The sequence below is a fragment of the Magnetospirillum gryphiswaldense MSR-1 v2 genome (genome assembly GCF_000513295.1).
GTDB lineage: Bacteria > Pseudomonadota > Alphaproteobacteria > Rhodospirillales > Magnetospirillaceae > Magnetospirillum > Magnetospirillum gryphiswaldense.
In genome coordinates this window covers 2,707,510-2,761,804 of record NC_023065.1, presented here as the reverse complement: position 1 = coordinate 2,761,804, position 54,295 = coordinate 2,707,510, and the positions used below count along the sequence as shown (strand labels likewise).

Sequence of the window (54,295 nt, the reverse complement as noted above, 5' to 3'; positions counted from 1 at the left end):
CTCGCCACGGGTGTGCCGACCTCCCCCCAATCAGGGGAGGTATGTAAGTTGCTCGGCAGGAACGAGCAGGCGAAGCCGGCAGCGGCAAACGCGGCTGGCGATGGTGTCGCTGAAACCGTGGCGCTGGACCTGATCCGTTCATTTCTGCCCGAGGTGGCCCCGGCAGAGGCACCGCCCGATAACGTGGACGATGCCTTGGCCTTGGCCGACCGGCTTCAGCGAACCTATTCGTGTTGGGCAATACCGTGAAGCCATTGACCACCTTTTCCACCTGATCACCGTCGATTATTGCGCCTGCGTCGGCCTTCGGGAGCGAACCACTTGGGCCGGTATTGCCCGCAAGGTTCTGGCTGAGGTCGAACAATTGGAATGCCTCAGGGCCAAAGCCGATGACCGCCGCCGCCAAGCGCGATGCATTCTGGCCGCCAAGGCGCGCCTTTCCGATTTCCCGGACAATACCGCCTTGATGCCGAATGGGGAGGGTTGAAACCATGACCAGCCCTATCACCACTTCCCATCCCGACCATGTTGAAATCGTCCTGACCGACAGTGTGTTGACCGCCCTCCAGGGGCAGGAGCGCTGGTCATGAGCATGAGCCAGATCGACACGATGACCCCCGGCGCCGCCCAGGCCATCACCTATCACAACCAGGAAGCCGATTCCGCCCATAAGCAGGCCGTGCAGGCTCTCGACACCTACAACCGGGCCATGCGGCAGTTGCAAGCCGCCTTGGCCCAAGGCGATGGCGACGCCGCTGAACTGGCCGAAGCTTGGGCCGATACCGCCTGGAAGAACGTGCAGGCGCTGTTGCAGCAGGGCTATCAGCATCGCAATTCCGCCGCCATCGCCGCCGGCATGGCCGCCGAGATCGAGAACGACAGGAGGAAGGCATGATCGACGACGCCCCTGGGTCGGTCGCGAAGCTTGTTTCGCCATCCATGTACACGGTTCCCAAATCAAGCCCGCCTGAGGCACCTGAGGCGCCCCCGGTGACCCAGAGCAGCCGGAAGGAGGAAACAGCGCCCAAGTGCTGCCGCTGGTGCGGCGCGGTGATGCTCAATCCGCGTCGTAATCAGAAATGTTGCAGTGCCGTATGTCGGGAAGCCTATGAACGGCAAAAGCGCCAGCAGTCTCGACAGAATGCGGTTGAAAAACCGAAGTGCAAATGCCTGTGGTGCGGTGGCGACTTCGACCAGGTGCGCAAGGCGCAGGAATTTTGCTGCCCGGAACACCAGCAGGCTTTCAACAACTTCTGGAAGGGCAAGGGGCCGGCGTTGGCCAAGGCCCTGCACGCCTGGCGCGTCGGTAAGGAGCCGGGAGGATTGACCAAGGTGTGCCGGGAGTTTTCCGCCGCCAGGGAGGAACTTCAGGACAAGCAGGCCAAGGCCAAACGGACTACGACGGGGAGGAAGTGAAAATGTTCCAGCTTATGCGACAGTGCCGTGTTGAGCCCGCTTTCCCTCCAGGCGACATATTGGTACTGCACTCCGCTCCGCTCAATCTGTGGTTTTCGCGGTCTGATTAACCAATTCGCAGGCGTTCTATTCTACTTTTATGAAATGATTCTGGCCGTTTCGTAGTGGATATGGTCACAGGAGGAAGTCGTGAGCACTAATACGACGATTGAATGGACAGAGCAGACCTGGAACCCGACCACCGGCTGTACCAAGATTTCGCCCGGTTGTAAGCATTGCTATGCCGAAGTCATGGCGCGACGCCTCCATGCCATGCGTGCACCCGGCTATGACCAGGAATTCAAGCTCGCGCTTCATCCGCATCGTATTTTCCAGCCACAGGCTCGTAGAAAGCCGACCATCTATTTCGTCAATTCGATGAGCGATCTTTTCCACTACGACATTCCAGATAGCTTTCTTGACCAAGTCTTCACGGTTATCGCCGACACCCCTCGACACACCTATCAAATCCTGACCAAGCGAGCTGACCGATTGCCGGCTTACTTCTCATCGCGCCGCTGTCCACCGAATGTATGGTTGGGTGTGTCTGTCGAGGATCGTGCTTATGGACTGCCGCGCATTGACTATCTGCGACAAGTTGAAGCTCGGGTGCGGTTTTTGTCGATAGAGCCACTACTCGAAGACCTGGGCGAGTTCGACCTGTCCGGAATTCATTGGGCAATTGTTGGCGGGGAATCTGGTCACAAGGCCCGTCCGATGGAGCCCGCCTGGGTCGAGAGTATTCAGCGCCTCTCCGAACAAGCCGGCGTCGCCTTCTTTTTCAAGCAATGGGGAGGTTGGGGCGCTGATGGCGTCAAGCGCCACAAAAAGGCGAATGGCAGGGAATTCAATGGGCGTACATGGGATGCCTACCCTGGAATTCAATTATAAATTTTTGATGATGTGGTCAGCAATTTTGGTTGCGATGCCGCATGCCCTTTGATTCGGGTTGGATACTGCAAAATATAAAGCAAATAACGGTGCGCCTGTTGACTGTCTCAGTATTTTAGGTGTTGTTGTGGCTGGAAAGAGATTTTTAAGGCGATTTGAAACAAAATCAAGCATTTCGCTGTGGCTTGCTGTCCTTACATCAGAATCATTTCCAAACAATGATGGCTGCCTCGGCGGTGCGTAGAACTTTTCCTTCCATGCCTCCGTTCCTAATAACCGTGTAATTGCGGCTTCTTTTTCAGGAGCGAGACGATCCGCATTTTTCGCAGCCTGTCGGTAAAGTGCTGAATATGGGAACAGATACCATATGTCAATCGCCTGTGTGTTTGCGATTGCTCTGAGCGTATCCCACTCAACATTCATTCCGTATGGGTCTAAGAATAATACGGCTCTTGTATTTTTCCAATTATTTGTCATGCAAATACTGCGTAGTGCAATATTTGCATCGTCTTTAATTAATTTTACGGAGCGGCCTTGGTGTTCTGTGGCCAGTGATTCTAATGCTCGATGCTTCTTTTCATCCATTTCTATGAAATAGAGCTTATCAAACGCTGGTTGCGCCTCCAGTGCAATCCTGGCTGACCCATCAACGCTTGTGGCGGCACCATCAATTTTAATGTCGCAACGACCGGTTCCTGCGAAGGCGTCAATATAAAGGAGTTGAAAGCTCTGTCGGCTCAGCGCAGTGGTGAATGCGGGGAGATAGCTCTTTAACGCAGCCAGTTTAACAAGTGTCCAGGCTCCTCCAAAATTGTGATGATCACTCACTTTGGCCTCTCCTGATGCGGATGCAATTGGGCTTTATCTATTTTTGGTAGATAAGGCTACGATTATGATGATTAAGCATCAATACAAATTTCGCGAAAAATTGATTCTGGATGTTAGCACTTGGGTTGCGGGCTGCTTCTCGCTCAGCATATATGGCGTTTGACGCCATATATGGTTTATGGCATTATATGCCCTATGAAAAAGGCTGAACAAATCTTCCGCGACAAGCTCGCTTATCCTGATGGGGCCATTCTCGAAATGACCATCTGGAAAGTGCCGCAGCCGGTTCGCGGAAGCGACCACGGGCTGAAATACAGCCTTTTCTATGGCTATGCTGGCCGTCGGCTGGTTGCCTATGACAACGAGCCCGGCAAGGGCGATCATCGCCATTACGGCGAACGCGAGGAAGTTTACCAGTTTGTTTCCGTCGAGGTTCTGCTGGCTGATTTCCTGGCGGATGTAGAACGGTGCAGAGGTGGAAAATGAGCGACGTTAAACTTCATGTCGGCACGGCTGAAGACATGGCCAAGCGATTTGCCGAGGCATGGCACAAGGCCGAGCAGGGACAGGATGTGCAGGAAAGCCATCTGACCTTTCTGGACCTCGATTCTTTGCTGGCGGCCTTGACCAACAAACGCATGGAATTGTTGCGACACCTGCACCAGCAGCCGGCCCGGAGCGTTGCGGCCCTGGCTCGCGGCCTGGGCCGGGATTACAAGCGCGTTCACGAGGACGTGGACGCGCTTGCCCAACTGGGGCTGATCGAACGGAATAAAACGATGGTTCGCGTCACCGTCGATGAAATCCAGGCGAGTCTGCGACTGTGAGCGACCAGCCCAACAGGGTGACGTGTCATGAATGTGGTGCGGGGATGGACCGCGACATTCGCCCCATGGCGATTACCTACAAAGGCCACACTCTGACCGTCCAGCAACCGGGCTGGTATTGCGCTTGTGGCGAAGGAGTCTTGACCGCCGAGGATAGCGCCGCCACCCAGATAGATTTTCGGCACCTTCTGGGTGTGCAAGATACGACCCGGCAGCATGAGGACGGTTATTCGGACAAGCACGCCTGACGGCCTTGTTTGCGGAGCCATGTACATGGATCGGCTAACAAGCCCGGCAAGGGTGACAGCGGCGCCAGGGCCTATCACTGGGTAGCCAATGCGGGAACGGGCGGCCACAGTCGGTGCGGGACGGCCTCCACCGACACGGCTTCGTGGCTTTGGTCCTACAGGGGAGGGTGGCCGGCGGCAATGACGCTTTTTGGCTCCCCCACGCCGGCACGCCGGCGCGGTCCCCCCAAAAAGCTATGCCCCCGCTCACCCTCCCCTGTTGACGGACCGCCATCGAAACCGCGCCGATGGAGGCCCTCAATGACCCGCACCGCCGAAACCACCCAAACCTTCCTGCAATGGCACGACGATATCCCCTATCTGATCACCTGGACCCCCGGCCCCGTCGTCGGCACCCTCAGCGCCCACGTCGCCGATGACGACTTCGCCCAACTGGCCGCTGAACCCTGGTCCACCGACATCCGCATGGAGGTCGCCACCGCCGCCTTGGCGCAGAGTATCCATCCGGTGAAGGACGCAGGGGGGGGGCGGCGTCAGGCGGCGACGGCGGAGGCCGGGTTGGCGTTCCGCCAGTTCCAGGGCAGGAGTTCGTCGATGCGGCTGGCGGGGTGACCCGCGATCCGTGCAAGGACATCGGCCAGCCAGGCTTGCGGATCGATGTCGTTCATCTTGGCTGTGACGATGAGGCTGTACATGGAGGCGGCACGCTGTCCACCGCGGTCGGACCCGGCGAAGAGCCAGGACTTCCGGCCGAGCGCGATGCCACGAAGGGCGCGTTCGGCGGAATTGTTGGTCATGCAGACGCGGCCGTCGTCGAGGAAGCGGGTGAAGGCGGGCCAGCGTTTCAGCATGTAGTCCATGGCCTTGGCAAGATCGTTGCCTCGCGACAGACCGGCGCGCTTCTCCGTCAGCCATCGTTCCAGGTCGGCGACCAGGGGGGCGCTGAGCTCCTGGCGGATCGCCCGCCGCCGGTCGGCGTCCTGGCCGCTGATGGCGCGCTCGATCTCGAACAGGGCGTCGATGCGCCGGACCGCCTCCAGCGCCAGGGGCGAGATCACCGAGGCAGCCCGGCCCTCGGCCTTGCGGCGGGCATTGGCCGCCAGGTCGGCTAGGGCGAAGAACGGACGCCTCGCATGCGCCCAGCAGGCGGCCTCCAGGATTGGCCCGGGTTTTCGGTCGGGCAGGTAGAGTGCGCCATAGCCCCCATAGGCGTCCGCCTGGAGCAGCCCGGCATACCCAGCGAGATGGGCCTGGGGGTGTTCACCTCTCCGGTCGCGCGAATAGTAGAACATGGCCGCCGGTGGTGCCGGTCCGCCGAAGGGGCGGTCGTCGCGGACATAGACCCAACATCGGCCGGTGTCGGTCTTGCCCTTCGCCAGGACGGGCACCGTGGTGTCGTCGCCATGCAGACGCGCGGCGGCAAACACATGGGCCTCGATGCGCCGGATCAACGGCTCCAGGGCGGCGCAGCCGGCGCCCACCTGGTCGGCCAGCGTGGACAGGCTGAGCGGCACACCCTCCTTGGCATAGCGCTCGGCCTGGCGGTTCAGCGGCTGGTGCTGCCCGAACTTCTCGAACAGGATCATGGCCAGCAGGCTGGGGCCGGCCCAGCCGCGCGGGGTCACATGGAAGGGCGCCGGCGCCTGGCTGATCTTCTCGCAGTCCCGGCAGCTGAACTTCTCGCGGACCCGCTGGATGACCTTCCACTGGCGCGGGATCACCTCCAGGGTCTCGGTGACGTCCTCGCCGATCTTGCGCAGACGGTCACCGCCGCAGCAGGAGCAGGCCGACGGAGCCGGCTCGACCACCCGCTCGCGCGGCAAATGCTCGGGAAACGGCTTGCGGGCAGGCCGGTTGCGGGTGAAGGCCGCCACGTTGGTGGTGCGCGCCGCGGCCTTCTCGGCGGTGATCTCGTCCTCGGTGGCCGCCGCCGCCAGTTCCTCGAACGCCAGCTCCATCTGGTCGATCAGGCGGGCCGAGCGTTCCGCCTGGGGGCCGTAGAGTTCGCGCTTCAGTTTCTCGATCTGCAGCTTCTGGTGCGCGATCAGCGCCTGGTCCTCGGCGGCCCTGGCGCGCGCGACCGCCAGCTCCGCCCTCAGGGCGTCGATGTCGTCTGTCGGGGTCTCGCGGCCGATTTCCATGCCCCAATGGAATCATAAAACCCGGCCGCTGACTCGCTAAAAATGTGGGTTTCCGCCCTATCCGGCACTTCGCGGGCGGAAGGTGTGGCGCGGGTTGCGCCAGTCGATCCCGTCGAGCATGTAGGCCAGTTGGGCCGACGAGATCGCCACCACGCCGTCAGCCGGAGAGGGCCAGATGAACCGCCCCTTCTCCAGGCGCTTGGCGTACAGCGACATGCCCAGGCCGTCGTGCCAAAGGACCTTGATCAGATCCCCCCGAGCACCCCGGAAAACGAACAGGTCACCGGCGTGGGGATCGCGGCCGAGCGCCTCCTGCACCTGCAGCGCCAAGCCGTTCATGCCGCGCCGCATGTCCGTCCGCCCGACCGCCAGCCAGACCCGGACGCCCGTCGGAACCGGGATCATCGCCGCTCCAGCACGTCCAAGACCCGGCACAGCAGCTGGGCACCGACACCATCGCCGACACGGACACGGTAGCCACCAGCCAGATCGATCTCCACCACGCCGGCAGAAGAAGAGGCTTCCTTCCGCCCGGAGGCCGCCATGTCCTCGGCCACCACCACCGGCACCATATGGGCCGGCACCGTCTCGCCCTGTTGTCCCCCGAAACGCTTGCGCCAAGTGAAAACCTGATTGTCGTTGACCCCGTACCGCCGCGCCACCCCGGCCACAGAGGCCCCGGGCTCGTAGGTCGCCGCGACGATCTCCCGCTTCAGATCCTCAGGCCAAGAACGGTTCCGCCGCCGCCCGGTCGAGTTTCTGTCCATAAATGAATCCGTGGACACTTCCGCCAACTTCAACGCCAATCAGGCGATCAGCTTCGCCGAAGCTCACCCGGCCGGGAAGGCGGTCCACGCCGGAGGGATACGCTTTGCCCCCGAAACTGGTGCTTCCATTCATGGGGCAAGTCTCGCCGGGCATGGAATGCCGGCGGAAAGGCATGCCCGATCTACACTCGACAAGACCAATACGGCGAGCGGCGCCTGGGCCGACACGGCCTTGGTTGCGTGATTGCCAAGCCGTTCGCCAGATCATCTCGGATTTGATGGTTTTGAAGACGGTCTCGACCATAGCGTTGTCGTCGCAGTTCCCTTTGCCGCTCATGGAGGGTACGACGCCGCGGTCTTTTTGGTAGTCGTCCGAGCAATATTGGCTGCCGCGATCCGAATGATGGATGGCGCCCTGCGGCGGCTGACGCAGCACCAAGGCCCGCTTCAGGGCGGTCAACGCCAGATCCTTCTTCATCCGGTCGCTGGTCGCCCAGCCGACGATGCGCCGTGAAAATAGATCGACGACGATGGCCAGATACAGCCAGCCCTCCGCCGTCCAGATATAGGAAATGTCGGCACCCCATTTCTCGTTGGGTTGCTCGGCAATGAAATCCTGGTCCAGGACATTGGGGGCAATCGGCCCGCCGTGCTCGCTGTCCGAGGTCTTCTTGAACCTGCGCTTTTGCAAAGCTTTCAGGCCATTTTCCCGCATCAGACGGGCAACACGATGACGTCCAATGGCAAGCCCATCTTCCCGCAATTCCACATGCATGCGCGGGCTGCCATCCGGGTGCGTCCCGCCCACCGCGACACCTTGCACTCCGAACCCAGACCGGAAGAATGGTTCATGGTCGAGTGGCCCGAGGATGAAGCCGAACCGACCAAATACTGGTTCTCCACCTTGCCCGATGACATGAAGCTGGCCGACCTCGTCGAAATCACCAAGTTGCGCTGGCGTATCGAGCGCGATTTCCAGAACCTCAAGCAGGAACTCGGCCTCGGTCACTACGAAGGTCGAGGGTGGCGCGGATTCCACCACCACGCAGCGCTGTGCATCGCCGCCTACGGATTCCTCATCACCGAGAGGAGTCTGATTCCCTCCTCAGGACTTTGCTCCGCCCCGATCCGCCAAGCGCCTGCCTTACCCGACGGTTACCGACCCCGAGGATCCGCCCGTCCGGCCTGAGCGCCACGTGATGACGTCGATCACCACCATACGGATTCGATTGACACGGGCACTCGCCCGACGATTACCAAGATGTCCTTGTTGCCAAAGGCCAATTATTGAATATCGTTTATTTATGACGCAGTAGAATTAACCCGCGCCAGCCTGATTGAACAGGATCTGCGGGCCTTCCTGGCCGCCGTCCAGAATGAAAAGCTGGTTCTGGCCGATGACAAAGCCCGGATGGCGGAATTCATGGAACGGCACGGCCAGGCCGCCGCATTTGATCAATGCCGCGCCGACTCTTTGGCAATTGCCAATCTGCGCAATGGCAGTTGTATGTCGCTGATGGCCGCTATCGGACCCAGACTGCTACCACCCCCGCAATAGCTGCCATCACAGCCAGCCACGCAAACCATGGCTTGGAGCGGCGGCGAATTGGCGGAGGCGCAGATAGACCAAAGTGACGCATGAGTGTTCCAAAATGCAGATGGCCGACCGGGTGGCTGTCGAAGGCGGCTCGGTCGGCCTCGCGGGGGGCCGAATTGGTGAAACTGCTCCCCTGACGGAATTGTGCTCTATCTCCAAGAGCAGTCAAGCAATTGATACCGGCAGACAAGACGCGCGGTGAGCCCGGTGGCTGCCACGCAGCAAGTGACCGCGATGTCCCCAGGTTGGGCTGATCCCATAATCTTGGTTTCAATCTGTCACTTGATCAGACCGTCGTCAGTGTGCAATGAAACGCTCCCAAGGGGAGTGGATCATGAAAGCTGTTACCCTTGGCGATCTTTATCAGAGTGACGGTCGGAGCCGGACGGTTTGGTCGGTGGACAGCATCATCGACGTCCCGAAGTCGGGAACCATGGTGCGGCTGGCGAAGATCGATGGTTATGGCTCGGTAACCGTCCATCTGTCTCAACTGGGAGTCGGCAGCGGCTTCACCAAGATCGATGAGGTTCTCATCCAGACCCGTTGACACGCCAAATGATGGAACTGCGTGTTTATAGTGTGTGCCCGAATTTCAAGTGGATCTGCATTATCGGGTGCATTCCAGACGGAATCGAAGCATACTTTGGGCGTGGCTCTCATATGGCCAATGGCGTGAAAAGTGGGCTTGGCATTTCCGATGAAGATCATTATTGTCGATGATGACCCGTTGTTTCGCGAGGGTCTACGTCACATCCTCACCCTGTACGTGGAAGCTTCGCAAATTGTGGAAGCGAGCAGTTTCGCAGAAGTCATTGAGCCGGGAGAACGTGAATCTGGCATCGACTTGGCTCTGCTCGATCTGACAATGTCCGGTGGGCCTTGGCCTGAATGTCTAAGCTCGTATTTCCCAGATGCCCCCCCCGGTTTCGTGACGCATGACCGCGAATCTGGTATAAAAATCAAGGCGATGACGGCGCCTGGAGAGGGCCATCATGGAGATGGCGGCGGGTGAAACGGAATCGACCGCCGCCTGAAGCTGGAATTCCACGGTTCGAAGGTGACCTCCGACGCCGGGCTGCTCGCCTTCAGGGAATTGGACGATGCCCTCGGTTTGACCGAGATGGCCGGGCAGGTGCTGGCCGACATCAGGACCGGCAAGAACAACCGCCACACCCTGACGGCGCAATTCCGGCAATCGGTGTTCGGACGCCTTGCTGGGTACGAGGATGTCAACGACGCCGACCGCCTTGGCCATGATCCGGCGATGCGCTGGATCGTCGGCGGTCGGGCAGTGACCAAGGAAGCCGCGTCCACCAGCCAAATGGGGCGGTTCGAGACCGAGGAGCTGACCAGCAAGGCCAACCTCACCGCCCTGGCCGACCTTTCGGAGCAATGGATCGACGCGTTTCATGCCCGCCGCCCCACCAATGTGGTGGTGCTGGACATGGACAGCAGCGTCAGCCCGACCCATGGCGAACAGGAAGGTACCGCCTACAACGGCCACTTCGGCTGCACCTGCTATCACCCGCTGTTCGTCTTCAACCAATTCGGCGACCTGGAACGCACCAGCCTGCGCTCGGGCAACGTCCACAGCGCCGACGACTGGCGCTCGTGCTGGAACCGGTGGTGACGCGGTATCGGGACAAGACCAAGCGGCGGTTCTTCCGGGGTGATGCTGCCTTCGCCCTGCCCGACCTCTACGGCTATCTGGAAGCTGAGGGCTACAAGTACACCATCCGCCTCAAGGCCAACGTGGTCCTCCAGGGCCACATCGCCCACTTGCTGAAACGCCCGGTCGGTCATCCGCCCAAGCATGTCCAACGGTTCTACGCCAGCTTCAGGTATCAGGCCGGATCATGGAGCCGGAAGCGCCGCGTGGTCGCCAAGGTCGAATGGCATCCCGGCGAACTGTATCCCCGCGTCGGCTTCATCGTCACCAATCTGACCCGGCCCGCCGCCCGCGTGGTCGCCTTCTACAATCAGCGGGGCACGGCGGAGCAGTACATCAAGGAGGGCAAGAACGCGGTGAAGTGGACCCGGCTGTCGTGCCGGACGATGAAGGCCAACGCGGTGCGGCTTGACGGCTGGTCTCCATGCACCGATGGAATCATAAATTCTATGTTCGGACCCCGCTAAAAACGGGGGGATTACCAGGCAGCCTATCCCGTCCAGCATATAGGCGAGTTGGGCTGGCGAAATCGCCACCACGCCGTCGGCCGGCGACGGCCAGATGAACCGCCCTTTCTCCAGGCGCTTGGCGTAGAGCGACATCCCCAACCCGTCATGCCAGATGATCTTGATCATGTCGCCACTGCGGCCCCGGAAGACGAACAGATCGCCGACATGGGGATCGCGCTTCAAGGATTCCTGAACCTGCAACGCCAGCCCGTTCATGCCGCGGCGCATGTCGGTGCGGCCGACCGCCAGCCACACCAGGACATTGCGCGGGACCGGGATCATCGCCGCTCCAGCACGTCGAGAACCCGCCGCAGGATCGAGGTATCAACGCCACCGCCGACACGGACACGATAGCCGCCGGCCAGTTCGATCTTGACCCGCTCATCCGCAGAAATGGGGACCGTGAGCGGCAAGCTTTCCCCCGTCAGCACGACCGGCACCAGGCTCGGCGTCATCGTCTCGATCCCGGGCGCACCAAATAGCTTCCGCTAGGCGAAAACCTGATTGGCATTGACCTCGGGCTGACCATAAGGCCGGGCGTTAGTCCGGTGCATAATGGCGGCTAATGCCTATGAGGTCGATGGTTGGGTGAGTCGCTTGAATGCCGCGTCCTGAGAGTCGGCCGAGCGGCGCTCTTCCAAGGCTTCACTGGTGACCTCCAGCCTTTTGGTCGCCACAGTCGTCATGGGTGAACTCGCTGCCCCGGACAGCTCATCCAGCGTGTCATCCATGGCCGCCAAGGACAGCACATTCTGCCATCCGGTCTTGAGCAGTTCGAGCAGATCGACGGATAATGCGGAATATCCGCCGAGCATGATGATGAGGTTGTCGAACTCCGACATCCTATAGAAGATTTTCGATGACACCCCCAATGCTGCCGAGACGGTTCCGTCAACGATTCTCGATGATTCACTGACCGTCCGCTCCAGGCCGCCGACCAGAATGCCGAACGACATCTGGCTGACCGTTCCCATAATCTCGCTATACTTGCTTTTGAAGTAGGCGGACGTCTCTCCGGTATCCTGGCAATAGCCGTAAATCAGCCCCATGAGGTTCATCAGGCGGTTGAAGTGTTCGTCTACCTTTGCCTTGGCGTCTCCTGCCGACGGAGCGCGGAGAAGAGCCTGAAGCTCCTGGGAGATGCGCAGAGCTTCCTGAACCACCTGAATGCGGCGGCTGGATGGCGGCAGGCCCTTGTCGGCACTGCCTTCTTTGGGGGGGGCTGGGGTGCCATTGGCACGAGAAGGCGCTTCTCCGGTCATGCCACCCGGCGGTGGCGGTTCAGGCCGCGCGCGGGGTGGCGGCTGACTGAGGGCTGTGTCGGCCTGGGTGGCGGCCCTGACGCCTGCTACATCTGTCGAACGTCGGTGCGGCCCGCAGTAGTTCGGAAGGTCATGGCGGCGGCGATCGGGGCCGATATAGGCTTCTGATTTTATGAATTCCCGAGTATCGCCAAGAAGGCCGGAGACCGCCTTCAGCATCCCCCGTAAGGTGAGAGGAAAGGTGGCGAACCCGGATGCGCCCGCATTCCGGGCCTGGGTCAGCTGCTCGTTATTCCAGCCTTCGGTAATGCAAAGGAACGGAACCTCGCGAGCCCTGCCGGGCAATTCGTGCCGGATATATTTCAGAAGTTCCAGGTAGCCAAGGCCGTCCTCGGCCCAGATAACGATGCCGATCGTGGTATAGCGCAACTGCAGACTGGCGTAATCTACCGTGTCGGTCTCGTGAACCGTACCGATGCCAATCTGTCTCAGGACATCAGCCAGCAGGCGACGTTTTTTCTTTTCCGATGCAATCAGAAGGCACGCGATACTCTTGAATGAGGGAAGTGTCAGCATGCTGCTTGTGTACCAGTTGGATTAATTTTTACGGAGGTGGCGCGTAAAAGTTTAAATTCGCCGATTTCGGGGCCTTGACCTCCTGCGGTGCGAACCAATGGTTCTTCACCCAATCCCCTTTTGCGCCAAAATGTCCTGCAACTGCGCCGAACTGGCCTCTAGTCCGGCCTTGCGGTCGGCGGTTGGAGTGGAAGCCGATGATGGCGCCATCTTGGACAAGATCCGGGGTGACATGGGCCAGAACCCAGTAATGGTCGCCATTGCCACTGCGATTGATGACGCAGGCGAAAACCTCGGTGCCGGATTGGATGCGCGACCACATCAACTTGAAGACACAGCGCGGCATATGGGGATGCCGGATCATGCTGTGCGGTTGGCCGATCAGTTCGGATTCAGAGTATCCGGCCAAACGAAGGAAAATATCATTGCAATAGGTCATCCGCCCCTTGGGATCGGTCTTGCTGACGATGATCTCATCGTCGGCGAACGTCCTTTCGACCCCCGTCAAATGCACCGGCGCCGCCATTCCCCCCCTAAATCACAGGTCATAAGAACCGACAGGGAGCCTAATCGAAAGTAGGGTGTTGCGTCAATTTTTTAAGTCTACATTTCCCATTTGAGGCACACGTTCGCCCCCTACTGACGGCAGAATATGCGGGATGGTTTATGGGACTTGTCTCATTGCTTGTCGGTGAACCGTATCCATCCGGTGAAGGACGCAGGGGGGGGGCGGCGTCAGGCGGCGACGGCGGAGGCCGGGTTGGCGTTCCGCCAGTTCCAGGGCAGGAGTTCGTCGATGCGGCTGGCGGGGTGACCCGCGATCCGTGCAAGGACATCGGCCAGCCAGGCTTGCGGATCGATGTCGTTCATCTTGGCTGTGACGATGAGGCTGTACATGGAGGCGGCACGCTGTCCACCGCGGTCGGACCCGGCGAAGAGCCAGGACTTCCGGCCGAGCGCGATGCCACGAAGGGCGCGTTCGGCGGAATTGTTGGTCATGCAGACGCGGCCGTCGTCGAGGAAGCGGGTGAAGGCGGGCCAGCGTTTCAGCATGTAGTCCATGGCCTTGGCAAGATCGTTGCCTCGCGACAGACCGGCGCGCTTCTCCGTCAGCCATCGTTCCAGGTCGGCGACCAGGGGGGCGCTGAGCTCCTGGCGGATCGCCCGCCGCCGGTCGGCGTCCTGGCCGCTGATGGCGCGCTCGATCTCGAACAGGGCGTCGATGCGCCGGACCGCCTCCAGCGCCAGGGGCGAGATCACCGAGGCAGCCCGGCCCTCGGCCTTGCGGCGGGCATTGGCCGCCAGGTCGGCTAGGGCGAAGAACGGACGCCTCGCATGCGCCCAGCAGGCGGCCTCCAGGATTGGCCCGGGTTTTCGGTCGGGCAGGTAGAGTGCGCCATAGCCCCCATAGGCGTCCGCCTGGAGCAGCCCGGCATACCCAGCGAGATGGGCCTGGGGGTGTTCACCTCTCCGGTCGCGCGAATAGTAGAACATGGCCGCCGGTGGTGCCGGTCCGCCGAAGGGGCGGTCGTCGCGGACATAGACCCAACATCGGCCGGTGTCGGTCTTGCCCTTCGCCAGGACGGGCACCGTGGTGTCGTCGCCATGCAGACGCGCGGCGGCAAACACATGGGCCTCGATGCGCCGGATCAACGGCTCCAGGGCGGCGCAGCCGGCGCCCACCTGGTCGGCCAGCGTGGACAGGCTGAGCGGCACAGCGCGCCCAGCACCCTGACGGGAAGAAGGAATGCCGGACGGGACGACACCCATCGCCCGTCGGGCGCAATGCCGCCGCCGGGGACGATCATGTGCACGTGGGGATGTCGGCGGTGGCGGGCGCGCCGAACAGGCCCTTCAGCCAGAACCCCAGCGCCCGCACATCGAGCGGCACGCCGACATCGCCCTCGTCCTTGACCGCCTCGTAATAGGGATCCTGGGCGTCACGCCCCTGGCCCAGCAACGGGTCGTAACCCAGCGGGCGTTCGGCGCCCAAGGCGCATTCCTTGAATGAAAGCCGGGTGTATGGGGGCGAGGCGCACGCTGCCGCTGTCGATTGCCCCCAACATCTTCTTGCCCGGTGGCGCCTTGCCGCTGCCGTCGTCGAGCAGGAAGGTGCGGTGGATGCCGCCGACGGGGTTGCCGGCACCGTCACGGACGATCCCCACCAGCCCCGGCCAGCCGCGCCGTCCATCGAAGTCGGGAAGGTCGTCGTGGTACAGCAGATCGGGCGACCGCGGATCGCCGACACCACGGTGACGGAGATAGGTCTCGCCGATAGTGCCGACCAGCGGTTGGACACCGCCGAGGATGCGGGCGATTTCCAGGTCATGCGTCGGCTTGGGCGTCATGGCTCGCTGCGGGGCGGGCAGATCCATCCGCGCCAGCCGGGCGGCTTCCTCGAACAGATCGCGGTCGGCGAGACCGGTGGCGTGGTGGATCAGGTCGATGGGCCCAGCGCTCTCGCCGGTGGCATGGTCGAAGCCCCAACCGGCATGGTGACCGCCAAGATGGATGATGCACGAGCCGTCCTTGCGCGGCGAACGCCCCGACAAATCGGCACAGCGCAGCGTCCGGCGATCCGGGGACAGCCGACCTTGGGGAAACAGGCCGGGCAGCCAGTCCGGTGCCGTGGCGGCCAGGCGACCACGAATTTCGGGCAGGTCAAAACGGGCACCGCCCAGACCGGCGACAGGAGTGCGGCATGACCGCCGACATTCGGATCGACACCCTCACCATCCGCGTGCCGCTGACCCTGCGGCGATATGGTGGGCGCAAGCTGGTGATCGTGCCCGAGGGCGACGGCGTGCCGGTGCGCACCAAATCCACTCCCGACGACACCCTGCTGAAGGCGCTGGCCCGCGCCCATCGCTGGAAGCGCATGCTGGAATCTGGGCAGGTGGCATCCCTGAACGAGTTGTCCGAAGCCGAGAAGATCAGCCCATCCTACATGACCCGAATCTACCGCCTCACCTTGCTGGCCCCCGACATCGTCGAAACCATCCTCGACGGCCGCCAGCCGCGCACCCTTCAACTGGCCGATCTGATGGACGACATGCCGGTGGAATGGCACCGGCAGCGGGAAAGGTACGGGATTGTAACTTGAATCCTCGCCTATCTTGCGCTAATCAACCCCGAGATTGGGAGGTAACGAAATGACCTGGGAAACAGGCTTCGTGACACGGGCAGAGATCAAGCGACTGGCGGCTCAGGTAGTTGCCAATATAAGTGCTACAGCCTCGACGGACGACATCCTGCGCCTTTGCGTCGGCATTGCCCTAGCCAAGGACCTTGTGGACAGCGACCTTCTGAGCCTGTTGGCAGAGGTCGGCACTCGGCTCGGTCTCTCGTTGGTGGCTTAGTTCGCGATGCACATCCTGTTTGGCTGACCTTCAGACGGATTCAGTCACCGCTGTCGCGTCCCATCTTCCCCAGGAAATCGCCAAAATCCTTGGCTTCGCGGAAGTTCCGATAGACCGACGCATAGCGAAGATAGGCGACCTGATCCATCCCCATCAGCACATCCATGACCAGTTCGCCGATGAGCTTGGACGGAACCTCGTTCTCCCCCAAGCTTTCCAGGCGGCGATGGATTCCATTGACGATGCGTTCGATCTGCTCTTCGTCCACGGGACGCTTCCGCAGGGCGATCTGAAGCGACTTGACCACCTTATCGCGGTCAAAGGTGGACCGGCTGCCGTCCTTCTTGATCACCACCAGATCGCGGATTTGCACCCGCTCGAAGGTGGTGAATCGGGATGCACAGGCTGGACACGCCCGGCGGCGGCGGATGGATGCATTGTCATCGGTAGGGCGGGAATCTTTCACCTGGGTGTCGTCATGTCCGCAAAAAGGACAACGCATGTTCATCTCCCCCATCGATGTTCAGGCTGATCATTCAGGAAACGGTCGCCGCCAGCAAGAACACCGGATGACCGAGACAGGAATTTCCACCCGCCGCATTGACGTGACCCGGTGGTCGTGCAGTGCCATGGGCTGGCGGCCATTTACATATTCGTTGCGTGAGCCAACGATTTGTATCGAGCGGGCTATCGGGGGTCGCTACGGATTGACCTCCCAGTTCGTGCGGATGTAAAACTCATGGTGGAAATTCTGGATACTAGATATCTGTGCCCCGCAGGAAACACGCGGAGTTGGCATCTGTGATTTGATACGCAGGAACCTGCAATGATGGATGATGGGCGAAATCAGCATGGAGGTGACCAGGATATTGGCCGCCTGCTGAATCTCGTCGAAATCCCAGAATGCCAGAGCCTGATCCAGCCGATCATTGACCACCTCCCGTGTGGGGTGACGCTGTTTGATCAGTCCCTGAACATGGTTGCCTGCAATGGGGTGTTTCGGCGTCTGCTGGACATCCCTGATGAACTGTTCGCAGCAGGACTACCATCATTGAAAAAGCTCGCCACGTTTGACGCTGGACGCGGTGAATATGGCTTAGGCAATCCAGAGGAACTTGCCGAACAGGTCGTACTGCGGGCCAAGGCAATGGAACCGCATCAGTTTGAACGAGTCCGGCCCGATGGAACCATCTTGGAAATCGACGAACGTCCGTTGCCCAATGGCGGATTCGTCACCCTGTACATGGACATCACCGAACGAAGGGCTTTGGTCGAACGCAGCCGCGATCTTGAAGCCCTGAACCTGGAACTCACCGACACTGTTGCGGCTCTCGCCGCATCAAATGCCGAACTCCACGCTGCACGGGAAGAGCTTGAACATCTGGCACAGCGTGATGGACTTACTGGGGCTTGGACCCGTCGAAGAATTGAGGAAACTGCCCAGCAGGAAATGCTCCGAAAGGCGAGGTACGGCCATCCCGTATCGCTACTCTTCATCGACCTCGACCATTTTAAACGGGTCAACGACACCCACGGCCATGCGGTTGGTGATGATGTTCTGAAAGCCTTCTGCAAAATCGCCCGAAAGTGCATGCGGTCTACCGATCTCCTTGGTCGCTGGGGTGGTGAGGAGTTCGTGATCCTTATGCCAAACAGCGGAGTGATGATAGCCAGCCTTCTCGCCGAACGAATTCGCAAGGCCACAATGGCCCATGAATTCCCCGTTGTCGGGCGTGTAACCACCAGTCTTGGTGTCGCGGAATGTCGGGAAGAAGAAATATGGGAATCCTGGCTTGCCCGGTCTGATGCAGCCCTATATGCCGCAAAGGCAGGTGGTCGGAACCAAGTGATCAAAGATGCCGCCCATCCAGGTGAGACTGGAGAGGCTGAACTTCTTGATCTGTCGTATATGCGGCTGGGATGGCGAAAGGCATACGAGTCCGGTCATTCTTTGATCGATAGCCAGCACCGCGATCTGTTTGATCTCGCCAACAATCTTCTGACTTCGGTGCTCGGAGATCGACCAGATGATGAGGTTGTCCCCCAGGTCGAATCGCTTGTGGCCGACCTCACCAAGCACTTTCATGATGAAGAGATGATTTTTAGGTCAGTAGGCTACGCGGCTGCCGATGAACATGCCGAAACCCACAAATCCTTGCTCGATCATGCCAACAATCTAGTGGAAAGTTTCAAGCAAGGTGAATTGTCGGTTGGCGAACTTTTCAACTATCTCGCTTATGACTTCATCGCCAAGCACATGCTATCTGAGGATCGAAAGTTCTTTGGACAAATTCTGGAAGTTCACGATACAGCGGGATGAACGCAGGTCGGGTGATCAGGTGAACATTCTGCCCGAGGAGATCAAGGAGGCCATTTCGGACACGGTTATTGCTGCTGGATTGGAGTCCGAAACCGGCGGGAGATCCACTTAGCCGACGACCAAATCTGTCCGAACAAACCCGGCCACCTCTTAGAGCGGTCAAACGCAGCGCCGAGCCCAATCGGCTCCAGCTGATGCGGTGGGCCATCGGTCGATGTCGGGATAAACGACACGTTGACCTGATCACCCAAGGCAGCCTATGACCTAACTTGGGCGTTCGCGGCGTCCTGGCTTCTCAACCCTCAGCGTCTGCGATAATCTTTCCTGAAATCTTCTGGAAGTGCGATCCATCAGATGAGGAAGCGGGATCAGATATGCTTCGATTTACCGAAGACATGCGCATCGGCCACCTTGTTATCGATGCCGACCATCAGCGTCTGATTGAGATTATCAATCAGTTTGCCGAGGCGTCCACCGTACATACCCTTTTTGAGGGGGCGGCGCCCAGCGACTGCGCCACGGTAATGCACCAGACCCTCAAGTCACTGATCGCGTACACGAAGGAGCACTTCGCGAAAGAGGAAAAAATTCAGCGGGAGTGCATGTATCAGTACCACGCGATGCATGTCCAAGAGCATCATGCACTGGTGGTTCAGCTAGAAGAAATCGCCCGGACTTACTTCGTCAGGAAATCAAAGCCGCTGAATAGAAAGGCGCTTGAAGAACTGAGGGAGTTCATGAATTTCTGGCTTGTAAACCATGTGATGAAATTCGACAGCAACATGCGTGAGTGGGTTTGTCCGAAAGAATAGGTGGTATCCCCCTCCCGTTCGATATCGGGCAGATCTCCCCACTGTAAGACATGGTGGGTAGGAGAAAACGGCTCTTCCTGGCACACACAGCCGGCATAGGGGACGTTCCCGCCGAATGGCGGTTGTCGGGGCCCTTGGCGCCGCTCGACTCTGCGGTGCGGCAAGACGGCTGTTGATCGCCCATTCCACTCCCAGACTCTTTCCCGCGCCAGCAAAAACTGCGAAAAGGTCAACAGCTTTTGGCGCCGCAACTCTTTGAATAACTTGCAACTTTAAAACCCGTACCGTTTGGCGGCAGTCAACAGCTTCCGGAGAAACAGGGCGGGAGAGAAGAGAAAATTGGTTAAAAATTCGCAGCCACAAGACCAGAATGTCAACAGCTACTGGCCTAAAACGGCGCAGAGCCTTGGGCTTTCGCCCAAGGCTCTATGCGTCAGAGAATCTATTCTTTGGAAGTAATGGCGGAGTGGAGGTCGCGGGAATCGAACCTTCTCCCCTAGAATATCAAGGACTTGCTGGCGCCATGGGCACCCCGGATCTGTGCGTGACGCTATGTTCGCGTCACCGTTGCATCGATCCGGCACCGGCGGCGATCTTCAGGCGGGTGATGGCCATTTCCAACTCGGCTGCGATCTTGCGGCGTTGGTCAGTCGCTTTTGTTTCCTTTAAACGCCGCAGGGTGATTTCAGCCTCGTTGAGTTCCTGCACTGCAGTGGAACCAGGCTGGGTCGCCAGTTGCAGCTTCACCGATTCCAGTTCGGCAGCCTTGGAGGATTCGTAGGCATTGTCGATGGGGCCATTCCCTTGCGCCATGGCCGCAGGTGCCAGGGCCAAAAATGCCGCCAGCGCGGCCAGACGGAATGCAATGCGCATCATGCACCTCCCAAGATGGTGTGGTTTATCATAGCAGATCAAGCTCCCCATTCGCGGACCAGCACCACCAGCGCCGACCGCGCCGCGCGTCCAATCAGGCTTTGGCCCTGCCCACTGATGATAGCATGTCCAATCAGCTTTATATCGGGCGCCGGGCCGTCGAGACGGATGGTGACGCGGAAGAAGCCGCCCTGGGGCACTAGAGCTTGGCCTGCGGCCCGAACTGGGATGTCCCCGCCATGGAGCGAGGCCAGGGCCGGATCGGCCAGCACCTTGACCGGATTGCGGTCGATGGATAGCACCTTGCCCGCCATACCGGCATGGTCGAGGCTGTGGGGAATGAAGCGAGCCTCGTCGCCTTCCTTGATTCGCTCCAGATCGTCCTCGGCCAGATAGGCGGTCGCAATGGGGACGCCATCGGCCCGGATCAGGCCCAATTGCTGCTTCGGCGACAGCCAGGCGCCGGGTTTCAGGTCCGGCAACGGATCGAGGAACAGACCGGCATGAGGTGCGGTGACGGTCAGGCGTTCGGCTTCGGCGTCCAGCGCCGCCTTCTCGGAGCGGAGGCGCGACAGTTCCTCGGTCAGGGCCGATAGGCGTTCGCGGCCGAAGGGGTCGAGCTTGACTGCCTCCAACTCGGCGGCCTTGCCTGCCAGCCTAGCGGAGGTGATGGCACGTCTTGCGTCGATGTCGGGGGCGATAAAGGTAAGAAGCGGCATGCCGGTAGTAACATGCTGACCACGCTCGACCAGCACGGCTTCCGACCGGGCCGGAGCGGGCAGAAACAATGGCGCCACAATCTCGGCAGCAATACTGGCTGGGGCCTCTATTCGGGTGCGCCAGGGGATGATCGCCACCAGCAGGGCAAGGCCGAGGCCAATCAGCGGACGCCTCCACCTGGTGCCTTTGAGGATGTCACCCCGGCGCTTAGCCCATTGCTTAACCTCATTCCAGATGGGCAAGAACACAAACCAGCCAATCTCAACAGCAAATAATAGCGCGCCCACCGCCTTGATGAAGAAGTGGTAGACCAGGACAGCGATGCCGAGAAACAGGGCCAGCCGGTAGATCCAGACGGCGAAGGCGAAAGCGACCATGGCGTGAGTGCGCCACTTGTCCATGGCTTCCGGTGCCGGTTTGCCCAGATCGAACAAAGCCTCCCGCAGCCACCAGCGAGCCATGGCGAAGGCCCGAGGGTGCAGGTTGGGCAACTCCAGCGCATCCATGGCCAGAAAGTAGCCGTCGAAGCGCATGAAGGGGCTGAGATTGATCACCAATGAAGATACCCAGGTGAAGGCGGCCAGCACGAAGACGCCCTGGCGCAATGCCCCCTCGGGCAGGAAGGCCCAGAGTAGCGTGGCCCAGGCCGCCACCGACAGTTCGGCCAGAATTCCAGCAGAGCCGACAAGCAGGCGTTGCCGCCGAGACGCCAAGGTCCAGGTCTCGTTGACATCGGTATAGAGCACCGGCCACATCACCAAGAAGGCGAGCCCCATGGTCGGCACGCGACAGCCGAACCGCTTGGCGGACAGGCCATGGGCCAGTTCATGGATCACCTTCACTAGAGATAGGGCAATGCCGTAGCTGACCATGCCGCTGACCGAAAGCGTATCGACCAGGGTGGTGCTGAAGACGTCCCACTGGCGAGCCACCAGGATCAGACCCAGCGCCAGTGCACCCAGGGTGGCCCAACGGAACCAGACACTGCCAAGCCAGGACACCAGCGGCAGTAGGCCACCGAGGAAGCGATCCGGCCGTACCAGGGGAATGCGGAAGAACAGGTAATGGTGCAGCAGCCAGTTGAACAGCGAATGCTTTTCCGCCGCCGCCTGCTCACTCAAGCGCAGGGTGTCGGCGTGGCTGTTGGCTTGGGTCAGTTGGTTGCCGCGGACGAACTTGGCGACGTCCATCACCTCCTCATCGCTCATGTCGATGGTGGTCTCGGCCCGTACCGCCTCGGCCACTTCACCTGCGGTGCCGCCCCAACGGCTCAACGCCTCGAAGGCCGCCCAGCCTATGCGGAAATAGCGGTTCCTCACCGGATCGCGGATGGTCCAGGTCGGTGAACCGTCGAGGGAGGCCGGGCCGGGATGCAGCGACAGCTCGTCGCGCAAACTCGGCAGGAGCATGGCGGCGGCATCCATGGCTACAGGCCCACGAAGTTGCGCACGACTGCCAGCGGGCGTCGCGCCAGCCAGTAAATCAACGCCACCCGGTGACCATCGAGCCGGGCGGTTCCTTTCAGCCCCAGCCGGGGGCCGGCCTCGCCCTTGGGCAGTTCGGCGCGGACGCGATGGCCCAAGGTGCCGTCGGGCTGGGCGATCGCTTCGTAGGTGACGTAAAGAAGCTTGGCCGACACCGGCGATAGCGGATCGGAATTGAGGAACAGGCTGACCGGGCCGCCCTTCTCCAATGAGATGACATCGGCCGGGGCCAACCAGGCTTCCACCTCCACGTCATTGGGAGACGCCACCGCCAGCACCTTCTCGCCCACTGCCACCGGCCGTCCCTGCCACTCGGCGGGGTCATCCAGCACCGCGACGCCGGCACGCGGAGCCTTGACCTGGGATCGAGCCATCAGGTCATCAAGCTGCGCCGCCTCGGCTCCCCGCTCCTCAATGCGGGCGCGGATCACCGTCAACATACCCTTGGCCTTGGAATCGAAAAACGCCTGCTGGGAGGCCTGATCCAGTTCAGCTTGGGCGGTGGAGAGCGCCTTCTTCGCCACCTCCAGCTTGCCGGTCAGCGTGGTGCGGTCCAGCTCGAACAAGATGTCGCCCTCAGCCACCTTCTGATTAGGCCGCACATGCACCTTTTCAATCACCCCCTCCATGGGCGAGCGGATCACCGCCGGATCATGGGCCACCACCTCGGCCGGGGCCAATACCGACAGGCGCACCGGAAACAGCAAGGCCAGCACGATTCCCGCCGCCAGTTTCAGGCGATAGCGGGGGATGGACTGGATCTTCTGCTTCCATTCGGTCACAGGGGAGGGTCGGTGCAGCACTGTCCAGGCATGGCCGTAGAAATCCGATGCACGGGTCAGCAGTGCCACGTCCTGGTCGCCCCACGTCTCGTCACGGGCCAGCAACAGAGTGCCGAGCCGCTTGCTATCGCGGTCCCTCAAGGGCAGCATCAAGGCGCAAGACGGCAGCCACTCCGACCATTCCGACCCATCGGCCCCGTCCAAGTCGGCGGGACAGGCTTGGCGAACCTCGTCGGATGCCAGCCGTTTGAACACTCGTTCCAGCCACAAGGTGAACGGTGCCCCGGACTCGATCCCGGCGACACCGGATACTGCTTTCAACCCCTCGCCATCAATGAACAGCGCCGCTTGGCGATAGAATGCCAAGGCCCGGCTGTCATTGACCATGACAAAGCCCAAATCGGTGGAATTGGCGGACTTGCGGGCGTGCTCCTCCAAACCGAGCAGCGCCAGCAGCGGGTTATCACTCATGCTTTGTCCAGCGGTGTGAAAAGGCTGGAATCGGCCAGAACCGACACGGCGACCGTCATGAGCCGTCTCGTCGTCGTCTCAACGAGGCAGACATGCCTGGGAAGTCCTGCTGGACTAAGAAACGCTTCAATCATCCACGACGATCCCTTCGTGCCCGTCTTCTCGAACCGGCTGCCAATGGTCGCCACGGGGGATTTGTCCCTTCTCAGCACGATGGCTTCCTATCCAAAGCGAATGGCGGCGTTGCGGGCGGCCATTTTCAATTGCTGCGTAAAGGCGACCTTGCCCAGACGGACCTCGGCCAGCTTCAGCGGCTTACCGTCACGGATGGAGCCGCTGCGCTGTCCCTCCGCCGGAACGGGGGGTTGTGCACCCGCCTCTCCCTTACCCAGGACGATGCGAACCGTGGCGATTGCCTCGCGGCCATCCTGGTCACGGGCCACCACGCGGACCACCACTACGCCGTCTTGACCGGCTGGCGGCGTTCCCTCGAAGGCTCCGGTCTTGGGATTGAAGGCCAGCCAGGGGGGCAATGGCTGACCGTCGATCTGGGCCGCCTTCAGATTGACCACCGCGTCAGGACGGGTGTGGGCGAAAGTGTCCGCCGGCAAGGCGAATTTGACGTTTCCCGCCGCTGTTTCCTGAACCTGCGCTATCGGTCGAACGGCCACAAGGGCGTCGTCTCCGCCGCTCCGTTGGCCCGACGCGATCACCGGCACCCGGAAAGAGCCGTCAGCGGCGCCAGAGGTCAACTGGCCAGATGCGGCGAAGGTGAGCACCGCCGGGGCTTGAATGGTGCCGGAGCCGCTGGTGGTTAAGCCCCCCCCAGTTCCGGCGCCGACCCCGGCTCCCCCCGGCCCGCCGATAACGACAGCAGGTCCCTTGGGAGCATCGGTACCGGGCGGCGGGGCGCTGGGCGTAATCGGTGGCAAGGGGGCAATGACCGGCGGAGCCGGTGGTGGTGGTGGCGGCTCCGCCGGGGCAAGTGGAGGAGGAGGCGGAGGTGGTGGCGCGGCCTTCGGCGGTGGCGGCGGCGGCGGCGGTGGAGGGGTGGTGGTGGTGGACGGACTGGTGGCTACGGCGGTCACCGGGGCTCCGGTGGTAGTGGCGACGCTGCCGTCCGTGGCGCTCAACAGGACGACATAGCCCATGCTGGGAGCGTCGGTCAGAGCCGCCGTCCCAGGTCCGGGATCGAAATCGATAGTGCCTTTGTAACTGCCGACCAGGACGATCTTGCCGGCCGCACCGAACGCCTCGTTACTGATCGAAACCGTGGCTCCCGCCCCTCCGATTTGGTTAAGCCAGGTCACCGACCCATCGGAGGCGCTGAGTCCGGCCAGAAACGAGTCGGTGGTGCCCACGGCGGTCTTGGTGACTGTGCCGAAGGTGGCGGTGGCGGCGAAACTTCCGGCGACGATGGGATTTCCCGAGGCGTCCAGGGACATGTAGCCGAGTATGTCAGTGCCCGTCCCGCCCATGGAATTAACCCAAACAACACTGCCGGTTGATGTCAGTTTGAACAGGAACGCGTCGGTACCACCGGCGCTGGTCTTGGTGACGGTGCCGCCGCTGGGTCCGAACGTCGCAGTCGCCGCGTACTGGCCTCCCACATAGGCGTTGCCAGCCCCATCCACCGCCAGGGTCTTGGCATAGTCGCCGCCGGTCCCTCCGATCACTTCCGCCCAGGCGGTGGTGCCGTCGGAATTCAGCTTCCAGACATAGCCGTCCACACTGCCGGCGCTAGTCAGATTGTAGGTTCCTGAATAATTGAAGTTCACCGTTCCCTGAAGAAAACCCGAGCTGTAAAGGGTCCCCCCCGGTCCTAACGCCAACTTGGTCGGGCTGCTGCTGTTGGTTGTCTTTGTGCCAGTGACCCAGGCGAAACTGCCATCCGGGTTCAGCTTCAAGACATAGGATCCCGATCCGGTGCTGGTCAGGTTCTGGGTGCCGGCGCCGGGATCTAAATCCTTCGTCCCGATGTACTGGCCGCTGATGAAGACGTTGCTGGAGGCATCAACGGCGACGTCGATGGCGGAGTAGGCGCCGTAGGTCTTGGCCCAGATCGCGTTGCCGTTGGGATCCAGCTTGGCGACATAGGCATTATTGTTCCCTGTCAGGTTGATCGTTCCGACACCGGGATCGAAATCGCCGGTCCCGGTGAATGATCCCATGGCATAGAAATTGCCCGCCGAATCGGTGATAATGCCTGATAGAGCGACTGAGCTCGCCCCGGCGCCCAGCAGCTTGGTCCAGGCAACCGTAGCATCGGAGTTCAGCTTCTCCAGATAGACGCTGTAGCCACCATAGGAACTGAAGATGTCTGTGCCGGGATTGGTGAGATCGAAATCCACCAGCCCCGTAAAGTTGCCCCCGACAAAGATGTTGTTGGAGGGATCGATGCTGACCGAGCTGGCGTCGGCGGTGCCACCGGACTTTGGCGCATAGGCCCAGACGAAGCTGCCATCCGCGTTAAGCTTTTGAACGAAGCCGTTGCTGAGGTTGGTGCTATAACCAGTGCTGACACCCGCCCCGGGGTTGAGGTCGATGGCACCCTGAAAGACGCCGGACACGTAAATCTTCCCCGCCGCATCCACCGCGATTCCATAGCCGTAATCGCCGGCATAGATACCGCCAGTTTGATTCACCCAGCCAAAGGTGCCGTCGGCGTTGAACGTCTCGACGAATATGTCGGCACTGCCGGCGCTGGTCAGGGTGTTGACGCCGGCACCGGGGTCGAAATCACCTGAATTCTGGAAATATCCCGCCACATGGACCTTCCCCGAACCATCCACGGCGATCGCCTTGCCAAAGGCCGCCGATCCGCCTAAAGCATTGGCCCAGGCCAAGGTACCGTCCGAGTTCAGCTTCTGAACGAAGCTCGTATTACTGCCGCCGCTGAGGTTGAAGGTTCCTGCGCCGGGATTGAAATCAACCGCCGTGGTGCCATTGAAAGCGCCGGTGGTATAGACGCCGCCGTTGGAATCGACGGCAATCCCATAGCCCGTTTCGCCGTTAGAGCCGCCCATCCGGTCGGCCCAGACGAAACTGCCGTCGGCGGCCAGCTTGAGAACGAAGATATCGGTGTTGCCGTTGGTGCTGATATTATAGGTTCCTGCACCAGGATCGAAATCCACATTGGCGCCACTGAACGAACCAGTGACGAAAACATTGGCGCCGGTGCTGTTCAAGGCCAGGGCCGTTGCCGCGTCGTTCGAACTGCCGCCGATGCTTTCGGCCCAGGCGGTGGTGCCGTCGGCGTTCAACTGGGTCACAAAGATATCCGTACCACCGGCCGATATCAGATTGGTTCCGCCGAAACCGGCCGTGCCGCTAAAACTTCCGGTGACGGTGACCTTACCGACCGGATCCACGGCGATGCCCGTTCCCACGTCGGCGCCGGTCCCGCCCAGGTCCACGGCCCAGGCGGTGGTGCCGTCCGAATTCAGCTTCATGGCGAAGGCATCGTTACCCCCCGCATTGGTCAGGGTGACGCCACCGAAGCTGGAAGTGCCGCCGGACGTGCCAGCGACAAAGACGTTTCCGGAGGAATCCACCGAGATGGCATTCCCGATGGAATTGCTCGTACCGAATTGTTTCACCCAGGCCAAGGTGCCGTCGGCGTTCAGTTTCTCGACGATCGCGCTGCCCACGGCCTGATCCAAGGTCGCCGTCCCGGCGCCGGAGTTGAAATTGATGACGCCGGTGAACTGGCCCGTGGCGTAGACGCATCCCGCCGAATCCACCGTCACCGCAAAGAAGGTGCAGGAGCCCGACGTCGGCATATTTGTGATGCTGAGGGGAAAGGCTAGGTCGTGTGCGAAGGTCGCCAGAATGACGGCATCCATTTGCCCAGCCGCAACGGATCCAGTCGCCTTTTCCAGAGTCCAGTCGCCATCCATACCGGTGACATTGCCGGATGCCGCCACGTCGGCGCCGATGGCGGCGGCTAGGTCAGTGATGAATTGCTGGCCATCATCGCCCTTCGCTACGTCACAGCCGTAGAGCAGCAAGTCAGCGCCGTCGTTTAGGGAATGGCCGATCTCGGCCAGTTCGGCCTGAACCGTCGCGTCCGATAATTTGGCGTCGGTCAGAGTATCCGTACCGATTCTTACCGACGCCTCGGCTCCGTGCGACAGGATCGAGATACTGTCATAGCCCGTATGACTCTCCGCCCATTTGGCGATCTGGGCGAGGCCGCTTTGGGTTCCATCGACCTCCTCGATCTCGATGCCGGGCTTCACCGCCGCTTCCAGGGTCTTGTAATCGGCCACCGATGTGTCGATGAACACCACTTCCTTCTTGCCGCCGTCCTTGGAGGGATCGGCGGCGCGCACTTGAACGGAAGCAGGCGCATCGGGGATCAGCCCCTTGGCCGCCGCGTCCGGTGCGGCGTGGGCGGCATCGACGAACGCCGCGCCGTCGAACATCCAGCGCGGTTCCAGCGCCATCAGGCCGAGGGGGGTGTTGCGGCGCTTGCGGTTGACGTGCCCCATTATTGCACTCCATAGTTTAAGGCGCTCATGGCACAATATCAATCATGGCGCGGGCATCTGGACCCGTCCGGTCATCCCGGCGATTAGTTCGGGATAGTCATCCCTGACCTTGGCCGCCACCTTGACCGAATAACTGACGGCATCGACCTTGGCGCCGACACGGGCCGTAGACGGGCCATGCGAGCCATGGTGGCGGTCATGGTGATTATCCCCTGGTCTTAGGAAAAGCGGATGGCGGCGTTACGCGCGGCCATTTTCAGCTGCTGCGTAAAAGCGACCTTGCCCACCGCTTTGTCACGCTGGTGCTGGCCAAGCTTGACGGGGTTTCCGGTTTCGATAACGCCTGTCTTCTCTGGCTGGCCGTTGATGCGCACGGTGATGGTGGCCTCCTGGCCTTTGTCGTCACGGGCGATGATCTTCACCACCATGGTGCCCTTGAAATCACCGGGCGGCTGGCCGGCCAGGGTTCCCGAGCGGGAATCGAAGTTCAGCCATTGCGGTAGGGGCTGGCCGTTGATGCGGATGGCGTTCAGGGTCACCACCGCGTCGGAACGGGTATGGGCGAAGGCATCCAGTGGAAGAGTGATCCGAACCGGGCCATCGGTGATGGTCGGCGTCTGCATCTCGGGGCGCAACGCCACCAGCCCCTCCACCGCCGGGCCTCCTTGGGTGGCCGTGACGACCGGCACGCGGAAGGAGCCATCCGCCGTTGATGGTGTGAATTGCGCGGTCATCACCACCGGGACGACCGGAGGCGCGACGACCACCGGGGCGATGGGGACTGCGGCCTTGGGCACATCGCCCGCGGGGGCCTTCGGAGCGTCGCTGGCCGGTCCGGCCGCCGGTCCCTTGGGGGCGTCGGCGACTGGCGGTGCGGCGACAGGCGTAATCGGCGGCAAGGGTACGAATACCTGCGGAGCTCGCGGCACGGGCGCTTCGACCGGAGGCGGAGGTGGAGCCGGAGGAAGCGTTTGAGCTGTAGGCGCGGCGGCGGGCGCTGGCGGCGGCGGGGCAGGCGGCGGAGGCGTCGGCTTGGATTCGGTCACCGCAATTGTGGCCGTGGCGCTCTTGGCTCCGCCGATCAAGGCACCTCCGCCATCGCTGTCCACCGAAACAGTGATGGTCTCCGTCCCAAAACTGCTGGGCGTGTATTTGAGCGTGGCAAGCGCCGAATTGATTTGTGTTCGGGTCCCTTGGAAAGTGACGCTATTGCTGTCGTTGGCTCCAGCCGTGGGAGTGATGCCATTCATAAGCACCTTGCCCCCCGTGGCGCTGGCGGAAACGGTGACCGTGTAGGTTCCTCCGCTTGTATCCGCGACGGATACGCCCGAGATGGTCTTCTGCGTCACCACCGTTTCAATGACACTGACACCACCGGGGACGTTGATGACCGGCGTGTCGTTGGCGGCCACCGTCGCCGTCGTCGTAATGTTGACGGTGGTGGTGTCAGTGGCGGCGTCACCGCTGCTATCCTTGATTGACGTCAGTTTGATCTGGCGGGCGCCGGTCGTGGCATTGGCGTTGGTGTTCTCGTATTGCAGGGCGTTGATCAGGGTGTTGGCCGCCGATGCGGTGAAATTCCCGATCTTGGTGATGGTAAGCGTCGCCGTGCCGCTGCTGTAGGATACGTCCACCGAATAATTGGCGGTTGCGGTTGTGCCGTTGGTGCCCAGCACAATATTGGTGCCATCAACCTTGAGGATTTCCGAGTTCCCGTCGGCGATGCCCGAAACGGTCAGAGTCAGAGCGGCAACCGCTTGGCTGCCCTCGATCGGGTCGGCGGTGGTACCGCTGAACAGATTGGCTGTGAAGGTCGATGCCTGGCTTACAGTCGGATTCGTCGTTGATGCAGTGAGAGAAGGCGAATCATTGACCGGCGTGATGGTCAGCGTGGTTGTGGCAGCACTTCCGTTGGCATATTGGTCGTGAACCTGCCAGCTGATGGTGCGGGTGGCGCTGCCTGCCGTCGGATCGTGGTTGGCAAGGTTGGCGAAGGTGACGCTCTTCAGGACTTGCTGATAGTTCGCCAGGGTGTCGTTGCCCGACAGCGTCAGGGTGCCTGCGGAATAGCTGGAGGTGATGCTGGTGCCGGTGGTGGTGCAGGCCAGGGTGTCGCCCGAGGCCAGACCGGCGGAAATGGTCACCGTCGCGCCGGTCATGGCGGTGGTGTCACCGTCGGCTAGGCTGAGACCGCCGTCCAGGGCTACGGCGGCGGCTCGCTCGGTATAGGCGGCCGTACCGCCCACCGTCACCGCCGGCCCTGCGGCCCCTGTAATGGTGAACGCCTTGGAATAGGTGTTGCCGCCCAGATCCTGCGCCTGGACGGTGACATTGTAGACGGTGCTGGCCACCAGGGTCTGGCCGCCCGCGACCTTGAGAACCCCGCTCACCACCTGGAACTTGGCGGCGTCGGCACCTGAGAGGGTATAGGTGAAGGACTCGCCAGGGCTGGCATCGGTGGCACTCAGGGTTCCCACGGTCGTTCCCGCCGTCAGACCGGAATAAGCGTGGGTTGTGGTATCCGACCCGGCAACCGCGATATCGGTGGGGGCATGGGTGTCGATGGTCTTGCTGGCGATGGCGGTGGTATAGGCGGTGCTGGAATTGCCCACTGCATCCGTTAGCACGATATTCACCGCCACATTGCCATTGATCACCTCGGTGGTTCCGCCAACCACGGTGAAGCTGGCCGTGCCCGATCCCGAGCCGGTGGTGTAGCTCCAGCTTCCCAGGCTGGCCCCATCCAACGTGCTGGCCGCCAAGGTGTAGGAGCCATGGGCGTCATAGGCCGAGTTTACCGTCGCGGTGACCGCGTCGCCCAGCTTGTAGGCGGCGGCGTTCAGGGTGACGTTCGAGATCACCGGTGCGACGGTGTCGATCACCAGTGACAGCGACGAAGACGCCGCAGAGGTCAGCCCGCTGGTGGTCTGGGTGGCGGTGACAGCATAGGTGTTGTCGGCCAGGGCGGAAGGCGCGGTGAAGGTCCAATTGCCCGAACCATCGGCAGTGACCGTGCTCCCCCAGGCCACGCCATCCTTGTACAAGGTGATGGTGGCCCCGGCGGTAGCGCCGGTGCCGTTGATGACCGGGCTGGTGAAGTTGGACTTGCCGTCGCCGGTGGTGCCGCTGTCGGTGCTGCTGTCCAAGGTCGGCACGGCGGGGGCCGCAGGGCCGCCCGTGATGGTAAACGCCTTGGTAAAAGTGTTTCCACCCAAATCCTGTGCTTGGATGGTGACGTTGTAAACAGTGTTGGTTACCAAGGTCTGGCCAACGGCCACCTTGAGCACGCCGCCCACCACCTGGAACTTGGCAGCGTCGGCGCCGGAGAGGCTATAGGTGAAGGTCTCTCCCGGGCTGGCGTCGGTGGCACTCAGGGTTCCCACGGTCGTTCCCGCCGTCAGACCGGAATAAGCGTGGGTTGTGGTATCTGACCCAGCAACCGCGATATCGGTGGGGGCATGGGTGTCGATGGTCTTGCTGGCGATGGCGGTGGTATAGGCGGTGCTGGAATTGCCCACTGCATCCGTCAGCACGATATTCACCGCCACATTCCCGTTGATCACCTCGGTGGTTCCGCCAACCACGGTGAAGCTGGCCGTGCCCGATCCCGAGCCGGTGGTGTAGCTCCAGCTTCCCAGGCTGGCCCCATCCAACGTGCTGGCCGCCAAGGTGTAGGCGCCATGGGCGTCATAGGCCGAGTTCAACGTAACCGTAACAGTATCGCCCAGCTTGTAGGCGCTGGCATTCAACGCTACCGAAGAGATTACAGGCGCGGTGGCGTCGATCACCAGCGACAGCGCCGACGAAGCCGAGGAGGTTAGCCCGCCGGTGGTCTGGGTGGCGGTGACAGCATAGGTGTTGTCGGCCAGGGCGGATGGCGCGGTAAAGGTCCAATTGCCCGAACCGTCGGCAGTGACCGTGCTCCCCCAGGCCACGCCATCCTTGTACAGGGTGATGGTGGCCGCGGCGGTGACGCCGGTACCCTTGATGACCGGAGTGGTAAAGTTAGTCTTGCCGTCGCCGGTGGTGCCGCTGTCGGTGCTGCTGTCCAAGGTTGGCGCGGTGGGTGCCGCAGGGCCGGGAGGCGCCATCCACATCACCGTTGCCTTACCACTATTGGCCCCGTCGTAGTAGGCGACATAAGGCTTCCCGGCATTCGAGGTGCCGCTGGGGGCGATGGCAAGAGAAACTGCTAAGGCTTGGCCTGCCGATATTCCCTCCGTGCCGACCGTCGTCCAAGTCGAAGAGCCACTGTCGTACTGCTTCACCGTCACCTTGCTGCTAACATCGCTATCGCAATAGGCGACGTAAAGTGTGTCATCACTTGCGATGGCAAGGGATTGGCCACCGTTGCCGACGCTACCAGACGAAAAGCCCCGAGCGCCAACCAGCACCCAGGCGGTGCCGTCATACTTCATCACCGTCTCTTTATTGGCTGAACCCATACCGTCCTGAAAGCCGACATAAGGTGTGTTGTCGGAGGAGAAGCGAAGTGTCATATAATAGGCTTGATATCCTGAAAATCCTGCCGTTCCTACGAGACTCCAGGAACCGCTGGCATACTTCATGACCGACAGCTTTTGGTTGTTTCCAAAATCGGTAAACGCGATGTAAGGTGTGCCATCGGAAGTGATGGCGAGGGATTGGAAAGAGGCCTCACCGGGCGAAAAACCTGCCGTTCCGACGGTGCTCCACCCATCGGCCACCGTATACTTCTTCACCGTCAGCTTGTTGACAGGAGTGGTAGCAGCGTCTCGATAGGAAACATAAAGTGTACCGTCGGTGGCTATCGCGAGGGATTCCCTCTGAGCATTACCCGCCGAGATTCCGACCGTTCCGACGGTGCTCCACCCATCGGCCACCGTATACTTCATCACCGTCAGCTTGTTGGCATTCGCAGCGTCCTGAAATGCCACATACGGCGTGCCGTCGGACGCGATCGCGAGGGACTGGTAGTAGGCCGCGCCGCTCGAAATTCCGGCCGCGCCGACTGCCGTCCAGGCACCGCTGGAATACTTCATGACCGTCAGCTTTTGGCTGTTTCCATAATCTGTATAAGCGACGTAAGGCGTGCCATCGGATGCGATGGCGAGAGACTCGTAGTTGGTGCCGCCCGCCGAGAACCCTGTGCTGCCGAGGGCGGTCCACCCCAGATCTCCGCCCCAGCTTTCGCCATCGACCATCGAAGCTGTAATATCATGGGAACTGTATTCTAGAATCCAGTTGCCGCCGGTGGCGGCCGATCCGGTGGTGTCGGCAGAGGCCGCCACGTCGGCCCCAGTGGCGACGGCCAGATTCTCGATGAACTGCTGGCCGTCCGCCCCCTTGGCCACGTTGCAGCCATAGAGCAACAGATCGCCCCCGACGTTCAGAGAATGGCCGATCTCGGCCAGTTCCGCCTGTGTGACGGCGTCGGACAAGCTGGCACTACGCAGGGTGTCGGTGCCGATCTGCAGCGTCGCCTCGGCACCGTGGGACAGGATGGAGATGCTGTCATAGCCCGTATGGGTTTCGGCCCATTTGGCAATCTGGGCCAGGCCGCTTTTGGCCCCGTCGATCTCCTCGATCTCAATACCGGCCTTCACCGCTGCTTCCAGCGCCTGGTATCCGGCTACGGAGGTATCGACGAACACCACCTCCTTTTTGCCGCCATCTTTGGAGGGATCGGCGGCGCGCACCTGCACTGGGGCGGGCGCATCAGGGATCAGCGCCTTGGCTGCCGCGTCGGGCGCGGCATGGGCAGCGTCGAAGGCAGCTGCGCCATCGAACATCCAGCGCGGCTCCAGGGCCATCAGGCCCAGGGAGGAGTTGCGGCGCTTGCGGTTGATGTTACCCATCATAGCTCTCCAACGTTATCGGCGCTCATGGTGCCGTCATCTGGGCGCGTCCGGTCATCCCGGCCATCAGTTCGGGGAAATCACCCCTGATCTCAGCGGTGACTTTGACCGAGTGACTGACCGCATCGACCTTGGCGCCGATGCGGGCGATCTTGGCCGGATAGGTCTTCCTGGTCTCGTCAACCGCGATCTGAAGGGCGGTGCCGGGCTTCAGCGTCGTCACCGCCGCCGAGGGCACGATGAATTCGGCGTTCAGGATGGAATCGTCCAATACGTCCAGAATGGCTTGGCCCACCTGGACGTATTGGAAGGCGCGAGCCTTTTGCTCCACCACTCTGCCTGTGAATGGCGCATGGATGGCGCATTTGGAGGCCACGGCACGGGCCGAGTTGAGCTTGGCCTGAGCCACAGCTGCGTCCCAGCCCGACTTCTCAGCCTCCAACGTGCCGGTTGAATTCAGTTCCAGCAGCCGCTTATGCACCGCCTTGGACTTCTCGGCTGCCGCCAGCACCGCGCTGGCCTCGTCCACCAAGGCACGCTGGATGACGCAATCAAAGGCGACCAGTTGCTGGCCCTCCTTGAAGCGCTCGCCCTCCTTGACGGTGATGCGGTCGATCTTGGCGGGTAATTCTGCCGATAGGCTGGTGTAGTTGACCGCCACCAACTGCACCGGAATCACCGCCTCCTGCGCCTGCGCCCCGAAGGACAGCAGGCACAGAGCTGGGACCGCCCATCTCCTGCGGGCGACAAACCCGCACTGTCCCGAGATTGGACGAATACGTGTCATTCCCCGATCCGATCCGCGATACGGCTGATCTTGCCACCCAACCAAGCCAGTCCGTCACCCAGAGGGTCCTTACGCTCGGGCTCGGGTGCGGCCACCGGCTCGACCAGAGCCGCCTCGGCCGGCTTGGCGAGGCCGTTGGAGATGAACGTGCCTAGCCAGGTCATTGTGCTCTGATGCTCCGGCTTGGGAGCTGGGCTATCGGGGGGCACCGACTCGATGACAGCAGGAGTAACTTGCGGCACCGGTTCGGCCTTCACCACTGGCGGCATGGCCAGCACGATGGCGCCGGACAAGCCGTCCAGAGAATGGGAGGCTACCCGGTCAGGCACCGGATCGGCGCCGATGGTCGATTGCAGCTTGCCATAGGCCGACTGCATCTGGGCATAGGTCTGGAAGCGGCGAAGCTCGGCGGCGATGGCCGAGGTCTCGGAGCTGATACGCTCGATATCGTTGGCCGTGCCGCCACGCTGCTGGTTGCCGGACGCATCGGCTAGGCGCTTCTCAATCCCCCACAGCTTGTCGGCGCGCTCGAACTGCTTGGCCGCGCTGGCAAACTGATGCGAGATCACATGCACCTGGGCCAGCACCGCCATTCTGAGCGCGATGCGCTTGGCATCGGCTACCTTTTCGGCGCTGTCGGTATGCGCAAGGCGGTCGGGCGCCGATAGCAGGTTGATCAAATTCCAGGTAACCTTGGTGCCCACGTCGTTCCAGCGGTTATCCATCAGGAACGAGTTGGAATCGTACTGGCGCGAGAAGCTGAGAGTCACGCCCGGCAGCAGCTTCAGGATTTCCTTATGGGTGTCGTCGATGGCGATGCGGCTCTGGTAGTCCTGCTCGCGTAGATCTGGGTTGTTGATCAGCGCCGCTTCTTCCATCTGCTCGATGGGCATGGACCAAGCGGGGATGGTCATGCCGCCAGTATCGGGTACGTCCAGCTTGAAGTCGCTGCCCGGCGCCACATTGATCAGGGCGGCCAGCTCGGCCTTGGCGGTGGTTAGCTCCTGGTCGATGGCTTCAAGCTGACGGATGCTTTCCAGCAGGGTCTTCTGGATGCGCAAGGATTCGGTGGGGTTCTTCAACCTCTCCGCCTCAACACGCTCGGAATCCTTCAGCGCCGTCTCGGCCGAGGCGATGGTCTCGGTCACCTTGGCTTTCAGGGTTTGCGCGGCGGCAGCTCGCCAGAAGGTGAAGCGAACCTCCTGGACCAGATTATTGACGGTCTTGCGCCGCTTCTCTTGAGCAATCAAAGCCCGGTCGGCGTTCTGATGGGCGGTAAAGTAGCTGACGCCGAAATCCAGGATGTTCCAGGTCAGCCCCAGATCATTGGTGATGGAAAACCGATCCGCCGAATAGCTGGGGTTCGAGGTGCTGGTTGTCTGGGTGTAGAGATCGCGTGAGCGTGTGGCGTTGGGTGCCGAGCGCTCGGTATAGCCCGCATTGGCTGTCAGCTTGGGCAGCAGGTCGAAGCGGTCAAGGCTTGTCTGCCCCAGAGCCAGCGCCTCATCCATCATTTTGGCCCGCTTATCCAGGTTGTATTTCAGCACCCGGGCCACCGCGTCGGCGAGCGTCAGTGGCTTGGTCATCACCTCCTGGCCCTCGAACATTGCAGTGCGGTCCGCCTTGGCTTTGGCCGAGAACTCGTCTTGGGTGAACGGCGTCGGGGTCACCGCGCAGGCAGACAGCAGGGCAGCGGTGGAGACGGCGGCCAGTAGGCGGGCCATGCGAGACATGGTGGAGGTCATATGAATATCCCCTGGTCTTAGGAAAAGCGGATGGCGGCGTTACGCGCCGCCAGCTTGGGTTGTTTGGAGAAGGCGAGTTTTCCCACCGGCTTGTCGCGGTGAAGCAGGCCAGTCTTCGGGGGAGTTGGCACCGGCTTTCCCGCTTCTTGCCCCCCTCCCGGACGGCCCCGCAGCCCACTTGGATGCGAAACCACGTGGCCGCCATTGTCCCGCGCGGTCTTCCAACGCGACTCCAGGGCCATCAAACCCAGATTCATCCTTGGGTGCTTGCGAATGGTATTGCTCATGGCGATGACTCCGCGCTCCCGGCGCGCAGGCGGGTAGGAGGGGCGCCGAAGCGTTTGGTGAAAGCGGCAGTGAAGGTGGACAGATGGGCGTAGCCCAGCGAAGCGGCGATCTCAGCCATGGAAGTGGAGCCTTCCATCACCAGATCGCGGCCACGGGTCAGGCGCCAGTCGGCCAGCCACTCCGGCACCCTCATGCCGAAGGCTTCCTTGAATTCGTTGCTCAACCGACGTTGCGACACGCCGAGCAGGCGCGACAGTTCCGTCATGGAAGGGGGGGAGACCGGGTCGACCAGCAATAGATCACGAACTGTAACGGCATTGGAGCGCTCCCCCACGGCCTCGGGCTGGGACAGGCTTTCCACCAGCAGCTCAACCACTTTTCCTTGGAGGAACAGCTTGAGGCAGGTGTCCTTATAGCTCGAGTGTCGGATGTCCTGGGCGATACGGCGAACCAGGGTGGAATTGTTGATGCGAAGGTGAACCCCATCACTCGCCGACGCCCCCCCCGACAGCAGGCTGTCGGCCATGGGAGCATTGCCGAGCAATGTCCTGAGGCGCGCGGCGGAAAGGCGGATCGCAACGGCGATATCACCGATATCGACCGCATTCTCTGTATCGTCGGGCTGAATGTGGATCACCGCCTGGGGCGAACCCGTCAGGACATCAGACTTCGCCAGCAGGATATCTAGGCCACGCCCGACATTCAGGTGCTGAAAGCTAACGTCCATTCCCCCTCCGCGCCGACATCGTGCGGCACGGGGAGTTCACCATTACTGACACGGCGCGGTAAACAGCCTTGCTTTAGGCGCTGCGACATCTGATTTAGGATGGACTGCACAGCATGACGTAAGTCATGACTGTCGCTTGTCGATGGACTGCTCGTCGGCGCCGTTGTCCATTACCTTCGGCCACGCCGGATACGGGGCGGCTTTCATTATCTGACGGATGCACTATAATCACAGAAGGCTAAATTTAATATGATTGCTTCGCGGAATAAAGATTGGTTCTAATCTAGTTGCACTTGATGCGATGTCCGATCACTTTCTATAAAGGTGCATGAAATGAATGCCGCTCGGGGCTCGCTAAAAGCGGGCGCGACTGATGGCGCAACATCATCACTGCCGTATGCGCCCGCAGCAGAGCCCTTTATCCCCTTTGCCTCCACATGGTCGTTGCCCAGCGGCTTTGGCTCGGCTGACATCGCCACGTCACAGAATCTCCCCAGGGAATTTGGAAGGCATCAGGTCTCTTTCCAGCCTGTGGATGAAGAATATGGGATTTTTCACGCAGGCCTTCATCTCAACCGGCAGGTCAAGATCACGGGAACGGTTATTTCACCGCGTCCTTTTCTGATTCTGCGGATGCCGATGGCCGGGCGGGCGCAGGTCGGACTCGATGGTGGAGACGTATTGAGCGAGACGCCCGAGGGGTATGGTCTCTTTCTGCACGGCAGAGTCGGCGATCAGTGCAGTATCGAGCAGAGCCCGAACGAATGCGCCGATTTGGTCGCGCCGGTGTTCACTGCGGACCGCTTGCGGACAATATTGGCGGGTATGCGGGTCCCTACGGTCATCGAGAAGTTCATTGATGGCTGTGGCGAGAATTACGTGGCAGCTCCGAAAATGTCGGCGGCGATGCGTCAACTCATCGGCCAGATCCGCACCTCACCCTACGTCGGCGATTTGTCACGGCTCCACCAGCATGGACAACTGTTCAACCTGTTGGCAGTGGTGCTGAGCGACCTGGAAGGCGGGCGCATTCATGATCGGCAGCCGTCCGACAAGGCTAATGCCAAGATGCGGGCGGTCTGCGACCTGCTCCACTCGGACCTCGGGCGATTGCCGCCCTTGGAGACCCTGGCCAGCGCCGTCGGCCTATCCCAAAGGCAGCTAGCCCGCGCCTTCCGCGCCTCCACGGGGCTCACGGTGATGGAATGGGTGGTGCAGCGGCGCCTGGAGGTGGCATCGCGCCTGTTGGCGGAAGGGGAACTCCCCATCAAGGCGATCTCCCATCGCGCCGGTTACGCCCATGTCTCCTCGTTCACCGCCTCCTTCGTCAGGCAATTCGGCGTTCCGCCTTCGGAATACCGCAGAACTCTGGCTTTACACCATTTTATCTCTGGTGCGTGAAGAGCGCGACCGACTATTCGAGACGCTTCCGTCACCCCCCCGAATTGGCGTTCGAGATGCGAAGCATCATCGACGCGGTCGACGGCGACGCACGAATGCTGGATCGATAAAGCAAGTTGATCAGGGGACCCGGACCCTTGAATCGCGGGGACCGATGGAGACGCCGTACGAGGTGCGGATCAAGATCGGCGGTGGGGACGGCAGCGACCCTGACCTGAGCCCACCACTGGCCTGCCTTATCGCAGGCCACAAACGCAAAACGCGGCCGACCAGGAAGAGGACTCCCCCGGTCGGCCGCGTCAGTTGGATGGGAGTGTGGGCTACTTGCCGATAGGTGGGGCCTGCGCCAACAAGGTGCGGGTCTGCTCGGCATCCGCCGATCCGCCGAATTCAAAGTCGAAGGCGGTGGCGAACTTGCCCGCCAGCAGCGTCACCACCGAGATGATGCAGCCACCGACGGCGGTGTTGCCGTCCACATGGCCGAACACCATGAAGCCGATGCCGCCAACGATGCCGAGTCCGGCGGTGACCAGCAGGACGTTGGCGCGGGTGTTGCTGCGTCCGGCCTTGATGAATTCGCTGTCCCTGGCGCGGGCGTTCTGGCGGTCGGCCAGGGTGGCGGTCAGCGTGGTGATGGCCCCGGTCATCTGCTGCATGCGTTCGGCATGGGCGAACCCTTGCGCCTGGGAGCGAAGCTGGAACACCAGATTGGGATCGGCCAGCACTTCGCGAGCCTTGTCGGGATCGTCGGTGCCGGTGATGGCGCGGACGCTGTCTGCCAGCTTGCCGACCGCCTTCTCGGCATCGTCGCCGAACAGGCTGGCGATGTCGGGGGCGACGTCCAGCGCCACCTTGGCGAGACCGGCAACAGGATTGGCGGCGATGGCGGCGGCATCGCCGAGGAGATCGAGCAGGTTCATGGTCAGGCGCTCCCCAGCCCCATGCCAATTCCGGCCAGGATCACCTCACGGGCATAGGGCTGCTGGCCGTTTTCATGGCGGATGATGGCTTCGACCAGTCCGGCCATGGTGTCGGCCTTGGTCAGGTCAATGGCCTGATCGGACGTCACGCCCAGGCGAGAAGCGACATGGGCGATATAGGAGCCGGTGTCGTTCTCGCAGCCCGGCGCCCAACGATTGATGATTCCGGCGACGGTGTTCAGGCCATAGCGGCGTTGATAGCCGAGCAGAATGCGGGTCAGCGCCCGAATGCCCGCTTCAGGGCTGACGAACTCCTCGAACACTGGATCGTCATCGGTGGCGCGCTCGCCCTGCCATTGGGTCTTGTCGCCGGGGGATTCCTTGATGTTGCCGGGATTGTTGAGGCGAATGCCACGCGGCACGACAGCGTCCTTGGTCATGGGGACCGGCACCGTGGCGCCGCGCAGGGCGGCAGCCCCGTCGATGGCGAGGCCGGAGGTCTTGGGAGCCCCCCAGTCCAGCCATTCGGCCAGACCACCGAGGGAACGGTCGGCGGTCAGGGCGCCTCCCACCGCCATCAACAAGGTATCCAGCGCAGCACTGTCGTCGTCCTGGCCGCGCTGGAGGATGATCTCGATCTCGGCCTGGTGTTCCCAGAGGTAGGTGACGGGCGACAACACCACCTCCGGGTCTCCGGGATCGCCGTCACGCAAGATGATCAGACCACCGACAGGCACCGCCTCGGGCAACGGTGCTTCCCGCTTGGCCGTGGCGCCGGGCACGGCCTCCAGCCGCACCAGCAGGGCGGCAAGGATCTGTTCGCGGATGGAGGGCATCACAAAATCCTGCCAAAAACTCTGGGCTTAAGCCTTCTGAACTAAGGCCATGAACTCATCGGCAGGCATTGGTTTCCCAAGTAGGTAGCCTTGAAGGGTCTCACAGCCCGCATCACGCAGAAATTCCTGCTGCTCGGTTGTTTCAACACCTTCAGCGATAACCTCAAGACCAAGAGCATGGGCCATGTGAATTATGGCTAGAACGAGAGCATCATCCTGCTCAACATCCCCAATCCCCATCACAAATGACCTGTCGATTTTCAAAGTTGTAAAAGGATACTGCCTAAGATAACTAAGCGCAGAATATCCTGTTCCAAAGTCATCAATCGATAGCTTTGATTCCGCCTCTCGTAAGGCAGTCATAAACGCAGTTATTGTTGGGTTGTTGCCAACAACGGTCCGCTCGGTTATCTCGACCTCAAGGCAATGAGGAGGAAGCTTCGCATCGGACAGGCATTTACTAACTGTTTCTAGGAAGCCTGGATCAGCACATTGCGCGGCCGCCACGTTGACAGCCATAAAGAAATTACTGCCGATATGCTTTCTAAATCGAGCTCCATCGGCGCAAGCGGTAGCGAGAATTTTTCGGCCCATGGGCACAATCAGCCCGTTACTTTCTGCGAGCGGAATGAACCTGTCAGGAGGGACTAAGCCTCTGGTTGGGTTAAACCACCGAACCAGGGCCTCTGCCCCAATAATTCTGCCCGACTGGGCGTTAACCAGAGGCTGGTAGAAAACCTTGAACTGATCATCGCTGTTCATTGCCTGACGTAGTTCGGCGTCGAGAGCATGACGGGCAACAGCCTCATCGTCCATGTCCCGCGTAAAAATCCGGTAGATATTGCCACCCTGCTCCTTGGCACGAACCGATGCAGCGTGAGAGTTCCGGATCAACTCCAGAGGATCTTCGCCATCGCGGGGATAAAATGCAATACCAATTCGGGCTGTAAGGTATGTGTCTTTTTCATCGACAAAAAACGCTTGAGAGCATGCGTCAAGAATCTGGCGAGCAAGGGCCTCGGCCTCAGCCATGACCATAAATCGGCTGCTGATAATAAGAAACTCATCCCCTCCAAGCCGGGCGAGCGCATCAGCTGGCTGCAGCAATTGGCGAAGACGCTGTGCAGTTTCTACGAGAACCCTGTCACCGCCATGGTGCCCGAGAGCATCATTGACACGGTTCAGCCCATCCAGATTAACGTAGATCAGGGCCACAAGCCGTCCATCGCGGCGAGCCTCGCTGATCAAGCCTGAAAGCCGCTCCATGGCGACAATGCGCTTAGGTAAGCCGGTGAGAGTGTCATGCGTTGAAAGCTGAACTATTTTTTCTTCTGCTGCTTTCCTGTCACTTAGATCGGAAAACTGAGCAACATAGTGGGTGATTTCTCCATCACGTCGAACCGCATTTATGGTCAGATATTCTGGAAATGTCCTACCATCCTTCCGTCGGTTCCAGATTTCACCTTCCCAGTGCCCTGTATCCCGCAAAAGCTGCCACATATCCGCATAGAATTCATCGTCTTGAACCCCGGATTTGAGCAATGAGGTTGTCTTCCCAAGGACTTCATGGCGCTGGTACCCTGTAATCCGGCAAAAGGCATCATTGACTGATGCGATTGTTCCATCTGCCACGGTGACGACAATGCCCTCGGCACTGGCTTCATAATAGGTTGCGGCGAGGCGAAGCTCCTGTTCCAAGGCCTCCCGCCGTCGAATATCGTCCTCAAGTGCCGTGTTGGCCGCCGCTAAATCAGCGTTCCGGTCAGCCAGGGTAGATACCAGCCTGTTCAGTGATACGGAAAGAATATGGGCTTCGCTCCTCCCATCTATTATAGGAATTTGAGCAACTGCCTCCCCCTTTTGAATTCGGTCAGCAATTTCAGCAATTCGCGTCAACGGACGTATTGTGCGCCCAAGCGCTAGCCATAGCCACGCCGCAGCGCCAACAGCAACCAGAAAGCCAACAATCATCACTTGATTGCGAAACAAAACCGCATCAGCAAATGCCTCGTCTACTGGTTGATGGATGAGGATAATCCAGCCTAGGCCAGGTGATCCCATGGTCCCTTTGGCACGGGCATATCCTGTCAAATAACTCTTACCGTCAGGCCAATTCTCTATCGTCCATCCGTGCATACCTTGCTTTGCTGAAGCCACACTGGGAACATTTGAGACATCAGGCCAGGATGCAACATCACCGGTGCCAAGAACGGTCTTTCCCTCATGGTTCAGGATATGTACGCCGGTCAGGTTCCGCTGCTGCAAAGGGGCTAGACTTTGCGCTTTGATTTCTCTGGACCAATCCCAGCTCAGATGCCCACAGAGAACTCCGAGAAAAACGCCATCAGCAGAAATTAAAGGGGCAGAAACGTCTAGAAGTCGCAGCGGAAGAGGGTCTTTTGGGTCTCGAGGGATTAGCTTTGCGAGTAAAAATGCGTCATGCACATCACCGAGAAATGGACCTTTCTTCCCTTCTTGGAACCAGCTTCTCTGAGCAACGCTCTTTCCCTCGAGCATCCCTCCGGTTCCGGCCAGAATATTTCCTTCCGTATCCGTGAATCCAATCCATGCATAGTTCGGGTAGCTATTCTTCAATGTTTCGAGTAGCTGCTTTTTCCGAGCCAGGGGGGCTTTTGGATCGACGATCTCTGCCATTCCAGCGAAAACTTGGATTTCACGCCAACGCTCGTACAGGCCGGTGTCCATGTGAGCCGCCAACTGGATAGCTGCTTCCGAGAGCAGCATTCCCTTGTCTGCCTGCATCTGCGACACAGATCGTGACCCGACAAAATAGCTAATTCCAATGACTGCAGGCAAAAGAAAGGCTGCGATCAGAATTGCCAAATGAGCTCGTATGGATCGACGGGGGTTGAGAGTAGCCGAGAGCATCGTGTCTCCACATGCGGAGAATAAGCCGTCTCCCCCAAAGGCAGCTTATCCGAAAGGATATATGATTTGGTTATAATTTCAGGATTCCTGTACGTCAAACGATAGGTATGCTGCGGTGCGGCGCAAGGGCGCCGCAATCAAACTCCAAGTGAACGTTCTGCCAGATGAACACGCTACCAATTACAAACGATCAGCTCCGGCAGCGCCGAAGCCCACCGCTCGGCGACGCCGTCCACGTCGAGGCGCTTCTTCAAGCTCACTTGCGGCACCAGGATGAACATCACCACACTGGTCATCCCGCGCCCGGTGCGGAGCGCCGAGGCGCTGCCCTTGGCGAAGCCGCCCCGCTTGCCGGTGCGGGCCCGCATGTTCTCGGCCACCAGCAGCGACGGCGCGCCGCGGCGGTAGATGAAGCGGAGCCGCCCCCCGTGCATCTGTTCCCACAGGCCCGGCGTTATGCGCTTGCCTCGGGCGCCGGTCCCGGCGGCGGGTGTGGGGATCGCCAACCAGAAGCCGTGCTTGGATTTGATCACGGCGCCCTGGTCAAAAGCCCGGATGATGGTGGGAGCCCTGGTGAAGACGAAGCCCGCCGGTTTGATGCTCTTTTTGCCCTTGGGATACAGTTCGGCCCGCCAGGTATTGGCGAGGCGTTGGCCCATGCCTGCTTCAGTGACCTGGCGGCGAAGATCGGCCTTTAATCCGTCGGCGGCTTGGCGCATGGCGGCGGTGACGGCGTCCTCGGCAGCCCTGACCTCCTCGGCCATGATCTTGCGCAGATCGCCGGAAATAGCCGCCGCCAGTTTCATGCCGGTCTCGTGTCGATATTCCAGATCAGCCGCTCACCATCCAGGCGGGGTTCGCCCTGGACGACGAAGCTGTCGCCGTCATGGTGGATGATGTCCCCCGCCTGGGGTGCCGGGATGTCCCGCCGCCGAATCTCGAACAAAGCCGAACTGGTGTGCACGGTGATGTCCGAGAACTCGACATCGCGGTCGGGCCGCCGCACCAGGGCACGCACGGGGCTACCCTGGTAGGTCACGGCAACGGCCATGTTCGGATCGGCGAACAGGTCGTCGATGGCGTCGGTGAAGGCGGTCATGCTCAGTTGCCCGAGAACAACCGCACCGCCAGCCGGGGCCGCTTGTTGACCGGCAGGATGGACGCCTCGGTCTTGACGTCGATGGCGCTGCCGTCCTGACGGGCCAACTGGCGGGCATACATGGGCACGCCCAGGGTGTTGACGGTTTCGATCAAATTGGCGGGAGCGCCATAGGTGACGAAGGTGTCCATGGTGCCGAGCGGGAAGGCGATACCCTCGCCCGCCGGGATCAGGGTTTCGGTCTGGCCGGTGGAAAGGGTGACGGTGGCGCTGTATTCCTCGAACACCATGCCGGCGAAGGGGAAACGGCGACGCACGTCTTCACGCAGCGGCTGGGCGCCGGTGGAGGAGAAATACTGGTAGGCCTGCTCGACCTTGGCATGGCCGATCAGCTTGTCGAAGAACTCCGGGGACACCAGGGCCAGCACGCTGGTCATGGTCTCCCCCTTCAACTCGACCTCCACCTTGCGCAGGACATCGCGGATCTTGGCCTGGACATTGGTGGTGGCGGTGCCGAGGGTGAAATCCACCTGCTGGCGGCTCAGGGCGAACTCAGAGAAGTAGTCGTAGAGGGTGGCCCCGGAGCCGTCGCGGATGATGCCGCGGAGCGCATTGACCTCCATGAACTCCCGCGTCTGGGCATGCTTGGAGCGCATGCGGGTCAGCTTTCGCTCCATCACCGTGGCCAGGGGATCGGCGGCATCGGCGACACCGAAACCGCGCACGCCCTGGACGTCCTGGGGCGTGATCGAATCGTCATGGGGAATCCACGGCACGGTGAAGGAGCGCATGCTCCGGGCGTCGCGGTTCGCGACGGTGGCCGGCCCGCCCAGGGGAACGGTGGGCAGCAGGTTGAGGACGCCCTCGGCCTGCTCGATGATGACGCTGCGCTGGGTGACGCCCTCGAAGCGGAACAGCCCCATCTGGCCGAGCCGGGTGTAGAGGTTGGGCAGGATGTTGATGGCCTGGGTCATCTCGGCGAGCGAATAGCCGCCCGCGTCGAAGGGGTTGATGATGGCGTTCATGGGAAAGGCTCCGATCAGACGGTGGCGCGGGCAACCAGACCCACAGTGGCAAGCTGGACAATTTTGGCGGCCCGTTCGGCGGGCTGGTCGACCGAGGCTTCGAAAATCAGAGCGCCATCGGCCAGGATGACCGGGCCACGGGCGGCGATCAGGCCGGTGGCCACGCCATCGGTGGCGTCCACCGCTTCCAACAGCACGGCGATGGCGGTTTCCGCCCCTTGGTCACCGACCACCTCGGCGGCGGGCGACAGGCGGTATTCGCCGTTGGCGGTGATGCGGCCCAGCACGGAACCCAGGGGATAACTGGTCCCCGCCTTCAGGGTAACGGTCTCGCGGGTGTAGCTGGCGTTCAGTTCGAACTTCAGCAGGTCGCCCAGGGTGGGCGAAGCGGTCAGAACGGGCATGGGGCTGTTCCTTACTTGCGAGCGGCGGCTTCGCGGGCACGCCGGACGATGGGGCTTTCGGTTTCAGTTTTCGGGACCGCACCCGCCGGAGCGGCGGCGACCACATCTGTGGCCTCGGAGCGCTCGGCCAGTTGCTCCAGCACGGTGCGCCGTAACGCCTCGGGACGGATGCCCTTGGCCATGGCCTCGGCGGGATCGATGGTGACTCCCAGTCGGGCGGCCTGGGCGGCGATGGCGCTGATCTCGGAATATTCGGCGCGCAGACGCTGTTCCACCTGGGCGGTTACTTCGCCGGGCACCGGAACAATGGCTCCTGGAGCGGGGCGCTCGGGTTCGATGACGGGGATGTCCCCTATTTGCTCGGACATGGTGGTCTCCTTGGGTCTGGACAGGATGGGGGAGCGGATGGAGGGGCGAGCCAGCACGGCTCCGAGATCGGCCAGGGCGACGCGGAGCGTGCCGACCTTGTCGGCAAGTCCCACGGCCACCGCCTGATCGCCACGATAGACCTGAGCCTCGGTGGCCCGCACGGCGTCGGGGTATAGGCGGCGGCGCTCGGCCACCAGGGTGGTGAACTTCCCGTAGAGGGCATCGACATCGGCCTTGAGGGCTGTGCGGGCAGAGTCGGACAGCGGCTGGTGGGGATTGCCGTCCACCTTGCAGACTCCGGCATGGATGAAGGTCCAGGCCAGCCCAGCCTGGGTGTCGGCCCCGGATTCATCACGGTGAACCGCCACTACGCCGATGGACCCGACCTCGCCGGTCTGGGTGACGTAGATTCGGTCGGCGGTGCAGGCGATGGCATAGGCCGCCGATAGGGCCGCCTCATCGGCTACCGCCCAGATGGGCTTGCCGCACTGGCTGCGGATGGCCTGGATGTGGTCGACCAGATCGAACAACCCGCCCACCTCGCCACCGGAGGAGTCCACGTCCAGCAGAATGGCGCGAACGCCGGGATCGGTGGCTGCCGCCTCGATGGCATCGGCGATGTCGCCATAACCGGTCAAGCCGCTGGCGGCGCCGAGATAGCCGGAGCGGGCCACCAGGGTTCCCACCACCGGCACGATGGCGATGCCGTCGGGCGTCACCGCCACATCGGCGGATGGAGCCGTATCACCGTCGAAGGAGATGGACTGCCCAGCCAGCCGGGGGCCGAGAGCACCCAGGATCACATCCAGCTTACTGCGGGCGACCAGCAGCGGCGTCCCGTACAGACGAGCCGCGAGATGGGGCAAATCGTGCATGTCCGTCCTTACGATGTCGGTGGGGGCAACAAGAGCGGTGGCGGATCGGAACCGAAGGTCAGCCCCAACCGCTGTTCCCGTTCCCGGTCGGTGGCAGTCTCGGCATCGACCTGTTCGGCGTCGTAGCCACGCTCGGCCAGTGCTTGCGTCCTGCTTTTCAGACCCGCCCCGATCTGCTCGATCTCGGCCTTGGCGTCCTTCAGCGGATCGACCCAGTCCCATTTCGGCGGCAGCCAGGAGCAGGCGATGAAGCTGGCGCGTTTGCGCTCGTAGCCGGGAATGTCGAGCGCCCCGGACAGCACCGCCACATCCAGCCAGCGCTGCCACACTTTCCTGCACATCTGGTGGACCATCACCGAGTGCTGCCATGCCTCGACCCGGCGGCGGAATTCCAGCAGCGCCATGCGCGAGTTGGAGTAGTTGGCCTTCAGCATGTCGTTGGACAAATAGGCGTAAGGGATGCCGGTGGCGGCCGAGATCTGCAGCAGCGTCCGATACTCGAATGGCTCATACGATCCGCCCACATCGGCGGGGGCCGAGGTCTGGATCTGCTCGCCCGGCTCCAAGGGCACCACCTGGCCGGGCTGGACCTCGACGATGCGGTCGCCGGAACCATCGTCGGCTGGGGTCACATCGATAATATCGGTTGGTGCCGGCGAGATGACGAACATCGCGTACATGGCCGCGATCTTCTTGCGCTCAAGTTCTGCGTCATCGTACTGGTCGAGCAGGAACAGCTTCACCACTGCCGGGGCCAGCCGGGAGACGCCACGAAGCTGGCCGGATTCCACCGGGTCGATGACGTGGATGATTTCGGCGGCCGGCACCCGCACCATTTCGCCGACCATGCCGGGATCGGTGAGATCACCGGGATGACGCCGCAGAAACCAATATGCCGCCCGCCGACCGATGCGGTCGAACTCGATGCCCTGGCGGATCACGTTGCCGTTGGGAAGAACCTCGGTTCGGGTCAGGGGCAGCATCTCGGACGGCAGCATCTGAAGCTGCAACGGCACAGTCAGGCCGTCTTCCGGGCGACGCGGGCGCAGGCGGAAGAACACTTCCCCGGCGATGAACACCTCGCGGGCGGCCCGGCGCTGCTGGCCGTAGAAATCGGTCAGGTTCTCGGCGTCGGACTCGTCGGTCCAGGCCAGCCAGAGCTGCTGCACCCGAGTCTTCAGATCCTTGTCGGCGATCAGCGACGACGGCTTGATGCCGGTGCCCACCGCGTTGCCGGTCCAGCTTTCGGCGGCGTTGAGGGCGTAGCCGTTGTTGCGCACCAGATAACGGGCTCGCGCCGTGATGTCGGAACCGGCAGCCGCGATCAGGGTATTGACATGGGCGCGGCTGGGCTGGAAGCCCTTGAGCCGGCGGCTGCCCTGGGCGGCCTCGAAGCCGCCGATCAGGGCGCCGATCCTCCTGCGCAGTCCCAACAACATGGTTACAATCCCTTGGTGGCGACGGCGAGAATGCGGCGGCGGGGTTTCTTGCCTTCCAACACGGCGATGCGGCGGTCGAGATCGGCCAGGACGTGATTGGCCTGGGTCAGGTCGTACTGGACAGTGCGGTCGCCAACCGTGACGCGAGCCACCAGCGAGTTACGCCGCGCCAGCACCCGCTCGCGCTCAGCCTTCATCTCGTCGAGAGTCATGATCAGTTCAGTCCACTGAATTTGATGATCCGCCGGGGTCGGCGAGCGATCCGGCGGATCTGCCCGGCCTCCGGGTCACTGGCAGAGGCAAAGTCCGTGGCCGCCACCTGCTTCTCGAGATCCCGCCATTTAGCCTCTGACCAGCGATCGGCACCGACGATCCAGGCGGCTGCGCGGGCATAGACCCGGCAATCCAGCGCCTCGTTGCGCTCGCGCAGCTTTTGCCATTCCAGCTTGGAGAAGCCGCGCCGGTTCTTGACCGTCACCAGCTGCTCGGCGACGAACTGCTTGCACCATTCCGAATCCGACCACGATGGCAGATGCACCGTTCCGGCGGGGAAACGGATTCCCTCGGCTAGTTCCTCGTCGGTGGGCCGCTCCAGGCGCAAGTACCGGTAGGTCTCCGACTTGAAGGTGGACACCGCCACCGTCCAGAGGCGGGCACCACGGCGCACCTTCTTGCCGCCCTCGGTAGCGTCCACAAAGGTCGGCCCCGACACCGGGCTGGAGCGGTTGAAGCCCTCGACACCCTTGATCGGCGAGACTTGGCCTACGCCCACCCTGCGGCCCCAGGTGTAGACCGCCGAGGACTCGTAGCCGGAGTCGATGGCGAGACGGGCGATCTTCAGGGCGGCACCGTTGGCATGTTGCCAGGTCTTCGCCAGCACCTGCTCCAACGCAGTCCAGGTTTCGGCCTTCTCGGGACCGCCGTCGATGACGATGTGGTCTACCAGCCAGCTTTCCAGGTTGCGGCCCCAGGCCCAGACATCGATCTCGACGCGGTCCTTCTGGACATCGGCCCCGGCGGTGAGGAACAGGGCGCCTTCCGGCACACTGCCATTGGCCCAGGTCTCGCGGCGGTCATAGAGCCGCTGCCAGTCGGGGGCCTCGCCGGATTCGGTCCAGGTTTCGCCCAGCACGGTGTTCTTGAACACCCGCAGGGCATCGTCATTGCCCTGGGCCGCTTCCCACAGGCGGACGATGTCGCGCCACGACTGCCAGCCCGGCGGTGAATACAGCGCCGAGATGTGGAAGCCGATGGTACCGGGATCAGTGCCCGTGGCCGTCGCCCGCCAAACGCCTGCCGCCAGCATGGCGCCTTTGTGGTGCTCGGCGATCTCCTGCTCGCAGGCTTCGCAGTGATAGCGCACCGTCTCGGGGCGGCCCTTGTCCCAGCGCAGGCGCTCGAATTTCAGCCACTGCATGGTCCCGCAATGGGGGCACGGCACGAAGAACCGCCGCTGATCGCTGGCCTCGTATTCCCGCTCGATCCGCGACATGCCCCGGATGGTCGGCGTCGAGGCCAGGAACACCTTTCGGCGATGGGCGAAGGTCAGAGACCGCGCCTCGGCCAACCCCACCGGATCGCCTTCGTCGTCGGCGGAAGCCGGATAGGCGTCGACCTCGTCGAGGAACAGGTAACGGGCCGGCATGGAACGCAGGCCCACCGCACTGTTGGCACCGGTCAGCACCAATGTGCCGCCAGGGAAATCCTTCGACAGCATGGTATTGCCGGCGTCGCGCGAGCGGGCCGGTTTGACCCGATCGCGGATAGCCGGGCTTTCCTCGATCAGCGGATCTATGCGCTGGCGTGAGGCCCGTTTCGCCATCTCCACCGTCGGCTGGACGCAGAGCATCGGCCCCGGCGCATGGTGGATGACGAAGCCGATGAAGCAGCAACCAGCCTCGGTGGCCCCCACCTGGGCCGCCTTCATGAACACCACCCGCTGCACCGGATTGGTGGGCGACAGCGCGTCCATGATGTCGCGCATATAAGGTGTGCGCGCCGTGCGGTAGCGGCCCGGCTCCGCCGAGGCCCGGCTGGACAGCATGCGGTGCTGATCGGCCCATTCCGAGACGGTCAGGGCCGGATCTGGACGCAATCCATCGCGCCACGCCTGGAGCAGGACGTCCGATCCCCGGAAGGCGAAGGAATCCTCACCCCCAGGATCACCGGAACGTCGGCTCAATTTCGGCGAGTTCGGCAAGATGGGCCCTCACATGGGTTTCCAGCAGGGTCTGCATCAAATGCGGTTCGATCCCGATTTCAGCCGCCATCTGCCCGGCAATGCGGGCGGGCCAGGTGATCCAGGAATCGCGTTCCTGCCGGGCCAACTTGAACACCAGGGCGGTGGCCCGCGCCCGATCGACCACCTCTTCCTTGAGGCGGTCCACCTGGATACGGGCTTTCTGGGCCTTGGCGACTTCATGGGCCGTGCGGGCTTGGTTGAAGGTGGCGCCGGATGTGCTGGGCAATGGCGGAACGGTCTCGCGCTGGAGTGATGGCGACGAGGATGGCTTCTGGGCGGGGGGCAACATTGAGGGCGGCGGTACTGCAGCCCGTCGGGCCGGGTCGGTCTGGGAATCCCAGGCGGCGTCGGCCTTTACCGGGTCGATGGTGCCGTCGGGCTCCTGGGGAATCCGGCCCGTCTGCACCGCCTTGCGCACGGCGGTATGGCTGACGCCACGCCTGCGGGCATATTCGCGAACGGACACCCCCATGATCGAAGCCTTAAAACGAAAGGAAATGATCCGCTATTCCAGTTGATGTGCCGGGCCGACAGAGCGATGGATGGTCCCACGAACAGAGGAGACCACCATGCCCAACACCATCCTCCCCACCGCCAATATTGATTGGGGCTTTTTCGGCACCTTGGGCGATCACGCCGACCAGGCCGAAGCCTGGAATTTGGCGATGCCTGCGATCCAACTCGTCACCGGCTGCCCCGACACGGCGGTACGCGATTTCCTCGACAGCACCCAAGGCCGCCACTTCGCCGACGACGTCGCGAACGGATTGTTTCGCGGTCTCGGGCTGGCGGCGGCAATTGAAGCGGCGGTGGCCCGCTGGATGGCCTGGACCATCAGCCGCCTCACGGCGCGGGAAACCGGCATCCCGCACGGGCTGCCCTACCTCACCGGCTTCGTCACCCATTTCGAGGTCATGGCCGACGCGGCAGCCTGATGTCCGGCCTCGCCGGCAGCACCGTCAAGAAAGGAGATACGGATGACTGATTCCACAGAGATCGACCGCCTGCGTGCCGACAATGCCGCCATGGTGGGAACGTTGCGGGCCATCGACCGCGCCGCGACCGAGATAGAAGCAACGGATGGGCCTGCCGATGACCGCGCCATGTGGGCGGCGATTTACGAGGCCCGGCGTCTCCTGGCCAACATGGCCGCCTGACGCCCTTGGTTGCCCCATCGCCCGACCGGGTCCGCCCGGTTGGGCTCGGGGTGGTACAGGCGCACCCCGCGCCGACACCCCGGAGGGAACCACCATGACCACGATTCAGCTTTCCGACACCCAATCCGTCATCCTCGCCACCGCCTGCGCCCGCGAGGGCGGGCTGGTCCTACCGATCACCACATCCTTGAAGGGCGGCGCGGTCGACATGGTGCTGACCAGCATGATCAAGAAGGGCCTGATCGAGGCGATTCCGGTTGAAGCCGGTGCCCCGGTCTGGCGCGAAGACGAGGACGGAACCCCGCTAACGCTAGTTGCCACGGCCGCCGCCTACACGGCGTTGGGCATTGTCGCCGACACGGGCGCGGACACGGCGCCGGAAGAAGAACCGGGGGCTGACATGGCCGACAAGGCAGAATCCCCGCCCACGGACGCTCACGTCTCGAAACCGGCCCGCAAGCCCCGCGAAGGCACCAAGCAGGAGGCCCTGATCGCCATGCTGAAGCGGCCCGAGGGCAGCAGCATCGCCGAGATTACCGCCGAGTTCGGCTGGTTGCCACATACGGCAAGGGGCGCAATCGCCGGGGCCTTAAAGAAGAAGCTCGGCCTGGACGTCACCAGCGAGAAGATCGAAGGCCGGGGCCGGGTTTACAAATTGGATTCTGCAGTCTGACGGCGCTCGATTTCCGTCAAAACCATCAGGGCGAGATCGAGGGCAGGATGATCACCTGTCCTCGACGCACGCTCAACCTGCTGGCGGGCGACTTCGAGAGCGGTTTGACCGTAATGCTCAATCAAATCGTCCGCGCTGCGCGCCACCTGCTCTGGGTCCACCGCCATTCTTCAGCCTATTTCTTCAGCGACGACGACGCCTTGAACTTGATGGTCGAGGACGCCGCGATCTCAATGGTCTTGCCGGTCTGGGGATTGCGGCCCTGCCGGGCCGGGCGCTCGGACTTCGAGAAGGTCCCAAATCCAATCATCCGGAAGCGGCCTTCGGACTTCACGCCATCCAGAATGGTGGCCACCAAGGCATCGACAGCTTCGTCGGCCTGGGCGGCGGTGCAGCCGGTGGCGGTGCGGATGGCTTTGGAAATCGCGGTCTTGCTCATGCTGTTTTTCCTTCCCGGACAAGAATCCCGGAAGAAGATTAAGGGCATGTCGCCAATTTGTCACCGGAGCCGTTCAAAGACCCGCCTCAGCATGAAACCCCGAGCCAAGGACACCACGGCGAACACCAAGCCGATCGCCAGATCATCGGCCAGGGTGATGTGAATGCCGAAGATCGGGAACACCACCACCTGGGTGGCGACCGCGATGCCGTAACCGATCACCACGTTGGCGGCGGCCTCGACCATGGACATACGGCGAGATTGACGCAATCGATCACCTTATTGAAATTGCACGCTTAATCGACTTGATCTGTCGGCGCCATAGAGCGGTACTGGCCCCACCACAACGGAAGGCCAAGAGCATGAAATCCCGAGACCAAGCCCTGACCGAGATCGCCACCCAGATCCTGAACCTGGAAACCCTGGACACCCGCAACAGCGACCGCCTCGACTTCCACGAGTTGTCGGTTTGGCAGGTCAAGAAGGCCCTGGAAGCCGCATTTACCGCTGGCCAGGAGGCGAAGTGACCATGGCGGCCCGGTTGACCGTCCGCCCCACCGCGGCCCTGAAGGCCCATCCTCAATGGTCGCAGACCGATTTCGAGTACTTCCGGGGCCGGGGCTATTCCAACCAGCAGATCCTGGAATTCTGGAACCGTGATCTACGACTCGGCTGCAAGCCGCTTAACTGGAAACCTTCCGACGCCAAATACCAGCATTCCCTGCGCCGGATCACCCGGCGCTGACCGCCTTCCCGGCGGCGATGTCGTCGAAGCAGCGGCCATCACCATCCAGAATGGCTGCTTCGCCAGTCTGCTCCTGCCAACGCAGGACGATGACATCGACGTATTTGGGGTCGAGTTCCAGCAGCCGAGCCTGCCGCCCCATGCGTTCGCAGGCGATCAGGGTGGTGCCGGAACCGCCGAACGGATCGAGGATGATCTCGTTCTCCCGCGATGAATTGCCGATAGCCCGTTCCACCAGTTCCACCGGCTTCATGGTCGGATGGAGGTCGTTCCGGGCCGGTTTGTTGATCGACCAGACGTCCCCCTGGTCGCGG

General features: G+C 61.7%; 55 protein-coding genes and 6 pseudogenes (2 of these 61 running past the window's edge). 21 read left to right on the top strand and 40 right to left on the bottom strand.

The genetic code is table 11. The features are described from left to right. The 4 genes from MGMSRV2_RS13080 to MGMSRV2_RS13065 form a co-directional block, all read left to right on the top strand. Positions 1 to 249, top strand: the 3' end of a protein-coding gene (locus MGMSRV2_RS13080) for a hypothetical protein (protein WP_024080837.1). Its footprint begins 714 nt before the window's first position; 249 of the gene's 963 nt are visible here — the last part of the coding sequence; its start codon lies beyond the left edge, outside the window; the stop codon is at positions 247 to 249. 337 nt (positions 250 to 586) lie between these two features. Then, positions 587 to 895 (top strand): hypothetical protein, encoded by a 309-nt coding sequence (locus MGMSRV2_RS13075; RefSeq protein ID WP_024080835.1) that lies wholly within the window; start codon positions 587 to 589, stop codon positions 893 to 895. Next, the gene (locus MGMSRV2_RS13070; protein ID WP_024080834.1) at positions 892 to 1,416 is read left to right on the top strand and encodes a hypothetical protein; all 525 of its coding nucleotides are present in this window, start codon (positions 892 to 894) and stop codon (positions 1,414 to 1,416) included. The genes MGMSRV2_RS13075 and MGMSRV2_RS13070 overlap by 4 nt, the downstream gene beginning before the upstream one ends. Positions 1,417 to 1,605: 189 nt before the next feature. Beyond that, complete coding sequence (locus MGMSRV2_RS13065; RefSeq protein WP_024080832.1) at positions 1,606 to 2,346, top strand: phage Gp37/Gp68 family protein; 741 nt, start codon at positions 1,606 to 1,608, stop codon at positions 2,344 to 2,346. Here MGMSRV2_RS13065 and MGMSRV2_RS13060 read toward each other — a convergent pair. Continuing rightward, positions 2,341 to 3,174 (bottom strand): three-Cys-motif partner protein TcmP, encoded by an 834-nt coding sequence (locus MGMSRV2_RS13060; protein WP_158497770.1) that lies wholly within the window; start codon positions 3,172 to 3,174, stop codon positions 2,341 to 2,343. The two genes, MGMSRV2_RS13065 and MGMSRV2_RS13060, sit on opposite strands and share 6 nt — an antisense overlap. A 195-nt stretch (positions 3,175 to 3,369) precedes the next feature. Here MGMSRV2_RS13060 and MGMSRV2_RS13055 point away from each other — a divergent pair, with 195 nt between their 5' ends. The 4 genes from MGMSRV2_RS13055 (at position 3,370) to MGMSRV2_RS21170 (ending at position 4,861) form a co-directional block, all read left to right on the top strand. Then, a complete protein-coding gene (locus MGMSRV2_RS13055) occupies positions 3,370 to 3,660 on the top strand; it encodes a toxin-antitoxin system TumE family protein (RefSeq protein ID WP_024080831.1) in 291 nt (96 codons plus the stop codon). Beyond that, positions 3,657 to 4,001, top strand: coding sequence for an HVO_A0114 family putative DNA-binding protein (locus tag MGMSRV2_RS13050; RefSeq protein ID WP_024080830.1), 345 nt, complete (start codon positions 3,657 to 3,659; stop codon positions 3,999 to 4,001). Before MGMSRV2_RS13055 ends, MGMSRV2_RS13050 begins: the two co-directional genes overlap by 4 nt. Next, positions 3,998 to 4,249, top strand: a complete 252-nt coding sequence (locus tag MGMSRV2_RS13045; protein ID WP_024080829.1) for a YgiT-type zinc finger protein — start codon at positions 3,998 to 4,000, stop codon at positions 4,247 to 4,249. The genes MGMSRV2_RS13050 and MGMSRV2_RS13045 overlap by 4 nt, the downstream gene beginning before the upstream one ends. 300 nt (positions 4,250 to 4,549) lie before the next feature. Further along, the gene (locus tag MGMSRV2_RS21170; RefSeq protein WP_024080827.1) at positions 4,550 to 4,861 is read left to right on the top strand and encodes a hypothetical protein; all 312 of its coding nucleotides are present in this window, start codon (positions 4,550 to 4,552) and stop codon (positions 4,859 to 4,861) included. Here the strand turns inward: MGMSRV2_RS21170 and tnpC (MGMSRV2_RS13035) are convergent. The 4 genes and pseudogenes from tnpC (MGMSRV2_RS13035) to MGMSRV2_RS13020 form a co-directional block, all read right to left on the bottom strand. Beyond that, positions 4,783 to 6,390 carry an IS66 family transposase gene (gene tnpC / locus MGMSRV2_RS13035; RefSeq protein WP_024079059.1) on the bottom strand — a complete coding sequence of 536 codons (1,608 nt, stop codon included), beginning with the start codon at positions 6,388 to 6,390 and terminating at the stop codon, positions 4,783 to 4,785. The genes MGMSRV2_RS21170 and tnpC (MGMSRV2_RS13035) overlap by 79 nt on opposite strands. A 57-nt stretch (positions 6,391 to 6,447) precedes the next feature. Further along, positions 6,448 to 6,795 (bottom strand): IS66 family insertion sequence element accessory protein TnpB, encoded by a 348-nt coding sequence (gene tnpB / locus MGMSRV2_RS13030; RefSeq protein WP_024078582.1) that lies wholly within the window; start codon positions 6,793 to 6,795, stop codon positions 6,448 to 6,450. Beyond that, the gene (gene tnpA, locus MGMSRV2_RS22445) at positions 6,792 to 7,157 is read right to left on the bottom strand and encodes an IS66-like element accessory protein TnpA (protein WP_024079338.1); all 366 of its coding nucleotides are present in this window, start codon (positions 7,155 to 7,157) and stop codon (positions 6,792 to 6,794) included. Before tnpA ends, tnpB (MGMSRV2_RS13030) begins: the two co-directional genes overlap by 4 nt. A 133-nt stretch (positions 7,158 to 7,290) precedes the next feature. Further along, positions 7,291 to 7,944, bottom strand: a pseudogene (locus MGMSRV2_RS13020) (IS3 family transposase); the annotation flags it as partial. On the opposite strand from MGMSRV2_RS13020, the gene MGMSRV2_RS22440 reads away from it, so the two are divergent. Further along, on the top strand, positions 7,888 to 8,346 hold the full coding sequence (locus MGMSRV2_RS22440; RefSeq protein ID WP_024080825.1) for a transposase: 459 nt from the start codon (positions 7,888 to 7,890) through the stop codon (positions 8,344 to 8,346). The pseudogene MGMSRV2_RS13020 and the gene MGMSRV2_RS22440 overlap by 57 nt on opposite strands. Positions 8,347 to 8,475: 129 nt before the next feature. On the opposite strand, the gene MGMSRV2_RS21480 is transcribed toward MGMSRV2_RS22440, so the two are convergent. Further along, complete coding sequence (locus MGMSRV2_RS21480) at positions 8,476 to 8,616, bottom strand: hypothetical protein (RefSeq protein ID WP_158497768.1); 141 nt, start codon at positions 8,614 to 8,616, stop codon at positions 8,476 to 8,478. 472 nt (positions 8,617 to 9,088) lie between these two features. Between MGMSRV2_RS21480 and MGMSRV2_RS13010 the strand changes: the two genes are divergently transcribed. From MGMSRV2_RS13010 to MGMSRV2_RS13000, 3 genes and pseudogenes are all read left to right on the top strand, one after another. Beyond that, positions 9,089 to 9,301, top strand: coding sequence for a hypothetical protein (locus MGMSRV2_RS13010; protein WP_024080824.1), 213 nt, complete (start codon positions 9,089 to 9,091; stop codon positions 9,299 to 9,301). Between the two features lie 150 nt (positions 9,302 to 9,451). Then, complete coding sequence (locus MGMSRV2_RS13005; protein ID WP_041633621.1) at positions 9,452 to 9,766, top strand: response regulator transcription factor; 315 nt, start codon at positions 9,452 to 9,454, stop codon at positions 9,764 to 9,766. Beyond that, positions 9,747 to 10,833 (top strand): annotated as a pseudogene (locus MGMSRV2_RS13000) (IS1380 family transposase); the annotation flags it as partial. The gene MGMSRV2_RS13005 and the pseudogene MGMSRV2_RS13000, both read left to right, overlap by 20 nt. Positions 10,834 to 10,926: 93 nt before the next feature. Here the strand turns inward: MGMSRV2_RS13000 and tnpB (MGMSRV2_RS12995) are convergent. From tnpB (MGMSRV2_RS12995) to MGMSRV2_RS22430, 8 genes and pseudogenes are all read right to left on the bottom strand, one after another. Then, positions 10,927 to 11,214 (bottom strand): annotated as a pseudogene (tnpB, locus tag MGMSRV2_RS12995) (IS66 family insertion sequence element accessory protein TnpB); the annotation flags it as partial. Continuing rightward, a complete protein-coding gene (locus MGMSRV2_RS21475) occupies positions 11,211 to 11,387 on the bottom strand; it encodes a hypothetical protein (protein ID WP_024080821.1) in 177 nt (58 codons plus the stop codon). The gene MGMSRV2_RS21475 and the pseudogene tnpB (MGMSRV2_RS12995), both read right to left, overlap by 4 nt. A gap of 114 nt (positions 11,388 to 11,501) precedes the next feature. After that, positions 11,502 to 12,770, bottom strand: coding sequence for a response regulator (locus tag MGMSRV2_RS12990; RefSeq protein WP_024080820.1), 1,269 nt, complete (start codon positions 12,768 to 12,770; stop codon positions 11,502 to 11,504). A 28-nt stretch (positions 12,771 to 12,798) separates the two neighbouring features. Further along, positions 12,799 to 13,296 (bottom strand): PAS domain-containing protein, encoded by a 498-nt coding sequence (locus tag MGMSRV2_RS12985; RefSeq protein ID WP_024080819.1) that lies wholly within the window; start codon positions 13,294 to 13,296, stop codon positions 12,799 to 12,801. A 209-nt stretch (positions 13,297 to 13,505) separates the two neighbouring features. After that, a pseudogene (tnpC, locus tag MGMSRV2_RS12980) lies at positions 13,506 to 14,516 on the bottom strand (IS66 family transposase); the annotation flags it as partial. Next, a pseudogene (locus tag MGMSRV2_RS22435) lies at positions 14,480 to 14,593 on the bottom strand (transposase); the annotation flags it as partial. The pseudogenes tnpC (MGMSRV2_RS12980) and MGMSRV2_RS22435, both read right to left, overlap by 37 nt. Next, positions 14,575 to 14,916, bottom strand: coding sequence for a phage tail tube protein (locus MGMSRV2_RS21975; protein WP_422612278.1), 342 nt, complete (start codon positions 14,914 to 14,916; stop codon positions 14,575 to 14,577). The gene MGMSRV2_RS21975 and the pseudogene MGMSRV2_RS22435, both read right to left, overlap by 19 nt. Further along, a pseudogene (locus MGMSRV2_RS22430) lies at positions 14,813 to 15,118 on the bottom strand (DUF7146 domain-containing protein); the annotation flags it as partial. The pseudogene MGMSRV2_RS22430 and the gene MGMSRV2_RS21975, both read right to left, overlap by 104 nt. 353 nt (positions 15,119 to 15,471) lie before the next feature. Between MGMSRV2_RS22430 and MGMSRV2_RS12960 the strand changes: the two are divergent. After that, a complete protein-coding gene (locus MGMSRV2_RS12960) occupies positions 15,472 to 15,873 on the top strand; it encodes a hypothetical protein (RefSeq protein ID WP_024080815.1) in 402 nt (133 codons plus the stop codon). 296 nt (positions 15,874 to 16,169) lie between these two features. Here the strand turns inward: MGMSRV2_RS12960 and nrdR are convergent, their stop codons facing one another. Further along, positions 16,170 to 16,631, bottom strand: coding sequence for a transcriptional regulator NrdR (gene nrdR, locus MGMSRV2_RS12950; protein WP_024080813.1), 462 nt, complete (start codon positions 16,629 to 16,631; stop codon positions 16,170 to 16,172). A gap of 324 nt (positions 16,632 to 16,955) precedes the next feature. On the opposite strand from nrdR, the gene MGMSRV2_RS12945 reads away from it, so the two are divergent. Continuing rightward, positions 16,956 to 18,449, top strand: coding sequence for a diguanylate cyclase (locus MGMSRV2_RS12945; protein ID WP_024080811.1), 1,494 nt, complete (start codon positions 16,956 to 16,958; stop codon positions 18,447 to 18,449). 269 nt (positions 18,450 to 18,718) lie between these two features. Further along, positions 18,719 to 19,261 carry a bacteriohemerythrin gene (locus MGMSRV2_RS12940; protein WP_242410683.1) on the top strand — a complete coding sequence of 181 codons (543 nt, stop codon included), beginning with the start codon at positions 18,719 to 18,721 and terminating at the stop codon, positions 19,259 to 19,261. 561 nt (positions 19,262 to 19,822) lie between these two features. Here the strand turns inward: MGMSRV2_RS12940 and MGMSRV2_RS12935 are convergent. The 9 genes from MGMSRV2_RS12935 to MGMSRV2_RS12895 form a co-directional block, all read right to left on the bottom strand. Further along, positions 19,823 to 20,137, bottom strand: coding sequence for a hypothetical protein (locus MGMSRV2_RS12935; protein WP_041633618.1), 315 nt, complete (start codon positions 20,135 to 20,137; stop codon positions 19,823 to 19,825). A 35-nt stretch (positions 20,138 to 20,172) separates the two neighbouring features. Continuing rightward, complete coding sequence (locus MGMSRV2_RS12930) at positions 20,173 to 22,263, bottom strand: site-2 protease family protein (protein WP_041634484.1); 2,091 nt, start codon at positions 22,261 to 22,263, stop codon at positions 20,173 to 20,175. Between the two features lie 17 nt (positions 22,264 to 22,280). Continuing rightward, positions 22,281 to 23,591 (bottom strand): efflux RND transporter periplasmic adaptor subunit, encoded by a 1,311-nt coding sequence (locus MGMSRV2_RS12925; protein WP_024080806.1) that lies wholly within the window; start codon positions 23,589 to 23,591, stop codon positions 22,281 to 22,283. Between the two features lie 221 nt (positions 23,592 to 23,812). Continuing rightward, positions 23,813 to 28,084 carry a DUF4347 domain-containing protein gene (locus MGMSRV2_RS22210; RefSeq protein ID WP_024080805.1) on the bottom strand — a complete coding sequence of 1,424 codons (4,272 nt, stop codon included), beginning with the start codon at positions 28,082 to 28,084 and terminating at the stop codon, positions 23,813 to 23,815. 218 nt (positions 28,085 to 28,302) lie between these two features. After that, complete coding sequence (locus tag MGMSRV2_RS22205) at positions 28,303 to 33,924, bottom strand: DUF4347 domain-containing protein (protein WP_052588974.1); 5,622 nt, start codon at positions 33,922 to 33,924, stop codon at positions 28,303 to 28,305. A gap of 22 nt (positions 33,925 to 33,946) precedes the next feature. Continuing rightward, positions 33,947 to 34,708 carry an efflux RND transporter periplasmic adaptor subunit gene (locus MGMSRV2_RS12910; protein ID WP_024080803.1) on the bottom strand — a complete coding sequence of 254 codons (762 nt, stop codon included), beginning with the start codon at positions 34,706 to 34,708 and terminating at the stop codon, positions 33,947 to 33,949. Beyond that, positions 34,705 to 36,453: a TolC family protein gene (locus tag MGMSRV2_RS12905; protein WP_024080802.1), complete on the bottom strand. Its 1,749-nt coding sequence runs from the start codon at positions 36,451 to 36,453 to the stop codon at positions 34,705 to 34,707. Before MGMSRV2_RS12905 ends, MGMSRV2_RS12910 begins: the two co-directional genes overlap by 4 nt. A gap of 17 nt (positions 36,454 to 36,470) precedes the next feature. Next, positions 36,471 to 36,740, bottom strand: coding sequence for a hypothetical protein (locus MGMSRV2_RS12900; RefSeq protein WP_024080801.1), 270 nt, complete (start codon positions 36,738 to 36,740; stop codon positions 36,471 to 36,473). Next, complete coding sequence (locus MGMSRV2_RS12895; protein ID WP_024080800.1) at positions 36,737 to 37,468, bottom strand: helix-turn-helix transcriptional regulator; 732 nt, start codon at positions 37,466 to 37,468, stop codon at positions 36,737 to 36,739. Before MGMSRV2_RS12895 ends, MGMSRV2_RS12900 begins: the two co-directional genes overlap by 4 nt. 333 nt (positions 37,469 to 37,801) lie before the next feature. Between MGMSRV2_RS12895 and MGMSRV2_RS12890 the strand changes: the two genes are divergently transcribed. Next, positions 37,802 to 38,869, top strand: a complete 1,068-nt coding sequence (locus MGMSRV2_RS12890) for a helix-turn-helix domain-containing protein (RefSeq protein ID WP_084028088.1) — start codon at positions 37,802 to 37,804, stop codon at positions 38,867 to 38,869. A gap of 320 nt (positions 38,870 to 39,189) precedes the next feature. Here the strand turns inward: MGMSRV2_RS12890 and MGMSRV2_RS12885 are convergent, their stop codons facing one another. The 12 genes from MGMSRV2_RS12885 to MGMSRV2_RS12830 all read right to left on the bottom strand — a co-directional run bounded on the left by MGMSRV2_RS12885 (position 39,190) and on the right by MGMSRV2_RS12830 (position 51,439). Then, positions 39,190 to 39,789: a hypothetical protein gene (locus tag MGMSRV2_RS12885; RefSeq protein ID WP_024080798.1), complete on the bottom strand. Its 600-nt coding sequence runs from the start codon at positions 39,787 to 39,789 to the stop codon at positions 39,190 to 39,192. 2 nt (positions 39,790 to 39,791) lie between these two features. Continuing rightward, the gene (locus tag MGMSRV2_RS21955) at positions 39,792 to 40,625 is read right to left on the bottom strand and encodes a Protein P5 (modular protein) (protein WP_024080797.1); all 834 of its coding nucleotides are present in this window, start codon (positions 40,623 to 40,625) and stop codon (positions 39,792 to 39,794) included. Positions 40,626 to 40,652: 27 nt separating this feature from the next. Then, entirely contained in the window at positions 40,653 to 43,469 is a 2,817-nt protein-coding gene (locus MGMSRV2_RS12875; protein WP_158497766.1) for a bifunctional diguanylate cyclase/phosphodiesterase, read from the bottom strand. Positions 43,470 to 43,687: 218 nt separating this feature from the next. Then, entirely contained in the window at positions 43,688 to 44,320 is a 633-nt protein-coding gene (locus MGMSRV2_RS12870; protein WP_024080793.1) for a DUF6441 family protein, read from the bottom strand. Further along, positions 44,317 to 44,613: a head-tail joining protein gene (locus tag MGMSRV2_RS12865; protein ID WP_024080792.1), complete on the bottom strand. Its 297-nt coding sequence runs from the start codon at positions 44,611 to 44,613 to the stop codon at positions 44,317 to 44,319. Before MGMSRV2_RS12865 ends, MGMSRV2_RS12870 begins: the two co-directional genes overlap by 4 nt. 2 nt (positions 44,614 to 44,615) lie before the next feature. Next, positions 44,616 to 45,638, bottom strand: coding sequence for a major capsid protein (locus MGMSRV2_RS12860; protein ID WP_024080791.1), 1,023 nt, complete (start codon positions 45,636 to 45,638; stop codon positions 44,616 to 44,618). A 14-nt stretch (positions 45,639 to 45,652) separates the two neighbouring features. Continuing rightward, complete coding sequence (locus MGMSRV2_RS12855) at positions 45,653 to 46,042, bottom strand: head decoration protein (protein ID WP_024080790.1); 390 nt, start codon at positions 46,040 to 46,042, stop codon at positions 45,653 to 45,655. Positions 46,043 to 46,053: 11 nt separating this feature from the next. Continuing rightward, entirely contained in the window at positions 46,054 to 47,286 is a 1,233-nt protein-coding gene (locus MGMSRV2_RS12850; RefSeq protein WP_024080789.1) for a S49 family peptidase, read from the bottom strand. An 8-nt stretch (positions 47,287 to 47,294) separates the two neighbouring features. Next, entirely contained in the window at positions 47,295 to 48,725 is a 1,431-nt protein-coding gene (locus MGMSRV2_RS12845; RefSeq protein WP_024080788.1) for a phage portal protein, read from the bottom strand. A gap of 2 nt (positions 48,726 to 48,727) precedes the next feature. Next, the gene (locus MGMSRV2_RS12840) at positions 48,728 to 48,937 is read right to left on the bottom strand and encodes a phage head-tail joining protein (RefSeq protein ID WP_024080787.1); all 210 of its coding nucleotides are present in this window, start codon (positions 48,935 to 48,937) and stop codon (positions 48,728 to 48,730) included. Positions 48,938 to 48,939: 2 nt separating this feature from the next. After that, positions 48,940 to 50,907 carry a terminase gpA endonuclease subunit gene (locus MGMSRV2_RS12835; RefSeq protein WP_041633615.1) on the bottom strand — a complete coding sequence of 656 codons (1,968 nt, stop codon included), beginning with the start codon at positions 50,905 to 50,907 and terminating at the stop codon, positions 48,940 to 48,942. Next, positions 50,888 to 51,439, bottom strand: coding sequence for a hypothetical protein (locus MGMSRV2_RS12830; RefSeq protein ID WP_024080785.1), 552 nt, complete (start codon positions 51,437 to 51,439; stop codon positions 50,888 to 50,890). The genes MGMSRV2_RS12835 and MGMSRV2_RS12830 overlap by 20 nt, the downstream gene beginning before the upstream one ends. Positions 51,440 to 51,536: 97 nt before the next feature. Between MGMSRV2_RS12830 and MGMSRV2_RS12825 the strand changes: the two genes are divergently transcribed. From MGMSRV2_RS12825 to MGMSRV2_RS12815, 3 genes are all read left to right on the top strand, one after another. Then, positions 51,537 to 51,902 carry a hypothetical protein gene (locus MGMSRV2_RS12825; RefSeq protein ID WP_024080784.1) on the top strand — a complete coding sequence of 122 codons (366 nt, stop codon included), beginning with the start codon at positions 51,537 to 51,539 and terminating at the stop codon, positions 51,900 to 51,902. Between the two features lie 42 nt (positions 51,903 to 51,944). Beyond that, complete coding sequence (locus MGMSRV2_RS12820; RefSeq protein ID WP_024080783.1) at positions 51,945 to 52,124, top strand: hypothetical protein; 180 nt, start codon at positions 51,945 to 51,947, stop codon at positions 52,122 to 52,124. A 94-nt stretch (positions 52,125 to 52,218) separates the two neighbouring features. Further along, a complete protein-coding gene (locus MGMSRV2_RS12815) occupies positions 52,219 to 52,797 on the top strand; it encodes a DUF3489 domain-containing protein (RefSeq protein ID WP_024080782.1) in 579 nt (192 codons plus the stop codon). Here the strand turns inward: MGMSRV2_RS12815 and MGMSRV2_RS21150 are convergent. Genes MGMSRV2_RS21150 through MGMSRV2_RS12805 form a run of 3 tightly spaced genes read right to left on the bottom strand, consistent with a single transcriptional unit; the run spans position 52,773 to position 53,506 of the window. Then, on the bottom strand, positions 52,773 to 52,964 hold the full coding sequence (locus tag MGMSRV2_RS21150; RefSeq protein WP_144084307.1) for a hypothetical protein: 192 nt from the start codon (positions 52,962 to 52,964) through the stop codon (positions 52,773 to 52,775). The two genes, MGMSRV2_RS12815 and MGMSRV2_RS21150, sit on opposite strands and share 25 nt — an antisense overlap. A gap of 8 nt (positions 52,965 to 52,972) precedes the next feature. After that, positions 52,973 to 53,236, bottom strand: a complete 264-nt coding sequence (locus MGMSRV2_RS12810) for an HU family DNA-binding protein (RefSeq protein ID WP_024080781.1) — start codon at positions 53,234 to 53,236, stop codon at positions 52,973 to 52,975. A 60-nt stretch (positions 53,237 to 53,296) separates the two neighbouring features. Beyond that, positions 53,297 to 53,506 carry a DUF7220 family protein gene (locus MGMSRV2_RS12805; protein WP_041633614.1) on the bottom strand — a complete coding sequence of 70 codons (210 nt, stop codon included), beginning with the start codon at positions 53,504 to 53,506 and terminating at the stop codon, positions 53,297 to 53,299. A gap of 92 nt (positions 53,507 to 53,598) precedes the next feature. Between MGMSRV2_RS12805 and MGMSRV2_RS21635 the strand changes: the two genes are divergently transcribed. Beyond that, positions 53,599 to 53,763, top strand: coding sequence for a DUF6900 domain-containing protein (locus MGMSRV2_RS21635; protein ID WP_024080779.1), 165 nt, complete (start codon positions 53,599 to 53,601; stop codon positions 53,761 to 53,763). Positions 53,764 to 53,765: 2 nt separating this feature from the next. Next, positions 53,766 to 53,981, top strand: coding sequence for a hypothetical protein (locus tag MGMSRV2_RS12800; protein WP_024080778.1), 216 nt, complete (start codon positions 53,766 to 53,768; stop codon positions 53,979 to 53,981). Here MGMSRV2_RS12800 and MGMSRV2_RS12795 read toward each other — a convergent pair. Then, positions 53,968 to 54,295 carry the end of a site-specific DNA-methyltransferase gene (locus MGMSRV2_RS12795; RefSeq protein WP_024080777.1) on the bottom strand. 938 nt of this gene lie beyond the right edge of the window, so the window shows 328 of its 1,266 coding nt (coding positions 939–1,266); the start codon falls outside the window, past its right edge; the stop codon is at positions 53,968 to 53,970. The two genes, MGMSRV2_RS12800 and MGMSRV2_RS12795, sit on opposite strands and share 14 nt — an antisense overlap.

Excerpts from the sequence above, each read along its gene's own strand:
- MGMSRV2_RS12900 (WP_024080801.1), bottom strand. The coding sequence starts at position 36,740 with ATGAGCAATACCATTCGCAAGCACCCAAGGATGAATCTGGGTTTGATG.
- MGMSRV2_RS12865 (WP_024080792.1), bottom strand. The coding sequence starts at position 44,613 with ATGACCGCCTTCACCGACGCCATCGACGACCTGTTCGCCGATCCGAAC.
- MGMSRV2_RS13070 (WP_024080834.1), top strand. The coding sequence starts at position 892 with ATGATCGACGACGCCCCTGGGTCGGTCGCGAAGCTTGTTTCGCCATCC.
- MGMSRV2_RS12885 (WP_024080798.1), bottom strand. The coding sequence starts at position 39,789 with ATGAACCTGCTCGATCTCCTCGGCGATGCCGCCGCCATCGCCGCCAAT.
- MGMSRV2_RS12870 (WP_024080793.1), bottom strand. The coding sequence starts at position 44,320 with ATGAAACTGGCGGCGGCTATTTCCGGCGATCTGCGCAAGATCATGGCC.
- MGMSRV2_RS12905 (WP_024080802.1), bottom strand. The coding sequence starts at position 36,453 with ATGACCTCCACCATGTCTCGCATGGCCCGCCTACTGGCCGCCGTCTCC.
- nrdR (WP_024080813.1), bottom strand. The coding sequence starts at position 16,631 with ATGCGTTGTCCTTTTTGCGGACATGACGACACCCAGGTGAAAGATTCC.
- MGMSRV2_RS12910 (WP_024080803.1), bottom strand. The coding sequence starts at position 34,708 with ATGACACGTATTCGTCCAATCTCGGGACAGTGCGGGTTTGTCGCCCGC.
- MGMSRV2_RS12985 (WP_024080819.1), bottom strand. The coding sequence starts at position 13,296 with ATGGCGGCGCCGGTGCATTTGACGGGGGTCGAAAGGACGTTCGCCGAC.
- MGMSRV2_RS12860 (WP_024080791.1), bottom strand. The coding sequence starts at position 45,638 with ATGAACGCCATCATCAACCCCTTCGACGCGGGCGGCTATTCGCTCGCC.
- MGMSRV2_RS12830 (WP_024080785.1), bottom strand. The coding sequence starts at position 51,439 with ATGGGGGTGTCCGTTCGCGAATATGCCCGCAGGCGTGGCGTCAGCCAT.
- MGMSRV2_RS21170 (WP_024080827.1), top strand. The coding sequence starts at position 4,550 with ATGACCCGCACCGCCGAAACCACCCAAACCTTCCTGCAATGGCACGAC.
- MGMSRV2_RS12960 (WP_024080815.1), top strand. The coding sequence starts at position 15,472 with ATGACCGCCGACATTCGGATCGACACCCTCACCATCCGCGTGCCGCTG.
- MGMSRV2_RS13010 (WP_024080824.1), top strand. The coding sequence starts at position 9,089 with ATGAAAGCTGTTACCCTTGGCGATCTTTATCAGAGTGACGGTCGGAGC.
- MGMSRV2_RS21150 (WP_144084307.1), bottom strand. The coding sequence starts at position 52,964 with ATGGCGGTGGACCCAGAGCAGGTGGCGCGCAGCGCGGACGATTTGATT.
- MGMSRV2_RS12820 (WP_024080783.1), top strand. The coding sequence starts at position 51,945 with ATGACTGATTCCACAGAGATCGACCGCCTGCGTGCCGACAATGCCGCC.
- MGMSRV2_RS12890 (WP_084028088.1), top strand. The coding sequence starts at position 37,802 with ATGAATGCCGCTCGGGGCTCGCTAAAAGCGGGCGCGACTGATGGCGCA.
- MGMSRV2_RS22440 (WP_024080825.1), top strand. The coding sequence starts at position 7,888 with ATGACGTCCAATGGCAAGCCCATCTTCCCGCAATTCCACATGCATGCG.
- MGMSRV2_RS13005 (WP_041633621.1), top strand. The coding sequence starts at position 9,452 with ATGAAGATCATTATTGTCGATGATGACCCGTTGTTTCGCGAGGGTCTA.
- MGMSRV2_RS12800 (WP_024080778.1), top strand. The coding sequence starts at position 53,766 with ATGGCGGCCCGGTTGACCGTCCGCCCCACCGCGGCCCTGAAGGCCCAT.
- MGMSRV2_RS21475 (WP_024080821.1), bottom strand. The coding sequence starts at position 11,387 with ATGACGCCGAGCCTGGTGCCGGTCGTGCTGACGGGGGAAAGCTTGCCG.
- tnpC (WP_024079059.1), bottom strand. The coding sequence starts at position 6,390 with ATGGAAATCGGCCGCGAGACCCCGACAGACGACATCGACGCCCTGAGG.
- MGMSRV2_RS12845 (WP_024080788.1), bottom strand. The coding sequence starts at position 48,725 with ATGTTGTTGGGACTGCGCAGGAGGATCGGCGCCCTGATCGGCGGCTTC.
- MGMSRV2_RS21635 (WP_024080779.1), top strand. The coding sequence starts at position 53,599 with ATGAAATCCCGAGACCAAGCCCTGACCGAGATCGCCACCCAGATCCTG.
- MGMSRV2_RS21955 (WP_024080797.1), bottom strand. The coding sequence starts at position 40,625 with ATGCCCTCCATCCGCGAACAGATCCTTGCCGCCCTGCTGGTGCGGCTG.
- MGMSRV2_RS12895 (WP_024080800.1), bottom strand. The coding sequence starts at position 37,468 with ATGGACGTTAGCTTTCAGCACCTGAATGTCGGGCGTGGCCTAGATATC.
- MGMSRV2_RS12840 (WP_024080787.1), bottom strand. The coding sequence starts at position 48,937 with ATGACTCTCGACGAGATGAAGGCTGAGCGCGAGCGGGTGCTGGCGCGG.
- MGMSRV2_RS13075 (WP_024080835.1), top strand. The coding sequence starts at position 587 with ATGAGCATGAGCCAGATCGACACGATGACCCCCGGCGCCGCCCAGGCC.
- MGMSRV2_RS22210 (WP_024080805.1), bottom strand. The coding sequence starts at position 28,084 with ATGGGGCACGTCAACCGCAAGCGCCGCAACACCCCCCTCGGCCTGATG.
- MGMSRV2_RS12925 (WP_024080806.1), bottom strand. The coding sequence starts at position 23,591 with ATGAGTGATAACCCGCTGCTGGCGCTGCTCGGTTTGGAGGAGCACGCC.
- MGMSRV2_RS12990 (WP_024080820.1), bottom strand. The coding sequence starts at position 12,770 with ATGCTGACACTTCCCTCATTCAAGAGTATCGCGTGCCTTCTGATTGCA.
- MGMSRV2_RS12935 (WP_041633618.1), bottom strand. The coding sequence starts at position 20,137 with ATGATGCGCATTGCATTCCGTCTGGCCGCGCTGGCGGCATTTTTGGCC.
- MGMSRV2_RS13050 (WP_024080830.1), top strand. The coding sequence starts at position 3,657 with ATGAGCGACGTTAAACTTCATGTCGGCACGGCTGAAGACATGGCCAAG.
- MGMSRV2_RS12825 (WP_024080784.1), top strand. The coding sequence starts at position 51,537 with ATGCCCAACACCATCCTCCCCACCGCCAATATTGATTGGGGCTTTTTC.
- tnpB (WP_024078582.1), bottom strand. The coding sequence starts at position 6,795 with ATGATCCCGGTTCCGACGGGCGTCCGGGTCTGGCTGGCGGTCGGGCGG.
- MGMSRV2_RS12850 (WP_024080789.1), bottom strand. The coding sequence starts at position 47,286 with ATGCACGATTTGCCCCATCTCGCGGCTCGTCTGTACGGGACGCCGCTG.
- MGMSRV2_RS12855 (WP_024080790.1), bottom strand. The coding sequence starts at position 46,042 with ATGCCCGTTCTGACCGCTTCGCCCACCCTGGGCGACCTGCTGAAGTTC.
- tnpA (WP_024079338.1), bottom strand. The coding sequence starts at position 7,157 with ATGGACAGAAACTCGACCGGGCGGCGGCGGAACCGTTCTTGGCCTGAG.
- MGMSRV2_RS12930 (WP_041634484.1), bottom strand. The coding sequence starts at position 22,263 with ATGCTCCTGCCGAGTTTGCGCGACGAGCTGTCGCTGCATCCCGGCCCG.
- MGMSRV2_RS12945 (WP_024080811.1), top strand. The coding sequence starts at position 16,956 with ATGATGGATGATGGGCGAAATCAGCATGGAGGTGACCAGGATATTGGC.
- MGMSRV2_RS22205 (WP_052588974.1), bottom strand. The coding sequence starts at position 33,924 with ATGATGGGTAACATCAACCGCAAGCGCCGCAACTCCTCCCTGGGCCTG.
- MGMSRV2_RS12815 (WP_024080782.1), top strand. The coding sequence starts at position 52,219 with ATGACCACGATTCAGCTTTCCGACACCCAATCCGTCATCCTCGCCACC.
- MGMSRV2_RS13055 (WP_024080831.1), top strand. The coding sequence starts at position 3,370 with ATGAAAAAGGCTGAACAAATCTTCCGCGACAAGCTCGCTTATCCTGAT.
- MGMSRV2_RS12810 (WP_024080781.1), bottom strand. The coding sequence starts at position 53,236 with ATGAGCAAGACCGCGATTTCCAAAGCCATCCGCACCGCCACCGGCTGC.